Origin of the sequence: Wolbachia endosymbiont (group A) of Nomada flava (assembly GCF_964027055.1) — a bacterium.
Classification (GTDB): domain Bacteria; phylum Pseudomonadota; class Alphaproteobacteria; order Rickettsiales; family Anaplasmataceae; genus Wolbachia; species Wolbachia pipientis.
Genome location: NZ_OZ034725.1, coordinates 1384118 through 1441788, shown reverse-complemented (window position 1 = coordinate 1441788; position 57671 = coordinate 1384118). Strand labels below are relative to the sequence as shown.

General features: G+C 33.7%; 62 protein-coding genes, 2 other RNA genes and 4 pseudogenes (1 of these 68 cut by a window edge). 27 read left to right on the top strand and 41 right to left on the bottom strand.

The genetic code is table 11. The features are described 5' to 3' along the window. Positions 1-943, top strand: the 3' portion of a protein-coding gene (locus AAGD70_RS07600; protein ID WP_245611058.1) for a hypothetical protein. 662 nt of this gene lie to the left of the window's left edge; only the last 943 of its 1605 coding nucleotides appear in the window; its start codon lies beyond the left edge, outside the window; its stop codon occupies positions 941-943. Position 944: 1 nt separating this feature from the next. Next, complete coding sequence (locus AAGD70_RS07595; protein ID WP_245611464.1) at positions 945-1181, top strand: hypothetical protein; 237 nt, start codon at positions 945-947, stop codon at positions 1179-1181. On the opposite strand, the gene plsY is transcribed toward AAGD70_RS07595, so the two are convergent. The 10 genes and pseudogenes from plsY to recA form a co-directional block, all read right to left on the bottom strand. Beyond that, positions 1172-1747 (bottom strand): glycerol-3-phosphate 1-O-acyltransferase PlsY, encoded by a 576-nt coding sequence (gene plsY / locus AAGD70_RS07590; RefSeq protein ID WP_065094996.1) that lies wholly within the window; start codon positions 1745-1747, stop codon positions 1172-1174. The genes AAGD70_RS07595 and plsY overlap by 10 nt on opposite strands. A 147-nt stretch (positions 1748-1894) precedes the next feature. Continuing rightward, a complete protein-coding gene (locus AAGD70_RS07585; protein WP_065094997.1) occupies positions 1895-3361 on the bottom strand; it encodes an alanine/glycine:cation symporter family protein in 1467 nt (488 codons plus the stop codon). 1 nt (position 3362) lies between these two features. After that, a complete protein-coding gene (locus AAGD70_RS07580) occupies positions 3363-4706 on the bottom strand; it encodes an alanine/glycine:cation symporter family protein (protein ID WP_065094998.1) in 1344 nt (447 codons plus the stop codon). Between the two features lie 22 nt (positions 4707-4728). Further along, positions 4729-5499 (bottom strand): CDP-alcohol phosphatidyltransferase family protein, encoded by a 771-nt coding sequence (locus AAGD70_RS07575; RefSeq protein ID WP_065094999.1) that lies wholly within the window; start codon positions 5497-5499, stop codon positions 4729-4731. After that, positions 5496-6188: a phosphatidylserine decarboxylase gene (locus tag AAGD70_RS07570; protein WP_065095000.1), complete on the bottom strand. Its 693-nt coding sequence runs from the start codon at positions 6186-6188 to the stop codon at positions 5496-5498. The genes AAGD70_RS07575 and AAGD70_RS07570 overlap by 4 nt, the downstream gene beginning before the upstream one ends. 428 nt (positions 6189-6616) lie before the next feature. After that, positions 6617-6781: an IS3 family transposase gene (locus AAGD70_RS07870; RefSeq protein ID WP_081600772.1), complete on the bottom strand. Its 165-nt coding sequence runs from the start codon at positions 6779-6781 to the stop codon at positions 6617-6619. Next, complete coding sequence (locus tag AAGD70_RS07565; protein ID WP_082942384.1) at positions 6771-7046, bottom strand: DDE-type integrase/transposase/recombinase; 276 nt, start codon at positions 7044-7046, stop codon at positions 6771-6773. Before AAGD70_RS07565 ends, AAGD70_RS07870 begins: the two co-directional genes overlap by 11 nt. A 124-nt stretch (positions 7047-7170) precedes the next feature. Next, positions 7171-7251, bottom strand: a pseudogene (locus tag AAGD70_RS07560) (hypothetical protein); the annotation flags it as partial. A gap of 147 nt (positions 7252-7398) precedes the next feature. Beyond that, entirely contained in the window at positions 7399-7683 is a 285-nt protein-coding gene (locus AAGD70_RS07555) for a transposase (protein WP_038198869.1), read from the bottom strand. A 239-nt stretch (positions 7684-7922) separates the two neighbouring features. Further along, positions 7923-8990 (bottom strand): recombinase RecA, encoded by a 1068-nt coding sequence (gene recA, locus AAGD70_RS07550; protein WP_012673345.1) that lies wholly within the window; start codon positions 8988-8990, stop codon positions 7923-7925. A gap of 725 nt (positions 8991-9715) precedes the next feature. On the opposite strand from recA, the gene AAGD70_RS07545 reads away from it, so the two are divergent. Further along, positions 9716-10450 (top strand): molecular chaperone DnaJ, encoded by a 735-nt coding sequence (locus tag AAGD70_RS07545; protein ID WP_245611011.1) that lies wholly within the window; start codon positions 9716-9718, stop codon positions 10448-10450. Here the strand turns inward: AAGD70_RS07545 and AAGD70_RS07540 are convergent. Together AAGD70_RS07540 and AAGD70_RS07535 are read right to left on the bottom strand one after the other, a co-directional pair. After that, on the bottom strand, positions 10435-11736 hold the full coding sequence (locus AAGD70_RS07540; RefSeq protein ID WP_065094497.1) for a bifunctional folylpolyglutamate synthase/dihydrofolate synthase: 1302 nt from the start codon (positions 11734-11736) through the stop codon (positions 10435-10437). The two genes, AAGD70_RS07545 and AAGD70_RS07540, sit on opposite strands and share 16 nt — an antisense overlap. Further along, the gene (locus AAGD70_RS07535; protein ID WP_010963011.1) at positions 11733-12323 is read right to left on the bottom strand and encodes a phospholipid-binding protein MlaC; all 591 of its coding nucleotides are present in this window, start codon (positions 12321-12323) and stop codon (positions 11733-11735) included. Before AAGD70_RS07535 ends, AAGD70_RS07540 begins: the two co-directional genes overlap by 4 nt. 116 nt (positions 12324-12439) lie before the next feature. On the opposite strand from AAGD70_RS07535, the gene ssrS reads away from it, so the two are divergent. From ssrS to AAGD70_RS07520, 3 genes are all read left to right on the top strand, one after another. After that, positions 12440-12600, top strand: a non-coding RNA gene (ssrS, locus tag AAGD70_RS07530) — 6S RNA. A gap of 19 nt (positions 12601-12619) precedes the next feature. Then, positions 12620-13081 carry a type II toxin-antitoxin system RatA family toxin gene (locus tag AAGD70_RS07525; protein ID WP_010963012.1) on the top strand — a complete coding sequence of 154 codons (462 nt, stop codon included), beginning with the start codon at positions 12620-12622 and terminating at the stop codon, positions 13079-13081. Between the two features lie 54 nt (positions 13082-13135). Continuing rightward, positions 13136-13840: a DsbA family protein gene (locus AAGD70_RS07520; protein ID WP_065094498.1), complete on the top strand. Its 705-nt coding sequence runs from the start codon at positions 13136-13138 to the stop codon at positions 13838-13840. A 29-nt stretch (positions 13841-13869) separates the two neighbouring features. Here AAGD70_RS07520 and AAGD70_RS07515 read toward each other — a convergent pair whose 3' ends face one another. Next, positions 13870-14148, bottom strand: coding sequence for a DUF2671 domain-containing protein (locus AAGD70_RS07515; RefSeq protein WP_006279425.1), 279 nt, complete (start codon positions 14146-14148; stop codon positions 13870-13872). 250 nt (positions 14149-14398) lie between these two features. On the opposite strand from AAGD70_RS07515, the gene AAGD70_RS07510 reads away from it, so the two are divergent. Further along, positions 14399-15046, top strand: coding sequence for an O-methyltransferase (locus AAGD70_RS07510; RefSeq protein ID WP_010081993.1), 648 nt, complete (start codon positions 14399-14401; stop codon positions 15044-15046). Between the two features lies 1 nt (position 15047). Here the strand turns inward: AAGD70_RS07510 and AAGD70_RS07505 are convergent, their stop codons facing one another. Both AAGD70_RS07505 and AAGD70_RS07865 read right to left on the bottom strand, forming a co-directional pair. After that, entirely contained in the window at positions 15048-15701 is a 654-nt protein-coding gene (locus tag AAGD70_RS07505) for a glutathione S-transferase family protein (RefSeq protein ID WP_065094500.1), read from the bottom strand. A gap of 107 nt (positions 15702-15808) precedes the next feature. Further along, positions 15809-16015, bottom strand: a pseudogene (locus AAGD70_RS07865) (WPE palindromic element domain-containing protein); the annotation flags it as partial. Positions 16016-16140: 125 nt separating this feature from the next. On the opposite strand from AAGD70_RS07865, the gene ffs reads away from it, so the two are divergent. The 3 genes from ffs to AAGD70_RS07485 all read left to right on the top strand — a co-directional run bounded on the left by ffs (position 16141) and on the right by AAGD70_RS07485 (position 18189). Next, positions 16141-16230, top strand: an RNA gene (ffs, locus tag AAGD70_RS07495) — signal recognition particle sRNA small type. Positions 16231-16251: 21 nt separating this feature from the next. Then, on the top strand, positions 16252-17853 hold the full coding sequence (dnaX, locus tag AAGD70_RS07490) for a DNA polymerase III subunit gamma/tau (RefSeq protein ID WP_065095302.1): 1602 nt from the start codon (positions 16252-16254) through the stop codon (positions 17851-17853). 21 nt (positions 17854-17874) lie between these two features. After that, positions 17875-18189 (top strand): YbaB/EbfC family nucleoid-associated protein, encoded by a 315-nt coding sequence (locus AAGD70_RS07485; protein WP_065094503.1) that lies wholly within the window; start codon positions 17875-17877, stop codon positions 18187-18189. Between the two features lie 75 nt (positions 18190-18264). On the opposite strand, the gene AAGD70_RS07480 is transcribed toward AAGD70_RS07485, so the two are convergent. Next, a complete protein-coding gene (locus tag AAGD70_RS07480) occupies positions 18265-18474 on the bottom strand; it encodes a hypothetical protein (RefSeq protein WP_156517985.1) in 210 nt (69 codons plus the stop codon). A gap of 387 nt (positions 18475-18861) precedes the next feature. Here AAGD70_RS07480 and AAGD70_RS07475 point away from each other — a divergent pair, with 387 nt between their 5' ends. The 4 genes from AAGD70_RS07475 to dnaN all read left to right on the top strand — a co-directional run bounded on the left by AAGD70_RS07475 (position 18862) and on the right by dnaN (position 22534). Then, positions 18862-19560, top strand: coding sequence for an acyloxyacyl hydrolase (locus AAGD70_RS07475; RefSeq protein ID WP_065094504.1), 699 nt, complete (start codon positions 18862-18864; stop codon positions 19558-19560). 317 nt (positions 19561-19877) lie between these two features. Then, positions 19878-20771, top strand: coding sequence for an RNA polymerase factor sigma-32 (locus tag AAGD70_RS07470; protein WP_065094505.1), 894 nt, complete (start codon positions 19878-19880; stop codon positions 20769-20771). Next, positions 20764-21261, top strand: coding sequence for an invasion associated locus B family protein (locus tag AAGD70_RS07465; RefSeq protein WP_065094506.1), 498 nt, complete (start codon positions 20764-20766; stop codon positions 21259-21261). Before AAGD70_RS07470 ends, AAGD70_RS07465 begins: the two co-directional genes overlap by 8 nt. A gap of 115 nt (positions 21262-21376) precedes the next feature. Then, positions 21377-22534 (top strand): DNA polymerase III subunit beta, encoded by a 1158-nt coding sequence (dnaN, locus tag AAGD70_RS07460; protein ID WP_038199350.1) that lies wholly within the window; start codon positions 21377-21379, stop codon positions 22532-22534. Between the two features lie 79 nt (positions 22535-22613). Here the strand turns inward: dnaN and truA are convergent, their stop codons facing one another. The 4 genes and pseudogenes from truA to AAGD70_RS07440 all read right to left on the bottom strand — a co-directional run bounded on the left by truA (position 22614) and on the right by AAGD70_RS07440 (position 26090). Then, complete coding sequence (truA, locus tag AAGD70_RS07455; protein WP_065094507.1) at positions 22614-23351, bottom strand: tRNA pseudouridine(38-40) synthase TruA; 738 nt, start codon at positions 23349-23351, stop codon at positions 22614-22616. Positions 23352-23422: 71 nt separating this feature from the next. After that, positions 23423-23545: pseudogene (locus AAGD70_RS07450) on the bottom strand (IS630 transposase-related protein); the annotation flags it as partial. Between the two features lie 284 nt (positions 23546-23829). Next, positions 23830-24588 (bottom strand): cytochrome c1, encoded by a 759-nt coding sequence (locus tag AAGD70_RS07445; RefSeq protein WP_065095300.1) that lies wholly within the window; start codon positions 24586-24588, stop codon positions 23830-23832. 272 nt (positions 24589-24860) lie between these two features. Continuing rightward, positions 24861-26090, bottom strand: coding sequence for a cytochrome b (locus tag AAGD70_RS07440; RefSeq protein ID WP_065094509.1), 1230 nt, complete (start codon positions 26088-26090; stop codon positions 24861-24863). 344 nt (positions 26091-26434) lie between these two features. Between AAGD70_RS07440 and AAGD70_RS07435 the strand changes: the two genes are divergently transcribed. After that, positions 26435-27964 (top strand): N-acetylmuramoyl-L-alanine amidase, encoded by a 1530-nt coding sequence (locus AAGD70_RS07435; RefSeq protein ID WP_245611013.1) that lies wholly within the window; start codon positions 26435-26437, stop codon positions 27962-27964. 19 nt (positions 27965-27983) lie between these two features. On the opposite strand, the gene AAGD70_RS07430 is transcribed toward AAGD70_RS07435, so the two are convergent. Continuing rightward, positions 27984-28208 (bottom strand): J domain-containing protein, encoded by a 225-nt coding sequence (locus tag AAGD70_RS07430; RefSeq protein WP_341814085.1) that lies wholly within the window; start codon positions 28206-28208, stop codon positions 27984-27986. Positions 28209-28392: 184 nt separating this feature from the next. Between AAGD70_RS07430 and AAGD70_RS07425 the strand changes: the two genes are divergently transcribed. Together AAGD70_RS07425 and hisS are read left to right on the top strand one after the other, a co-directional pair. Beyond that, positions 28393-28968 carry a NifU family protein gene (locus AAGD70_RS07425; RefSeq protein ID WP_245611015.1) on the top strand — a complete coding sequence of 192 codons (576 nt, stop codon included), beginning with the start codon at positions 28393-28395 and terminating at the stop codon, positions 28966-28968. Continuing rightward, entirely contained in the window at positions 28965-30188 is a 1224-nt protein-coding gene (hisS, locus tag AAGD70_RS07420; protein ID WP_065094511.1) for a histidine--tRNA ligase, read from the top strand. Before AAGD70_RS07425 ends, hisS begins: the two co-directional genes overlap by 4 nt. 24 nt (positions 30189-30212) lie before the next feature. On the opposite strand, the gene surE is transcribed toward hisS, so the two are convergent. Next, positions 30213-30965, bottom strand: a complete 753-nt coding sequence (gene surE / locus AAGD70_RS07415) for a 5'/3'-nucleotidase SurE (RefSeq protein WP_065094512.1) — start codon at positions 30963-30965, stop codon at positions 30213-30215. Between the two features lie 617 nt (positions 30966-31582). On the opposite strand from surE, the gene AAGD70_RS07410 reads away from it, so the two are divergent. From AAGD70_RS07410 to AAGD70_RS07395, 4 genes are read left to right on the top strand one after another with little or no spacing between them, the layout of a single operon-like run. Further along, positions 31583-31708 carry a hypothetical protein gene (locus AAGD70_RS07410; protein ID WP_281178738.1) on the top strand — a complete coding sequence of 42 codons (126 nt, stop codon included), beginning with the start codon at positions 31583-31585 and terminating at the stop codon, positions 31706-31708. Next, entirely contained in the window at positions 31705-31857 is a 153-nt protein-coding gene (locus AAGD70_RS07405; protein WP_341814084.1) for a hypothetical protein, read from the top strand. The genes AAGD70_RS07410 and AAGD70_RS07405 overlap by 4 nt, the downstream gene beginning before the upstream one ends. Positions 31858-31893: 36 nt before the next feature. Beyond that, positions 31894-32016 carry a hypothetical protein gene (locus AAGD70_RS07400; protein WP_256469374.1) on the top strand — a complete coding sequence of 41 codons (123 nt, stop codon included), beginning with the start codon at positions 31894-31896 and terminating at the stop codon, positions 32014-32016. Next, entirely contained in the window at positions 31985-32116 is a 132-nt protein-coding gene (locus AAGD70_RS07395; RefSeq protein ID WP_255356224.1) for a hypothetical protein, read from the top strand. Before AAGD70_RS07400 ends, AAGD70_RS07395 begins: the two co-directional genes overlap by 32 nt. A gap of 100 nt (positions 32117-32216) precedes the next feature. Here the strand turns inward: AAGD70_RS07395 and ffh are convergent, their stop codons facing one another. The 7 genes from ffh to rseP form a co-directional block, all read right to left on the bottom strand. Then, positions 32217-33560, bottom strand: coding sequence for a signal recognition particle protein (gene ffh / locus AAGD70_RS07390; RefSeq protein WP_065094739.1), 1344 nt, complete (start codon positions 33558-33560; stop codon positions 32217-32219). Continuing rightward, positions 33545-35104, bottom strand: a complete 1560-nt coding sequence (locus tag AAGD70_RS07385) for a proton-conducting transporter membrane subunit (RefSeq protein WP_065094740.1) — start codon at positions 35102-35104, stop codon at positions 33545-33547. The genes ffh and AAGD70_RS07385 overlap by 16 nt, the downstream gene beginning before the upstream one ends. Before the next feature lie 303 nt (positions 35105-35407). Further along, entirely contained in the window at positions 35408-38290 is a 2883-nt protein-coding gene (locus AAGD70_RS07380) for an FAD-dependent oxidoreductase (RefSeq protein WP_065095345.1), read from the bottom strand. Positions 38291-38335: 45 nt separating this feature from the next. After that, positions 38336-38767 carry a 3-hydroxyacyl-ACP dehydratase FabZ gene (gene fabZ / locus AAGD70_RS07375; protein ID WP_065094742.1) on the bottom strand — a complete coding sequence of 144 codons (432 nt, stop codon included), beginning with the start codon at positions 38765-38767 and terminating at the stop codon, positions 38336-38338. 4 nt (positions 38768-38771) lie between these two features. Continuing rightward, positions 38772-39323 (bottom strand): OmpH family outer membrane protein, encoded by a 552-nt coding sequence (locus AAGD70_RS07370; protein WP_065094743.1) that lies wholly within the window; start codon positions 39321-39323, stop codon positions 38772-38774. Beyond that, entirely contained in the window at positions 39324-41660 is a 2337-nt protein-coding gene (bamA, locus tag AAGD70_RS07365; RefSeq protein WP_065094750.1) for an outer membrane protein assembly factor BamA, read from the bottom strand. A 7-nt stretch (positions 41661-41667) separates the two neighbouring features. After that, positions 41668-42786 (bottom strand): RIP metalloprotease RseP, encoded by a 1119-nt coding sequence (rseP, locus tag AAGD70_RS07360; RefSeq protein WP_065094744.1) that lies wholly within the window; start codon positions 42784-42786, stop codon positions 41668-41670. A gap of 99 nt (positions 42787-42885) precedes the next feature. Between rseP and AAGD70_RS07355 the strand changes: the two genes are divergently transcribed. Continuing rightward, entirely contained in the window at positions 42886-43164 is a 279-nt protein-coding gene (locus tag AAGD70_RS07355; protein ID WP_006279484.1) for a succinate dehydrogenase assembly factor 2, read from the top strand. Here the strand turns inward: AAGD70_RS07355 and AAGD70_RS07350 are convergent. The 3 genes from AAGD70_RS07350 to AAGD70_RS07340 form a co-directional block, all read right to left on the bottom strand. Further along, entirely contained in the window at positions 43139-43465 is a 327-nt protein-coding gene (locus AAGD70_RS07350; protein ID WP_065094745.1) for a cell division protein ZapA, read from the bottom strand. The two genes, AAGD70_RS07355 and AAGD70_RS07350, sit on opposite strands and share 26 nt — an antisense overlap. A gap of 72 nt (positions 43466-43537) precedes the next feature. After that, positions 43538-43816, bottom strand: coding sequence for an HU family DNA-binding protein (locus AAGD70_RS07345; protein ID WP_010963035.1), 279 nt, complete (start codon positions 43814-43816; stop codon positions 43538-43540). Between the two features lie 29 nt (positions 43817-43845). Continuing rightward, positions 43846-45498, bottom strand: coding sequence for a 30S ribosomal protein S1 (locus tag AAGD70_RS07340; RefSeq protein WP_065094747.1), 1653 nt, complete (start codon positions 45496-45498; stop codon positions 43846-43848). A gap of 145 nt (positions 45499-45643) precedes the next feature. Here AAGD70_RS07340 and trmB point away from each other — a divergent pair, with 145 nt between their 5' ends. Beyond that, positions 45644-46309 carry a tRNA (guanosine(46)-N7)-methyltransferase TrmB gene (gene trmB, locus AAGD70_RS07335; protein ID WP_065094748.1) on the top strand — a complete coding sequence of 222 codons (666 nt, stop codon included), beginning with the start codon at positions 45644-45646 and terminating at the stop codon, positions 46307-46309. A 476-nt stretch (positions 46310-46785) separates the two neighbouring features. Here trmB and AAGD70_RS07330 read toward each other — a convergent pair whose 3' ends face one another. Beyond that, complete coding sequence (locus AAGD70_RS07330) at positions 46786-47433, bottom strand: heme exporter protein CcmB (protein ID WP_065095344.1); 648 nt, start codon at positions 47431-47433, stop codon at positions 46786-46788. A gap of 106 nt (positions 47434-47539) precedes the next feature. Between AAGD70_RS07330 and AAGD70_RS07325 the strand changes: the two genes are divergently transcribed. The 3 genes and pseudogenes from AAGD70_RS07325 (at position 47540) to AAGD70_RS07315 (ending at position 49520) form a co-directional block, all read left to right on the top strand. Continuing rightward, complete coding sequence (locus tag AAGD70_RS07325) at positions 47540-47932, top strand: TraR/DksA family transcriptional regulator (protein WP_065095343.1); 393 nt, start codon at positions 47540-47542, stop codon at positions 47930-47932. Positions 47933-48228: 296 nt separating this feature from the next. Then, positions 48229-49347 (top strand): annotated as a pseudogene (locus tag AAGD70_RS07320) (IS4 family transposase). Beyond that, positions 49347-49520, top strand: coding sequence for a hypothetical protein (locus AAGD70_RS07315; protein ID WP_156517996.1), 174 nt, complete (start codon positions 49347-49349; stop codon positions 49518-49520). Before AAGD70_RS07320 ends, AAGD70_RS07315 begins: the two are co-directional and overlap by 1 nt. A gap of 16 nt (positions 49521-49536) precedes the next feature. Here AAGD70_RS07315 and AAGD70_RS07310 read toward each other — a convergent pair whose 3' ends face one another. The 8 genes from AAGD70_RS07310 to AAGD70_RS07275 form a co-directional block, all read right to left on the bottom strand. Next, complete coding sequence (locus AAGD70_RS07310; protein ID WP_065095328.1) at positions 49537-50787, bottom strand: citrate synthase; 1251 nt, start codon at positions 50785-50787, stop codon at positions 49537-49539. An 80-nt stretch (positions 50788-50867) separates the two neighbouring features. After that, positions 50868-51137: a 30S ribosomal protein S20 gene (gene rpsT, locus AAGD70_RS07305; RefSeq protein WP_012673338.1), complete on the bottom strand. Its 270-nt coding sequence runs from the start codon at positions 51135-51137 to the stop codon at positions 50868-50870. 51 nt (positions 51138-51188) lie between these two features. Next, positions 51189-51914: a lysophospholipid acyltransferase family protein gene (locus tag AAGD70_RS07300; protein WP_065094623.1), complete on the bottom strand. Its 726-nt coding sequence runs from the start codon at positions 51912-51914 to the stop codon at positions 51189-51191. A gap of 55 nt (positions 51915-51969) precedes the next feature. Next, positions 51970-52956 carry a tyrosine recombinase gene (locus AAGD70_RS07295; RefSeq protein WP_065094624.1) on the bottom strand — a complete coding sequence of 329 codons (987 nt, stop codon included), beginning with the start codon at positions 52954-52956 and terminating at the stop codon, positions 51970-51972. After that, positions 52946-53116: a hypothetical protein gene (locus AAGD70_RS07290; RefSeq protein ID WP_006279319.1), complete on the bottom strand. Its 171-nt coding sequence runs from the start codon at positions 53114-53116 to the stop codon at positions 52946-52948. The genes AAGD70_RS07295 and AAGD70_RS07290 overlap by 11 nt, the downstream gene beginning before the upstream one ends. A gap of 205 nt (positions 53117-53321) precedes the next feature. After that, positions 53322-53957 (bottom strand): DnaA ATPase domain-containing protein, encoded by a 636-nt coding sequence (locus AAGD70_RS07285; RefSeq protein ID WP_065094625.1) that lies wholly within the window; start codon positions 53955-53957, stop codon positions 53322-53324. A 129-nt stretch (positions 53958-54086) separates the two neighbouring features. Next, positions 54087-55160, bottom strand: coding sequence for an AI-2E family transporter (locus AAGD70_RS07280; protein ID WP_065094626.1), 1074 nt, complete (start codon positions 55158-55160; stop codon positions 54087-54089). Positions 55161-55209: 49 nt separating this feature from the next. Then, a complete protein-coding gene (locus AAGD70_RS07275) occupies positions 55210-56106 on the bottom strand; it encodes an alpha/beta hydrolase (protein WP_065094627.1) in 897 nt (298 codons plus the stop codon). 86 nt (positions 56107-56192) lie between these two features. On the opposite strand from AAGD70_RS07275, the gene ispF reads away from it, so the two are divergent. Beyond that, complete coding sequence (ispF, locus tag AAGD70_RS07270; protein ID WP_065094628.1) at positions 56193-57512, top strand: 2-C-methyl-D-erythritol 2,4-cyclodiphosphate synthase; 1320 nt, start codon at positions 56193-56195, stop codon at positions 57510-57512. The last annotated feature ends 159 nt before the right edge of the window (positions 57513-57671 follow it).

Sequence of the window (57671 nt, the reverse complement as noted above, 5' to 3'; positions counted from 1 at the left end):
AGATAAAGGAAGAGTAATTGCATTTTTAAATGACTTTTGCAAAGATGATCAAAAGCATAGCTCCGGCTTTACAGGTGGACGGATTTTACTTTTAGTTCTGAAAGCCTGCAATGATGGAGACAGAGAAGCTGTAAAAAATAAAAAAGACGCGTTAATTACAAATTTGCTTGATAGCCAAACTTTCTCTAGAAAAGAGCGAATTCCTAACACTTGCTTCACCGGTATTATCTATAGAATGTTAAGCACGCTAGAGGGTATTCATCCTGATCCAGAAATTAGATTTACTCCTCCAAGGCAAATATTACTTTCAGAAGCACAAAATGAAGCACGTGAGTTTATGTTAGACAGGTTAAAAAACAAGAAAAACAATAAAGAAATTTTTAAGGCTTGGTATGACGTTCAAAATGGTTATGAAGACGATGAAAATCAGAAGGTAGTCGGTGATTTTATTTCAGAAGTAAGTATTCCTTTAATGAGAAAATTATTGAGTATTACTTCTCAATATAGTGAACAAATTGTGCTGACGTTAATGAAAAATATTAGCTCTATAAAGTTAAATAAATTACAATGTTGTGAGCTGGTTCAGCACATGAGAAATAAACTGCAGGAGCATGATTTAGATGACCAAGAAAGTTTACTCGAAAACATCGGAAAAAAAGTATTCTTAGAGCTATTAAATCGAGATCTACTCGAGACAGATTTTTCTCTCAAGGATTCATCTTTGGATGGAGCTAAGAGAATAGCTAATAAGATAATAGAAGAAGAAGTAGCAGAATTTAAATTAAAGGCTGAGAAGACTATTGAAGGTCAGATAATTAGCATGTTAGATGGGTTAAGAATGCTCCCAAGAGAAAAAAGATGTTATAGGGTATATGTAGAACTCAGTAAAAATAACGAAAATTTTGCAAGAAAGGTTAAAAGTAACAAAAGCAGCAATGGATGAAATGTTAAAAAAAGGAGCTTCACATAAGCTAGAGTTAGAAATTGAAAGTGTATATGAAGGAAATAAAGATCACGTTACTCAACTTTATGAAAAAATAAGAGAAACAAAAAAGGAATTCATTGAAGATGGTCTTTTAACACCTCAAGAAGTAGAGAATATAACAAAAGCAAAAATCATACCGTCAAGCAATTTGTCTCGTAGTTTAAGTGTCAATAATTTGGCAGTACATTATCTATAAAATTTATACTCTTTACCTTGCAGAAGATTCACAATATTTCTGTGGTGTTTTAGGAAGACCAGTGCTCCTATAATTAGTAATGTTAAGAACAAATTCCTCTGAAAAAAAAAGGACCATGCTACAGCCGTTGAAGTAGCACTGAGTGAAGCAAGGGAAGAGTATCTAAAGGCAAGAAAGACTATTATCCAAATTATTACGAATACTAAAGTAATATCGATGTTAAATGCTATCAGTATCCCTAGAGTGGTTGCAACACCCTTTCCTCCACTGAATTTTAGCCAAATAGGAAATATGTGTCCTAAAACTGCTAAAATTGCAGATACATATATATAAAAATCGTTATTATCACAAAATTGTTGTGCTATATAAACGGCAATAAATCCCTTAAAGGAATCCAGAAATAATGCCAAAGCAGCAAGAAATTTATTTCCCGTCCTTGCAACGTTTGTAGCACCAATGTTTCCTGAACCTACTTCTCTTAAGTTTATCCCTTTTATTCTTGTAATGATTAAGCTAAACGGTATTGAACCGAGTATGTAGGATAGTGTAAGGACTATAACTAACACAGGTAAAATTTACTGATTAATAATCGCAAAATTTCGTCATCCCGCTGCTTGTTAGCGGGATCTATGCTGAGATACCGCGAATAAATCGCGGTATGACGTAGGGAAATCTTACTTATTATAGCTATACCTCTCCGCATATGCCAAAATTTAATTAATTTTATTATTCCTCAGCCTTTTTAGGTAGCACTGAACTTCGTCGTTAATCTGATTGCTAAACAGTATAAGCGCTGTCATATTGATGAGAGCTAAACAAGAGAACAAAGTTCCACCGATATTGGCAATAGCCATTATATCTTTAGAAAGACCAGAGAAAAACGCCACAATTATTACCGCTATGCGGTATATCACTATACTTTTTGCACCAAACAAATATAACCACCCCATTTCACAACAATATACAAATGAAATTACCGAAGAAAATGCAAACAAAGGTGCAGCTATGGTTAAAAGTATAGGAAACCATGGAGAAACTGTCTCAAATGCCTTTTGAGTAATTAATATTCCCTCACCAACACCTGTTTGGTATGCACCTGTTATTACTATCGTTATTCCAGTTAAACAGCAAATGAGCATTGTATCAAAACACGGCTCTATCATTGCAACAAGCCCTGTTCTTACTGGTTCTTCATCTTTAGTTGTTGCATGAGTAATTGAAGCAGAACCAACACCCGCTTCGCTGGCAAAGATTGCCCTTTGAATTCCAGCAACAAATGCTCCTACCATCCCTCCGCCAACAGCATTGAAATCTATCATAGTGGAAAATAATATTTTCAACGTATAACCAAGGTTATGAATATTAAATGCAATAATAATAATACAACTAAAGATATATATAAGTGACATAATAGGCACTAGTGCAGAAGATACTCTAGCTATCCTTTTAATTCCACCAATAATCACTAGAGCAAGCAGCGCAGAGATTATGGAAGAAAGAAACCAAGAGTGACCATCTACCCAACTTGAATAGCCAGATAATATGGAAACCATTTGGTTGGTTTGAAACGCTACACTTCCACCAAGACCTGATAATACAAAGAATACTGCATACATGGCAGCCAGCACAATACCAAGTTTTTTAAATCCAAATTCCTCCAGACCATTCCTTATATACTGAAAGGGACCACTAAACAATTGGTCCTGATCTTCTGTTCTATGTCTAAACGCCAACGTTACCTCAGCAAATTTTGCTGACATACCAAAAAAACCTGTAATCATCATCCAAGGCACCGCTCCTGGCCCTCCCATTGAAACTGCAATTGCGACTCCAGCAACAGTTCCAAGGCCTACTGTGCTTGAAAGTGCAGTCATAAATGCCTGAAAATGCGTAATATGACCATCATGGTGATTCGTGTCATATTTTCCACATAAAATAGCAAATGCATGCTTAAACATTCTTATGTTGAGAAATCCAAAACGTAATGTTAGAAACACATAACCAAAAACTAGTAGAAGGATTATAAATGGCACGTAAAGGATCTTGAAAAACAGTACTTCATTCATGAAATTATTTATTCCGTTCAACACAGCATCATAACTTTCGTAAAAACCTGAAGCAGCGTACACATCATTAAACAATAGGCAAAATAACACCATACAAAGCAATCTATAAATCATGTTAATACCCTTTAGAATTGTAATAAGAATCTATTGTATTCAAAACTTCCCTTCTTAGTAGATATATTGCAACAGCATTTGGAATCATAAGGCACATAAACAAACTGTCACCTAGATAAGATATAAATTCTATATTCTTTGACATACAACTGATATACACTGAAACCACTATAAGAATTTGGAACAGTATCAGTATTTTTTTATTACCAAATAAGTACAGCAAAGCAACTTCACAGTAGTAACAATAAGCTATTATTGTGGAAAATGCAAAGGAAAACATCATTAGCGGAAAAACTAACTTGCTAAACAAGGGCAAAGCTGTTGAAAATACCGAACTAATTAGTGTAATATCACCCACGTTATCAGTACTGTGCATACCAGTGATAATTATCACGATACCAGTCAAAAATGAGATTAATATTGTGTCTATAAGTGGTGCAATCATTGCAACGCACCCAACTTTAATTGGATCTTCTTCTTTTACAGTTGAATGTGCTATAGCTGCTGTTCCGGTACCTGCTTCGTTAGCAAACACTGATCTCCTTACTCCTGCTATTAATCCGCTCAATACTCCGCTTCCTATAGCTGATTTATTAAAGATGTCTTGAAATATTATAGATAAAGCATTCAGCAAATTACTTCCATTTACATAAATTAAATATATACACATACAAACATATAGCACTATCATAATTGGTGCTAAGCTCGTTGAAACGAAAGCAATGCGCTTTATTCCTCCCAATATTACAATAAAGACAAGCAGGGATATAATAATGGATGCGTTATATTCTAGGAGGTTATTTGATAGTGCTGCTATTTGATTTGCTTGAAATGGTATGCCGCCCAAAATCATTGCAATAAGTAGCATAATCGCATAAGTGAAGGCAAGAAATCTACCAGTTTTTGCAAATCCAATCTTTGCAAGCCCGTATTCCATGTAATAAAAAGCACCACCAGTTGTATTTTCAGAGCGATAAGTGAATGCAAGCACCACCTCGGCAAACTTTATCGACATAGCAAGTATTCCGGTAATTACCATCCAAAAAACTGCACTTGGACCTCCTATTGTGATAGCTATTGCAACTCCTGATATTGTTCCAAGACCAACTGTTCCTGAAATTACTGTTGCAAACGCTTGAATATGAGTGATTATGCCATTGTTGCTGTTATTACACTTTAGATTGAATAGCGTCTGTATTCCATATTTAAGTAACCTAAAGTTAATGAATTTGAACTGGGCAGTACAAAAGATTCCAGTTGCAATTACCCAAATAATTATAAATGGAATGTTGAATATCTTTATATACAGAAATGAATTTAATAGTTCACTTATCTTCAAAATCATGCAGTTTTCTATTTTTTGTTAGCTAACGAGTTTTATATGTAAAATATATATAAAAACCAATGCTTATTGGAATAGTAAGCGTATACACTATACCTAAAATTGGTAGAGTCATCCAGGGCTTACTGATGAAAAATACAATAAGTACTCCAAAAAATGACACAAATATATAGGATAGGCTTTTGGGAATATAAATATATTTTGCGGAGAAAGTTGGAATGTGACTTATCGAAAAAAATGAAATGGCCAAAAAGTAATAAGCTACGTTTCTTGTGTTAAAAAATCGCTCTATGAGAAGTAAGTATTCACTCTCATGAGATTGAAAGGTAATAATTATTGGTAACAAAGAAAGTAAAGCACACACTGGAGCTGGAACACCAGAAAAGAAAAATTTTTCCCAATGTGATTGTTCTGAGTGTAGCGAAACATTGAATCTTGCAAGTCTTATTGATATGCAGATTACGTATATCATTACTAAAATCCAACCTATGACTTTGATTTCGTTTAGCTTCCAAAAATACAAAAGAAATGCAGGCGCTGCACCAAAATTTAGAAAATCTGCAAAAGAATCAAGCTGGGCTCCAAAATCGCTAGTTGATTTTAGAATTCTAGCTATTCTGCCATCCATTCCATCTATTATTGCTGCAATGATGATAAAAATTACTGAGAATTCCCATTGTTCATTAAATGTAAATTTAAGTGAAGTGAGACCAGAACATAAACCCAATAAAGTTATAAAGTTTGGGAATAATTTAGTAATAGGTAAGAATCTACTGTTACTTCCATCGTTATTCATATAACGTCAAAAGTAAGCTTCTCTTGAGCGTTTTCCTTATTTAAGTTTGCTATAATTGTTTCACCACCAATAACAGTTTGCCCTTCTGAAACTCTTACTTCTATATCAGCAGGAACATAAATATTTACTCTACTGCCAAATCTTATAATTCCAAACCTTTCACCTGTTTTTACGTTCTGGGATACTCCTAAATTACAAACGATACGACGTGCAATTAATCCAGCTATTTGCTCCACAATAATTTCTTTTCCCTTTTCGTATTCAATCACAATAACCTGCTTTTCATTTTCATTACTAGACCTATTGCTCATTGCGGATACAAACTTGCCTTTTTTATAACTCATTTCCTTTATCGTACCAGATATTGGTATACGGTTCACATGGACGTTCAAAACACTTAAAAATATGCTAACAAGCGTAAACTTCTTCTCTTCTCCATTTTCTGCCGATAAAGGATAATTAACTTCTTCAATTTTTGAAATCACACCATCAGCAGGACTTAATATAAGATCCTTATTGTTTGGCACAACTCTTGCTGGATCACGAAAGAAATAAGTACACAATAATGTCGGGAACAAGCACGTAACACCAAACCCCCAAGATATAGAGAATGCTATACACGTTACTATAAAGGAAACTACTATAAATGAGTAACCTTCCCTGTTTATATTAGGTAAACTAAAACACATAATCTTATTCACAATAACCTATTGTTAACAATTTATCATTTATAATTTCTCATGAAAAGCTTTTTTTAAGAGAGCTTATACTATAGTATTTTTCAAGTTCAATTTGTAATTTAGGATATTCTAGGTTTCAGCTACTTGGATGATACCTTGTCATTCCAGCACGTAAATCTTACTTAGCTAAAAAAGTACTTCCGCATACTAAAAATTTTAATTATAATGACAATTGAGATATTTCTCGAGCTCAAAATTTATCTTCGCCTGCAGGCCTTTCTATTAAAAATAATCAAATTTCAGTAAAAATGTAGCGTATCTTCTTCAGCGTACATGAATGTGCTTAATCTCTGACCTTACCCAGAAAAAGTGGAGAGAAAGTTTGGAATGTTTTTCACAAAGAGAATGATGAATCAAAATGCTCAGGAATGCAATAGTTAATAGTGACGTTGTTTGTTATAAAAAATTTCTATATATTCAAATATAGCAGTTTTGATATGCTGTTTAGAGTGCCGAGAGGTGTCTATTGGTAACTCCCTTTTTAGAGAACTGAAGAAGCTTTCCACAACAGAATTGTCGTAACAACAACCTTTATGACTCATCTATGTTTTTTATGGATAAGAGATATTGATAACCTTGCGAAGTATATTGTGAACCTTGATCACTATGTAATAGTAGATTTTTGGCAGGTTTACGCTTGTTAACGGCCATTAATAAAGAGTCCATAACCAATTGTTTATTTATTGAACTGCTCATTGACCAGCCAACTACCATGCGTGAATATAGATCGATTATTGTTGCCAAATATAGCCATCCTTCTTTGGTTTTTATATAAGTAATCCCATACTTTATTTGGTTGATCGACAATAAAGTTTTGGTCTAATATATTGGGAGCTACGACTCTACTGTCCGTTTGTTGTTTCTTAATTTTAAATTTTCTTCTCAATATAGCCTGAATACCATTTTTCTGCATAATACTTTGCACTGTTTTTAAGTTGCAACTTTTACCCAAAGCCTTTAATTCAGCATGAATTTTAGGAGCTCCATATCTACATTTAGAAGCTTGATATATTTTTTGAATATCTGCTAATAACTCTTTATTTGCTGATTCTCTACTGCTTATTTTCCTTGTAGTCCACTTATAGTAGCCACTAGCAGAAAACCCTACATAATTCCTGCACTTTATAGTGTTTACTATGCTCTTTTATGAAAAAATATTTTACTCTTTTTGACTGGCCAGGGCTTTTTTTAAAATGTCTCTTTCTCTTGTTACTTTTGCTAACTCTTTCTGTAAATCAAATCTCTCTTTGTCATAAGGTGCTACATCTGGAAATGCATTTGCCGCTGACTTTTTTTCGTTATATTTCTTCATCCATTTTCCTAATACACTATCCCTTATTCCTAGATCTCTTGCTACTTTTGCAACTGGTTGACCTACCTTTCTTTGTTCATTTGCCAGCTTAACAGCTTCCAATTTGAATTCTGCCGTATATTCTCTTGCCATTTCTAATCCTCCAAAATTTTATTTTACCCGAAAAAACTCCTTTCTTTCTCTCCACTTTTTCTGGGTAAGGTCAAACGGAAGAGGGTTGTATTTTTTCGTTAAAATTCTTGCATTTTATCCCAATGCTAATTTTACCATCCAAATAGCCCCTTTCCTGTTATCCAGGTAACTAACATTGGAGCCCAGAAAACTTTATCTATATATCATTTATTTTTGAAAATACTATGTTATAACTTAAATTAGAAAACTGATTCTTCTAAAAGTTGCTCACTATCCTCGTCTATTATGATAGAATTATCATGATTTCTGAGTAAATCTCTGATTTTCGTTTCTATTTCATTTGCGACTTCTTTGTTTGTTTTTAGGTAAGTTTTTACATTCTCTCTTCCTTGCCCAAGACGTGTGTTGTTATATGAATAGTAAGCGCCTGCTTTTTCAAGCACACCAAGCTTTGCTCCCATATCTATTATTTCTCCGAGTTTTGATATACCTTCATTGTACATTATATCAAATTTCGCTTCTCTAAATGGAGGAGCAACTTTATTTTTTACAACTTTAACTCTTGTTTCATTGCCTGTAATATTTTCTTTGTCTTTTATTACACCAATTTTTCTTATATCAAGCCTTACAGAAGTATAGAATTTTAATGCATTTCCACCCGTGGTAGTTTCAGGATTTCCATACACTACTCCTATTTTCATACGAATTTGATTAATAAATATCAATATACAGTTCGCTTTTGAAACGGCAGAGGTTAGCTTTCGTAGCCCGTGACTTAGAAGCCTTGCTTGCAGCCCCATATGTTGATCACCCATATCACCTTCAATTTCAGCTCTTGGAGTTAATGCTGCGACAGAGTCAATAACTATCACATCAACCGCACCAGAACACACTAAATACTCAACAATATGCAACGCCTGCTCTCCAGTGTCTGGTTGTGAAATCACTAAATCATCAGTGCTTACCCCAAGTTTACGAGCATATAAGACATCCAATGCATGTTCTGCATCGATAAATGCGCATGATCCTCCTTTTTTTTGTGCTTCAGCAATCACGTGCAAGGCAAGAGTGGTTTTACCAGAACTCTCGGGGCCAAATATTTCAATTATACGCCCTTTTGGCAGACCTCCAACACCTAGAGCCGAATCAAGCGCAATTGATCCTGTGGATATTGTGTCTATTTTTTCTACAGGGTTTTGCTTCAACTTCATTATTGCACCTTTACCGAATGCTTTTTCAATCTGGCTTATTGCGTTATCTAGCGCTTTTTGTTTATCACTATTTCTTTCTTCTGGGTTACTTGCCATAGATCATTTATTAATTTATATAATTCTCTATGATAATCAAACGCGAATAACCTGCCAAGGTTTTTCTAGTATTTATGTATTATTTCAATGAAAAATATTAACGTTTTCATAAAGCAGATATTTGTTTGCCTTCGTTAGTAACACACTATACTTTAGTGTACGAACGTTGCAATTTGCAGCATAGCAGGTGGTGTCATCCAAGTAGCCAACACTGAAATGACTAAATTCGAAATGGCTACATGAATTTATTGTAAATTACTACCGTATAAGGTGCGATGCAACAAAGCCATTCCAGTGTCAGCTACTTGAATGACACCTCTTAGATGGGTCAGCTACTCAGATCTGCCATGAAAACTGCAACCCTAAATGTTGGAGCACTGTCGTACACTAAGCGCTGTAATGACAATTTTAGTCGCTTCATACACTTATCATGCTAGTCATAACAGAAATAATTTTTACCAAAGATATTTATGAAATAATTGACATAATTTGGAAATATGTATATTATAGAACATTAATAGTTAGTTAATTTGTAGGTGTTATATGGGCTATAAGCTAAGAACAAGAGAGTATGATTATAATGAAAGTTTATTTAAAGAGCTAGGCATTGAAACGCAAGAAGTAGAGGGGCGTAACTTTTTAGAGATATCTATATAATAACAAAAAAGTATAGAGAGTTAGCAAGAAAATCTCACTCAGATAAAACAGGAGGAAGCAATGAAAAAATGCAAGCCATTAATGAATATAAGGCAGGACTTTTAAAATATACTAAGCCATTAAGCAATGGGAAAAATTTAATAATTGTTGAGGAAGAGCAAAGATATGTGCAATTAGCTTCACAAGGCCAGAATGATAAGCACATAAAATGTTTCATTATTTTTGGATTAGTAAACCTATTACTACTCATTTCATCATTAGTGTCGTATCTCTACTTAGGATTTAGGTTATTTAAGACTGCTAATTTTACCAATGCACCTGGTATTTTGTTTAGTGCTAGTCTAATAACAGCTGTTACAACTTTTTTCTTAACAACTTATCTTACTTTTTCTTTAGTTAAAAAAATTGTAGACCTGCAGAATACTCAACAAGAACAAGGCGAAAACTTAGATCAAGAAAAGCTAAAAGAGGAAATGTTTAAAAGCAGAAAATATAAATTTTTGACTTTCACTTCTCAATATTTATTTTATCTTCCTTGTATTTTGTTGGGTGCTGGTTTGACATTACAATATCAATCTAGTTGTGTAGACAGTAAAATACTCATTGGGTTTGCTGCGGTATTAGGGTGCATTTTATTATTACAGTTAGCAACTGAGATCTACGAGAGAAAGGTTGTAGATCTTGTGAAAACTGAAGGAAGGGGTACTGAACAAAGAGCACCTGTAGGAATATTAACCGAAAAGCCAAGCAGTACTATAGATCCTGATGGTGCTTTTAACACCTCAGCTCATGAAGTGGGTTGATTATTCTCCATACTCAAATCTCTAGCTAGGAACAATGAGCCACAGATTAGTATGGTTTTGACGTTTTGGATAGAGGCTTTTAATATGTGATTTGATATTGCATCGCCAATTGATTCACATTCAACTGCTTTTATTCCTATGTTATTGGCTTTTTCCCTAATCAAATTTGTATTTGTTGCTTTAGGTTCAGACTTAACACAAACCGCACATAGTAGCTTGATATATGGCTTTAAGTGCTCTAAGAACTCTTCCACATTTCTGTTACGAGTAACACCAAAAACCATATAAATACCTTCAGCAAAATTATCTTTTACCCACTGAGATAGTACTCTAGCACCATCATTATTGTGCGCACCATCTAAAAATAATTGCCAATCTTTCGGTAGTAGGAAAATTAAATTACCTTCTTTTATAAACTCTAGCCGTGCAGGCCAATAAGTGCACTGTAAACCTGAAGTGATATCCTCTTCTCCAATATCAAATTCATACTTTCCACTTAAAATACTACATGCTGCAATAGCATTGCCTGCATTAATCACCTGATGATCACCCTTTAAAGATGGCAAAGGAAATTCTATTGATTGAATAGCTGATTGAAAAACCATTTTGTTGTTCTTTTTTTTGCAATTCCATTCAAGACCTCCTCTATACAAGGAAGATTTCTTATTTATTGCGTGGTGTTCTAGCGTGTTCACTATAGATTTTTCTTGCGGTGCTATTACGCAAGGAACATTAGGTTTCATTATTCCAGCCTTTTCATCTGCTATAATTTCTACAGTAGGGCCAAGATATTCTGTATGATCAAGTGCAATGGAAGTAATGATTGTTAAAATCGGATTATCTATAACATTTGTTGCATCAAGCCTTCCACCCATACCCACTTCAACTAAAGTTATATCGGCTTTATGACGAGAAAAAGCTAAAAAAGCTGCAATAGTTGCAGCTTCAAACAGAGTGATAGGTTGTTCTGCAATTACGGCACGGCATTCTTCTAACAAGCTATATAATTCATTATCGTCGATATAACTGCCTGCAATAACTATTCTTTCATTAAAATTCACCAAATGTGGAGAAGTGTATGCGTGTACCTTATACCCTGCTGCTTGCATTATATATCTTATAAATGCTAGTGTTGAGCCTTTCCCGTTAGTTCCAGATATATGAATTACGGGAGGCACTTTTTTCTCGGGGTTATCTAGTTTGCTAAGAAAGCCTTTTATGCGATCAAGAGAAAAATCATTCGGCCTGCTACCAAGTGGCTTAGGCCAATGAGGCATATATATCATGGATTGTTATTGCATTTTAATTCAGCTATAACGCTTGCTATGCCATGCGTGTCGATTTTTTCACTAAATTGATAACGTTGATTAATAGCAATACTTATTCCACTCATTACAACATCACTTATCAAGAAAGAACTGTTATTTTTAGTAACTTTAAAATCAATATTTGTAAATTCTTCATCACCGTAAGAAAATCTTGTACCAATTAAGCAAGTTTCATCGTCAACTGCTTTTGTACTCATTATGATCATTTCACTATCATGCATGTATTTATATAAAATTTTAACGCACAAACGCGTAAGATACACTTCATACTCTCTTAAAAAATCTTCTTTTTCTTTTTGTTTAACTAAAGCCCAATGTTTTCCTATAACGAATTGCGATATTCCTTTGAGGTTAACATTGTTTTGAATGACCTCCTGAAGCTTTTTTTGCACACATTCCCGGTTTTTTTTATTCTCCTTTGTAGATATACCATCCACTTGTTGCTTCATAGTATGCACAAAAATTTTGTGATCTGTACAATTAGTGTAAGCACTTGAAGAAATTACAATAAAAACAATGATAGTTAAAACTTTAGTAATGTTCATAAGATATATTTATTAGCTATGATACTTAGAATGCAAAGTTTAATAAAGATTAAATAATAATCGCTAGCTTTAATATATCTATAGACACACCTTGTATAAATCATCTACAATTAATTAAGGGTCTGTTCTATGCGTTATGAGTTAAGTTAAATTTCCCGAGCGATAATTTCTAGTCAAGGGAATTGCCTCTGTTAATTTCGTTGAAATTGATACGCGATGCCCACCTTAACTTTAGTCTCAGGAATCTACTAAGGCTGACGGTAGATACGGATCCTATTTTGATTGGTTTAACATTTATGCTTCATCAATACAAAGAACAGGGTGTTTTCCTATGTTTGCCTAATGAAGTATTCCAAATTGTAATTGATGTTGAAAGGTATCCTGATTTTGTTCCTTGGTGCAAAGCCGTTTATATAAAAGAAAAAATTAACAACCAAATGGTTGTGGATCTCCTCGCAGCTTTTCATGGAATTAAAGGTAGATATACATCAGAAGTTACTTCTCTTTCTCCAAGTGGAACAAATGAAGGTTGGATAAAAGCTGTATCATCAAATGGAATATTTAAACATCTATACAATGAATGGCAATTCATTCCCATAGATGAAAATAAAACTATGGTAAAGTTTTATATAGAGTTTAAGTTTAAGTCCAACTCATTTTCCACTTTATTAAACTCAGTATATAAGTATACACAAAGTAAAATAATTGCTGCATTTAAAGATAGGGCTGAAAGCCTTGCTAAACAAAAGTTATCTTGACATTATTAATATAAATGTATAATTTTTTTTAGTAAGTTAAGTGTTTATATTGTAATGATTTTTAGACTATTGTTTTTATTAATTTTCATAAGTGTTAATTCTTATGCAGTTGTTAAGCAAGATTTATCCGATAACCAATACATTCAAAAAAAACCCAATGAAATAACATCAAATGAGCTATTATCGCCATTACCTGATGATAAATTATTAGGAGATCCAAAAGCACCAATTCTAATGATAGAATATGCTTCATTAACTTGTTATCACTGCTCTCTTTTTCATAGGAATGTTTTTCCTAAAATTAAAGAGAAATATATAGACACAGGTAAGATGTTATATATATTTCGTCATTTTCCTTTGGATTACAGAGGGCTAAAGGCTGCAATGCTAAGTCATTGCTACGAAAAACAAGAAGACTACTTTAATTTTAACAAAGCTGTTTTTAACTCAATAGATTCGTGGAATTACTACAATTTAAGTGATTTGACTTTACTACAAAGAATTGCTGCACTAAGCAACTTAAAGCAAGATGCATTTAACCAATGCATTAATGATAAGAAAATAATGGATAAAATCGTAAATGATAAATCACTGGCAATTAATAAACTTGGTATCACAGCCACTCCAATATTTTTCATCAAGCTTAACGATGATAAATCATATATAGAGCATAATAAAGTTAAACATGGAGGGTATAAAGAGCTGAAATACTTCACTAATGTGATAGATAAATTATATGGAAAAGCTATAGTGAAGTAATACCACTGTAGCTTACCATATAAAAGACTCTATGCTGAGTCATTGTTTTTCACTACTGTTTGTTGTTTTTTACGCTCAAACTCTCTTTTTTTACTGTGCCAAGTGTAGTAATACATAGCGATTTTATTCTCTATTAATACTATTGTCCCATCATAAAACTGAACCATATCCATAACTTTTCTCTGAGCTTCATCAAAACGTTCTTTATACTTTTCACGATAAGCTGGATTATGTAGTAACATAACCCCTTCATTCTTGTTAGATTTTTTGTTTAACGTTTCAACTTCACCAGCAATAGTATAAGACATATAACCCCCTCTAATTGATTATAAAAATTATATTTTAAAAAGAGAAATGCGCATAAACAATCCCTTTAATTCTAGCATAATAATCGACTGTTTATTATACTAGTTAACTATAGTACGATATATAATAATTTTTGTCACTTAAAATTTTATACTATGAAATAATAACTTAAAATAAATGTTTTTATTATTTTAAACTATATTATTATATTTATAAATTGTGTATGAATTAAGTCTCCCTAATTTATAATATATGCGTAATAATTTTAGTATAAAATTGTCATACATAAGAAATCTATTTGCAAAAGAATATAAAAAAATAGAAGAATATTGTATTCTTGAAAAAAAGCAACATATTCAAATTGGCCCTGAAGAAGGAAAGCTATTAAGTTTATTTATAAAAATCCAAAAAATCAAAAGTATTGTTGAGATTGGCACGTTATACGGTTACTCGTCGATTTGCATGGCAAAAGCTCTACTAAAAGACGGTCATATATATACAATAGAAAATAATCCTCAACACTCAAGAATAGCAAAAAAAAATTTTAGTGCTTTTAATCTAAGTGATAAAATTACTCTAATAGAAGGCGATGCACTGGAAAAAATTAATGAATTATCAGCAAAAGCACCATTTGACATGATATTTATTGATGCTGACAAAAGTAGTTATCCTAAGTATTTAGATTGGGCAGAGTCATACATTAAACAAGATGGGCTAATCGTTGCAGATAACACTCTACTGTTTAACACAGTATTTTTAGAATCGCCTCCAAAAGAAGTATCAGAAAAATCATGGCATGCCATGAGGGAGTTTAATAATAGATTATCAGATGAAAAAAAATATTTCTCTATATTGATTCCAACTGATGAAGGAATGACTGTAGCTTTAAAGCTAACATAAGTTAAAAATCAAGGTCAGCATAATGTTTAGGAGGGATTAAACCAGAAATCCTCTCTAATAATATCTCACGAAAACAAGGCTTTGATTTAACAATGGAGTACCATTCTTTTAAAATTTTACTTTTTTCCCATGGAAAACTACTTACATAATCCATTACGGAAATATGCGATGCTAAAGTAATATCAGCTAAAGTGAACTTATCAGTTGCAAGCCAAACGTTCTTGTTAATTAAGTGTTCGATGTATTCCATATGGCAAGGCAGGTTATGCTGAGCTGCATGAAGAAATCTAGAGTCAGGGCTGCGGTTAGTAATTACTTTTTCATTCATAATATACTTAGTAACTTCATTGTAAAATTTGTTATCGAACCAATTGATTAGAGCGCGTATTTTAGACTTAATAATAGTGGATGAACCAAGTAATTTGACGTCGCTATTGTAAGTCTCTTCTATATATTCACAAATGGCATTACTATCCGCTATTACAAAGTTATTATCTATTAACACTGGTACTTGCCCGGTTGGATTGATCTCCATAAATTCATTCCGCTTTTCCCACGGATTTTCATACACTAGATCACAGCCTAATTTTTTTTCTTTTAGAAAAGCTCTAACTTTTCGTGAAAATGGACAAAGAGGAAAATGATATAAAATCATAACACCTCTCCTTTGTCATCCCAGTACCTATAGGTTGTTATTCCAGTGCATGATACTGGCATCCAGCTTATTTCATTATGGACATTATTTTTAACATATACTCCTAGAATCCGTTGTACATTGCATAATTTGCAAATATTTTTATATCTGGATCCCAGTACAACTGTACGAACATTGTAGTTTGAGAGCAATTCCCACCGGAAGGGTGTCATTCCAGTGCTTGACACTGGAATCCAGTTCTTATTATACAACAGCCTGATGTATTCATTTAAAATTAAGTTTTCTGGATCCCAGTGTCTGGGCACTGGGATGACAGAAGAAGAGTATTTTGGGTAACAGTTATTTACTCCAAAGTAGCACTGCAAAAAATCTGACATATCAAATTATAAAACTAACATAGGATATACCTTGCTAAATAAAAAAAAAAGTATAATATTTTATAAGGTATGCAGGCAAAAACTCTGTAATTTGGTCAGATCAGAAATGAAGCAGCCATATCAGAACCTTTTTGGGTTGCATACCTATTTCATTATTTGTTTTATCCGAGGCTATGAATATAGCATTAAAACATCGTCCTAGTAGCTTTAAAGATCTAGTAGGTCAAGATATATTAGTGCGTGTATTAGAAAACGCTTTTATTTTAAACAAAATCCCACAATCTATACTGCTCTCTGGTAGTAGTGGAGTTGGTAAAACCACCACTGCAAGGATAATAGCTTTATGTTTGAATTGTTCCCTGGGGCCAATTTTTGAACCTTGCGGATCATGTGAAAATTGTCTAGCAATAAAAAATTCAAGCCATCCAGATGTAATTGAAATCGATGCAGCAAGTCACACTAGCATTGACGATATTAAAGTAATCCTGGGAGATATTTGCTATTCACCTATAAGCTCTAAATTCAAAGTCTACATTATAGATGAAGTACACATGTTATCCAGCAGTGCATTTAACGCATTACTTAAAACCCTAGAAGAGCCACCATCTAGTGTAAAATTCATTTTAGCAACTACGGAAATAAAAAAGATACCAATAACTATTATTGCACGTTGTCAAAGATTTGATTTACACAACATTCCTGTAGCTAAAATAGTGGAACGTTTAAATGATGTTGCACAAAAAGAGAGTTATTCCATTGAAAAGGGAGCATTAGAATTAATTGCACGACATTCTGGAAATTCAATGCGTAACGCCTTGTTTTTGATGAATCAAGCAGTGCTATATAGCAAAGATGGTGCAATATCCACTAAAAATGTGACAGACATACTTGGCCTAGTGGATAAAGATATTATATTCGATCTATTAGGAGCAATATTAGATGGTGATTTACAGAAAGCTCTATCAGTGTTTGACAAGGCGATAAAAACAGCAAACCCACTTAGTATTTTTGAAGGTCTATTGCAAACAATTCAGTTAGTATGCCGTCTTTTGATTACAAAAGAAATTGATAATGCAGTTACAACGCATGAAAAGAATAGGATAAAAGATTTAAGTATAAAGAAGTCTTTAATATTTTTTTCGAGATTGTGGAAGATGTTGCTTAAAGGTATTCAAGATATAAAAGCTTCAACATGCAATGACGTTGCTGCTGAAATGATGTTAATTAGTCTTTGCTATCTCTCTGATCTACCTTCTCCAGAACAGGTGATCAAAAAAGTTCTTTCACAGAATGCAGAGCAAGGAAATAGACAGGGCAGACCTGTTGCACCTTCCCCCTCTGTCACCCAAGTAGCTGACTACTCGGATCCAAAAAAATATGTGGAAAGTAAACAACAACCCCACTCTGTCATCCCAGTGCGTGACACTGGGATCCATGTGGAAAATAAACAACAAAATTACGATTTTGATAAGATTTTGCAACTATTAAGGCGGAGTAACCAAATTTATCTTTACAAACAACTGTGTAGTAATCTACAATTAATAGATTGTAAACCTGGATATCTAAAATTAAAAGCTGTATCTAAGTTGGATAGTAATTTTTGCAATGATTTAAAAAATTACTTAAACCAGGTAACTCAGCAGGAGTGGGTTATTACAGTTGATACGGGTTATATAAACAGGGAAGTGAGTAATTTAAATTATGCACCTGCAGTTAAGTACATCCTTGACACGTTTAAAGGTGCAAAAGTAGTTAATATAGAAAATAAGGAGTAAGTTGTGGATCTTAGTCAAATAATGAAACAAATGCAAGAGATGCAAAAAAAGCTTGCAGAAGCTCAAGAAAAATATATTGGAAAAGAGTTTCAAGGTATTTCTGGTGGCGGCAAAGTTTCTGTATTAGTGGAAGTCATAAAAATAGGTAGCTATAAAGCTAAAAAGGTGAACATAGACTTAGAACTTATGAGAAATGAGGAAAAAGATATAGTAGAGGATTTAGTAACAGCAGCATTTAATGATGCCATTAAAAAAGCAGAAGAAGATATGGCAAATGCAACTCCTGATCTTGCAGGTATGATGGGTTTACCACCTGGGTTTAAACTTCCTTTTTGAATTTACTACTGAAGTTTCTTTTAGTGTAAGTATTTTTTTTCTAATACTAGACTTCTTTATATAATGCGCCTATAGCTAGCACAGCCCTATGTCATACCGCCGCGGTATCTCAGCCGCTAACAAGTAGCGGAATGATAGCAGTTCTACGTCATACCGTGATTCATTCCACAACTGTACAAACATTGCAATATGGCACGATATCACATAGTAAACGATGTCATTCCAGTGCTTGACACTGGAATCCAGCCTTGCCGTAATCTCATCAAGAACGTTGTGCTTTAACATAAAACGGCTACTTTTATGCTTACCAACTTAATAAAATTCCTGGATCCCAGTGTCAAGCACTGGGATGACAAGAAGAGGGTACTTGAATAAGAGGCATTGCCCTCCTGGTAGGCCCAAATTGCAATGTTCGTACAGTTGTGCGCGGTATCTCAGCCGCTAACAAGTAGCGGAATGACGAGGTCTTTCGATAGTAAATCTTACCTATGTTAGCTATACCAAAAAATCAAGAGTAAAAAAGTCGTATTTATTCATTAATAAAATCTTTGTCTTCTCCTAAAAATTAGTTAAAATGTAAGATATTTTGTGTTATTAAGTTAGCACTTGACTTAACTTTAGTTGTTACTTAGACTGCTAAAGTGGAATTTTAATTTTTTTACGAGGACAATTATGCATTATAAAAAGTTTTTTTCAGCAGCCGCTTTAGCAACGTTGCTAAGTTTATCAAGCTCTGCTTTTTCAGATCCTGTTGGTCCAATAAGTGATGAAGAAACTAGCTACTACGTTCGTTTGCAATACAATGGTGAATTTTTACCTCTTTTCACAAAAGTTGATGGTATTACAAATGTAACAGGCAAGGAAAAGGATAGTCCCTTAAAAGCATCTTTTATAGCTGGTGGTGGTGCGTTTGGCTATAAAATGGACGACATTAGAGTTGATGTTGAAGGGCTTTACTCATGGTTGAATAAAGATGCAGATGTAGTAGGTGATACAGTTGCAGATAATTTAACAGCAATTTCAGGACTAGTTAACGTTTATTACGATGTAGCAATTGAAGATATGCCTATCACTCCATACATTGGTGTTGGTGTTGGTGCAGCGTATATTAGCACTCCTTTGAAAACCCCTATAAATGATCAAAAAAGTAAATTTGGTTTTGCTGGTCAAGTAAAAGCTGGTGTTAGCTATGATGTAACTCCAGAAATCAAGCTTTATGCTGGAGCTCGTTATTTCGGTTCTTATGGTGCTAATTTTGATGGAAAAAAAACAGATCCTAAAGATTCAACCAAACAGGTTACTGATGCAGGCGCATACAAAGTTCTTTACAGCACTGTTGGTGCAGAAGCTGGAGTAGCGTTTAATTTCTAGTCTATCTCAGTCTTGTTATCCCAGTGGGTTTTTTCTTGTCATCCAAGTAGCATGACACTGGGATCTAGAAAAAGAAATGTGGATTCCAGTGTCAAGGCACTGGAATAACACTATTTGCTATGTGTTTAAGCTATAACGTTCACCATTGTATTGATAGAATATCATCTAAAGTTACATAATGTTATCCAATTAGCTAACACTGCGGCCTACTGTCTCCAAGAAATTAGATGGAAAATTTGTACTTTTTTCAAATCAAAGCTTGAATTTTTGCTGGAAAATCAATATATTATATGCATGAAGTTTTAATTTAAGTTGTTATGTTGACCCCAATGGCAAGCTTATGTGTCGATAGCAGAACCAATCTCATACAATATATTGCTAGGGTGCGAAAATTTCCCATGCTGTCTCAAGAGGAAGAAGTACAACTAGCAAAAAATTGGAACCAATACAAGGATATTTCTTCTGCTCATAAATTGATTACCAGCCATTTGAATTTGGTAGTGAAAATTGCAATGAAATTCAAAAATTATGGACTATTGTTGATGGACCTGGTCATGGAAGGGAATATGGGTTTAATGCATGCAGTAAAAAAGTTTAATCCTGATTTAGGGTTTCGTTTTTCAACTTATGCAGTGTGGTGGATTGAAGCTTCAATAAAAGACTTTATATTGAAATCTTGGTCATTTGTGAAAATAGGCACAACGCAAGCACAAAGAAGATTATTTTTTAGTTTACGTAAAATAAAAAAAAGAATTTTACAGTATACAAACAGAGAAACTTTAAATAATGAAGAAATAAAAGCAATATCTAATGAGCTTTCTGTATCCGAAGGAGATGTTGTACAAATGAATTACCGTTTGGCTTGTAAGGATCAGTCACTAAACGATTGCATAAAAATAGGTGATGACTCTAAAAGGGAGTTACAAGATATGATCCCATGTAACTTGGTCAGTCAAGAAGTAACCTATCAGAATCATGAAGAAAAAGAATTAAAAGAAACAATTTTAAACAATGCACTAGCAAGCCTCAACGAAAGGGCAAGAGACATTTTTATCAGTAGATATTTGTCTGAAAACACTCAAACTCTAGATGAACTTAGTAAAAAATATTGTGTTTCAAGAGAAAGAATAAGGCAGTTGGCTGAGCAGGCGATGGCTAAGGTAAAACGATATATACAATCTGAAAGTTTGAAATTTGGTTTGCATGCGTAGTTTTTTTATATTTCTAATATTTTTTTCAATAGGCACTTTTGCATCAGTTAGTGATGTACAATTGAAGGAAAAATATAAAGATTGGCTCGTGTATACTGCATTGGAAGATGGAGAGAAAGTATGTTATATTGTATCCTATCCTAAAAAAAAAAGCGAACATTATACAACCAACCGCAAGCCATATGTAATGGTTAGTTATGTTGATAAAAAAGCAGATGAGGTAAGCGTTACCTCTGGTTTTCAGTATGATAAGGAGCCTGTAGCTCTCAATATCGATAAAAAAATTAAATATACACTGCCCATAATACAGGGAAGTTTTGCATGGGCAGAGCATACAAAAATAGATCAAGATCTCATTCTAAAAATGAAGCAGGGATTATCAATGGTAGTGAATGGGAAAACAAAAACAGTGACCATTGATGATACTTATTCCCTACTTGGGTTTCAAAAAGCGTATCAAAAAATGCATGATTTATGCCATACAAAGTAAATTATTGTAACAGAATACCCAGCTATAGTATAAACTAGACTACTCTTTCAATGAATAGCACTTTACTTTATATGGAATGCGGATATCATTTAAAATATATTTTTGAGAGTTAGTAATGTCAGAGGTTGCAGGTGTAGATACAGAAATCAAAAAGCAAAATTCTGTGTGTGAGCAGATGCGTTTTAGCGTGAGCCGCACAAGTCTTTTAAATACATTATCCAGAGTAAGTGGAGTGGTTGAAAGGCGTAATGCAATAGATGTTTTGGCGTGTATAAATATCAAAGCACAACACGGCAGCATAAAATTAATGGCAACTGATCTTGACATTTCAATGTTTGCCTCACTTGCTGCAACCGTATTAACAGAAGGAGAAGTAAAAATTTCAGCGCATACTTTACATGACATAGTGAAGAAGTTACCCGCTGATTTGGATGTCAATTTTGAAGTAAACAACCAAGGAAAATTATTGATGTCTTGCGGAAATGCAAACTTTTCTTTACCGAATGTAGTTTCAAGCAGCTTTCCTGCTCTTGAAGAAGACAATTATAAACATGATTTTACTCTACTAAATACGGACCTGATAGATTTATTAACTAAAACAAAATTTGCTGTATCACTAGATGATACAAGGTATAATTTAAATGGAATATATCTACATACAGATGAGCAATTTCTGTACTGCGTTGCAACTGATGGCCATCGTTTATCATGTATAAAGAGGCCAAAGCCTGGGAACATCAATGGCGAATTTGGTGTGATCATTCCACGTAAAACTGTTATGGAGCTGTTAAAAATATTGGACGATTGTAATGAAATTAAAGTAAAACTCTCAGACAGAAAAATCAAGTTTACATGCGGTGAATATATTCTAATATCAAAATTAATAGATGGAACTTTTCCAAATTATAAAGCAGTTATTCCAGCATCTCAAGATAAGCATATGATTATTGAAAGTAAAAAACTTTCAGACGTTATAGATCGAGTTTCCGTTGTTGTATCTGATAAAGTAAAATCTATTAAATTCTCACTACAAGAAAAGCTGCTAACTCTGCATTCAAACTCCCAAGAGTGCAGTGATGCAACTGAATCCATAGAAGTGGACTACAATGAAGCCCCTATAGAAATAGGGTTCAACTCGCGTTATTTACTTGATGTTCTATCCTGCATAAAAAATAAATGTAAGTTTAGCTTAGCCGATGGTAATAGTGCTACAATTATCACTGATGAAGACGATTCAAGTGCATTATATGTAGTAATGCCAATGAGAACTTAAACTCGTCATCTCGCTGCTTGTTAGCGGAATCTGGAGATACCGTGGCGGTATGGCACTTATTTCACTAGCTTTTATTAAATTAGTAATCTATCTTTACCAAATATAAGCCAAAAGGTGGTGCAGTAACTCCAGCGGCACTTCTTTTGCATTGGTTTAATATATTTAGCATTTCTTGCGGATTGGTTCTATTTTTTCCAAATTCAACTAAAGTACCCACAATAATCCTCACTTGGTTATGTAAAAAGGAAATAGCAGATATTTTGATGTGTATATGATTCCCATTTTGTATTATATCGATATCATCAATTGTTCTTATCAGATTTGCGGCTTGACAATCTTTTGAACGGAAACTTGAAAGGTCATGTTTTCCAAGTAGATGTTTAGCAGCTTCACGCATAATATTTACATCAAGTGGGCTAAACACTTGCCATACATAACCCGTCTCCAGAGCGGCAGGAGCATAGCGATTAACTATTCTATATTCGTAATATCTTTTTTTTGCTGAAAACCGTGCGTGAAACGCATCATCTACAACTTCTGCATTAAGCACGACTATAGGAATTGATTTTAAATGATAGTTTATTGCATTCCTTATTCTATAAAGCTCAAATTCCTTTTCCATATCAAAATGAGCAACTTGTCCTAAAGCATGAACCCCTGCATCAGTCCTGCCACCACAGTACAAAGTAACTTTCTCACCACTAAAATTAAATATAGCATTTTCTATCTTCTCCTGGATTGAGTTAGCAGAGTGTTGCTGTTTTTGCCAACCAGAGAAACTACTACCATTATATTCTACCGTTATTTTGTATCGCACTGCATTACATCAAGCTCTATCTAAAATAGTCATTTTCTATCTTAACATAATTTATGGTCAAGCCTACAGTGCTGCCACTCCCATAAAGTAGTTCGTCCAATCTTAAATCTTGCTGCCACTGCTTCTCTGCTTTCTCCTTCGTCTAGCGCCTCCATTGCTTTTTTTCTTAAATCATAACTATATGCTGCTGGCATTCAACCTCCTTATCATTATCTATCCTTATCACATCCGGACTTCTATGAAAAGAGCTATAAATCGTGAAAAAGAACTGCTCATTAAGTGCTATTTGCTTAATAAATTTACTGACATTGGTATGGCTAAATTCGAAATGGCTACATGAATTTATCGTAAATTATTACCGTATAAGGTACGATGCGACAAAGCCATCCCAGTGTCAGCTACTCGGATGACACCGTCATAAAGGAACCAGTGTTAGCTACTTGGATGACAACCATTGTGCTTGAGGCAAAATTGACTATCACTTCTTTTTATAGAGCTTGCTCCAAACTTTGTTGTTAGTTAATACAAAAAACACTGTTAAAATTATAAAATACGCCACTACTTTTAATCCAAGTTTATGCCTGCGCTCTAATTCTGGCTCTCCTGCCCATTGTAAAAAATTTACCACGTCATATGCCATATTTTCAACTGTGGCTTGTCTTGCAACATCATATTCCACCATTCCTTCAGAAAGTGGTGGCGCCATAGCTAATCTGCCTGTTGGAAAATACGAATTAAAATATAAATCATTTTCATCGTGTTCGCCGTTTTGATAGCCTGTTAACAGTGAATAGATATAATTTGCACCATCATGCCTTGCTTTAATAATTAATGATAAGTCTGGTGGGACTGCACCATTGTTGCTTGCTGCAGCTGCTTCTTTTGTATCAAAAGGCGCAATAAAATAATCCGAAGGTACTCCAGGTCTGTCAAACATTTCACCCAAATCATTCGGACCATCTTTAACTTGGTAAGAAGCTGCTATCTGTTTTACATCTTCTTCAGAAAAACCGACATCTTGCAAATTACGAAATGCTACCCTATTCATTGAATGACAAGCAGCACAGACTTCTTTATACACTTTATAGCCACGCTGAATTGACTCTCTATCGAAAGATCCGACAATTCCATCAAATTTCCAGTCTATTTTCTTATTTGGTAATGGTTTAAACTCTTCTGCAGATATAAGACTAGATAGAAATAACATGCAGGAGATTGCAAATACATTAGATCCCATGCGTAACCACTGTTTTAGTAAATTTCGAATTGATGACAACGGAAGATAGTGGAATGACACTGTGTGTTGTATACAACGTTCATACAGTTGTGTACATGATGCTGGAATCCATTTATTTTTTTTCTGGATCCCAGTGTCAAGCACTGGGATGACAGAAGAGGGTGCTGGGATGACAGAAGAGAGTTCTGGAATGACAGAAGAGGGCTCTGGGGTGAAAGAAGAGAGTTCTGGGATGACAGAGAATTTTGTAAGAGATCTGCTTTGAATTGACATCACCTCATCTCCGGCACAGAATCACTTAAGGTTTTTGGTGGTTCTTTTGGCTTTTCATACTTACTAAGCAGTGGTAAAACTATCACAAAGTATGCAAAGTAATAAAGAGTAGATAGCCTACTCATAGTGATGTAAGGTTCTTTCACCTCTTGTCCTCCAAGCCAGGCAAGAAGTGCAAAATTTATTGCAAAAACCCAAAAAAATTTCTTAAACACCGGGCGATAAGCACCACTTTTAACTTTTGATTTATCAAGCCAAGGTAACAAAAACCACACTAAAATAGACGCAAACATGGTAAGCACACCAGTAAGTTTATCTGGAATCGAACGTAGCATTGCATAAAAAGGTAAAAAATACCACTCTGGCACTATGTGTACCGGAGTTACCATAGAGTCAGCTTCTATATAATTATCTGGATGCCCAAGATAATTGGGAGCATAGAAAACAAATGCGAACAAAACTACAAAAAACAGACCAAAAGTTATGCAATCCTTGACTATATAATAAGGATAGAGAGGGATGGTATCCTTATCTGATTTTACCTCCACTCCACTTGGGTTACCAGAGCCAAACCTATGCAGAGCTATCACATGAAGCATAGCTAAAGCAATAATAACAAAAGGCAGAAGATAATGCAGAGCGAAAAAACGGTTAAGTGTTGGGTTATCCACTGAAAAACCACCCCATAACCATATAACTATTTTATTGCCAATTAAAGGTATAGCAGAAAATAAGTTGGTTATAACTGTTGCACCCCAGAAACTCATTTGTCCCCAAGGCAATACATATCCCATAAAGGCAGTTGCCATCATTGCAAAAAATATAAATATTCCAATAAACCACACCATCTCTCTCGGTCTTTTATAAGATCCGTAATATAATCCACGCATTATATGAACATAGACTACCATAAAGAAGAGCGATGCTCCAACAGCGTGAGTGTAGCGTATTAACCACCCGTAATTCACATCTCGCATTATGCGCTCTACACTATTAAACGCATAATCAACATGCGGAGTGTAGTGCATAGCAAGAAATATACCTGTTATTATTTGTAAAATCAGCGCTATACCAGCCAAAGAGCCAAAGTTCCAAGCATAATTTAAGTTTTTTGGCACTTGGTAAGAAGCAGTGTGTCTTAGAAAAGAAAATATAGGCAATCTATATTCTATCCATCCTAATATGCCTTTTTCTTCTTTTATTGTTTCTTTTTTGTTATCTTCCTGCATAACTTAAACCTTTCTGAACACATGTCCATTGCTACTTTTATCTTATTTTTTTATTGTAGCAACTTATCCTTTACGCACAAATAAAAACTTTAAAGCAATATTAATTACCTCTTCAGCAACCTATCACGTGCCGCATTTAATTTTTGTGTAAAATATTCCGAGCCTCCTTATATCTGGATGGACTAGCTTCATTAAATTTTAATATGCTTTATTGATTTCATTTTGGTTAGCTCCAGAATCTATTCCTAGCACTTTAAACGCTCCATCTCTGAACATGTTACTACTACCGGACTAGTATGATTTTGTCTTGTAAATTTATTCAACAACCCTATTCTAACTATAGAATGAAAAATTATCTACAAAGTGTTTATAAAGATGGTATGAAAATCCAACTATCTAAAGTTAACAAATATTTATTAGTTTTACTGATTACTGTTTCAGCATTTCTCATATCTGGGCAAGTATCCAGTTCAAGCAATATCGAGAATGATTTTCAAGATTTACAAGAAAAATTACCATTATTGAAAGATCAGGATTTGTTATTTTTAGATCCAGCTTCAGCTTTAAATTATGGTGATAGGGCAGGTAAAAAAGTGTTAATGGTTATAGTTCACCATACTGAAACATCAACATTAAAAGGTACAAAAGATACACTGAATGCTAGAGGATTGTCAGTTCATTTTATTGTCGATAGGGATGGCAGCATCACCTTAATGGTTCCATTAGAGAAAGAAGCATGGCATGCTGGTATTAGTTATGCAAGAGTTAAGATAGATAGCAAGCTTGAAGAGCTACGGAAGCTTAACAACTACTCTGTAGGTATTGAAATTGTAAACACAGGACTTGAGCCTTTTCCGGAAGAGCAAATGAGGTCCGTTAAAGAGCTGATTTTATATCTTATGGAGCGTTTTAAAATTAAAAGGGATATGATATTTAGTCATTCTGAAATAGGAACTATAGTGCATGATCCAGAGCTTGGCTATACAATGCGTAAACCAGATCCACACAAATTGTTTGATTGGGAGTTATTAGAGAAAAATGGAATTGGATTGCACATAAGTGACAGAATAAACCCTAAAGATGCTAAACAGCAAATGGGCGAAATATTGTATAAAGCAGGTGATAGAAATGAAGGTATTTTGAAATTAAAACAAAGGCTGAACAAATTTTTCTATAAGATACTACCCTGGAATGATAAGAAAGGTAATGTAATTTTTCCTGATAATAATGCTGATTACTCAGATAAGTTTGACGAGAATTTTGTATGGGTTATTTATCAGTTCTCAATACATAATTTACCAAGAGGAATTAGAAAAGATTTACCTCTTAAATTAGAACAAGCGGATATATTTCCTGAATTCTTTAGTAAATATAGTCATGGCATTTCTTCTAGTTATTTAACCTTTAGTGAAAAATTTAAATCGACTCTACAACCATGTTTAAGCAAAGTAGATTATGAGAATTTATTATCTTCTCTTGCACAATATGAGAATAACATTTCTCCTGATGCATCTACCACTTTAATGTACAAAATTAAGTTATACTATGATTCTTATTTAAGATATCGCATATGGTCTTCACTCTATGAACCATTTAAGCTTAATGTATTGGAAGAGTTAGACATTTTAAAGAGTGGAGTGTTATCTTTAAAATCACTAGATAGCTCTAAAGCTGCAGAAGTTTCCAGTTTAATTGATAGCTTTAAAGTAGATATTTCTTTAGAATTTCAGGATTTTGAAAAACAGTGGTTTCAGGAGTTTAAGAATGCTTGGAGACAAGAATTTATACCTTCCCTGGAAGAACAGATAACATGGACTGCGCTACATGAAGCAATATTGGAGTATTTAGAAAAAGCAAAGGAAGAAATTTGTTAAACGAAAACTTTTTTTAAGATCACTTTTTTAACAATTTATCACGCGCCGCATTTAGCTTTTGCGCAAAATATTCTGAGCCTCCCTTATCTGGGTGAACTAACTTCATTAAATTTTGATATGCTTTATTGATTTCATTTTGACTTGCCTCAGGATTCAGCCCCAGTATCTTTAATGCTTCATCTTTGGATATGTTATTACCAGTGTAATTTTCAGTATAACTTCTACTGCTATTAAATTCGTTCAAAAACTTACTCAATACAGAGTTTATCATGAAACTTATGTTATTTTTTTTTGTCAGGAAGAGAAAAAATACAACAACGCTAGGCAAGACAAACGTGATTATTATGAATACTAAAAAAAGGAAAAAGATGAATGACATGTATATTTTTTTATCATTTTATGATTAAATAGTAACAATTATAATTGTCATGGTAAATAACATGTTCATCCAGATTGAAGAAACACCAAATCCAAACACACTGAAATTTCTTCCTGGATTTGCAATTCTAAACGAAGGAGAAACGGCTGATTTTTTAAATGCAGACGAAACAAAAAACTCCAAGTTAGCAGCAAATCTTTTTCAAATAGAACATGTGGTAAGAGTGTTTTTTGGTCATGATTTTATTTCAGTAACAAAATTGGGTGGAATTAATTGGGATACATTAAAAGTAGAAATTTTAACTACAATTATGGATCACTTTACTTCAGGTGGAAAAGCGCTAGATAAAGAAGGAGTGAATGATCCAGACGAGGAATTTTTTGATGAAAGTGATATAGAAATTGTAAATAGAATAAAAGAATTGATGGAAAGTTATATCAAACCTGCAGTTGCTCAAGACGGTGGTGATATCAAATTCCGTGGCTATAAAGATGGAATAGTTTATGTTGAGCTGCAAGGAGCCTGCTCTGGGTGCCCAAGTGCTGCAATTACTTTAAAGCAAGGAGTGCAGAATATGCTGAGCTACCACATACCAGAGGTTGCGGGTATAGAGACTACACTATGACTAATCAAACAGTTAGAGGAACGAAAGACCTTCTATTTGATGAGTGGTATAAGTTTAAATACATTCAGCAAACAGCAAATAGAATCTCAAGTCTATACGGCTTTTTGCCCGCCCAGACTCCAATATTTGAGTACACGGAGGTTTTTACAAAAACCTTAGGTGATAGCTCAGACATCATCACTAAAGAGATGTATAGCTTCAATGATAAAGGGGGAAAGAGCATAACTTTACGTCCTGAGTTCACCGCAACGATTGTTAGACTATTAATCGAAAAAAAACTGCAAACACCGATCAAATTATTCTCAACAGGACCTGCATTTCGCTATGAAAGACCGCAAAAGGGAAGACAAAGGCAATTTCATCAGATAAATTTTGAGGTTTTTGGCATAGAAGATCCAAAAGCTGATATTGAATTGATATCACTCGCTCAGCACTTACTAACTGAATTTGGCATCAATAAAAATGTAAAGCTGGAAATTAACTCTTTGGGTGATGGTGAAACAATAACTAAGTATAGAGAAGCTTTGGTATCATACTTTAGAAAGTATCAAAATGATCTATCAGAAGATAGCAAAAATAGGTTGATCAAAAATCCACTCAGAATACTGGATTCTAAGGATGAGAAAGATAAATCAATAATTTTGGATGCACCTAAAATCAGTGATCACTATACAAAAGAATCTTCATATTTCTTTGATCAGGTGTTAAATGGACTGCAAGCTCTTGGCATACCTTACACTGTAAATAGCAAATTAGTTCGAGGCCTGGATTATTATTGCCACACAGTATTTGAATTTGTTACAGAGGATTTAGGTGCACAAGGGGCAGTTTTTGCCGGTGGAAGATACGATAATTTAGTATCTTCAGTAGGTGGAAAACACACTCCAGCAATAGGATTTGCAGGGGGTATTGAGCGCATAATGGAGTTAATCAATTATTCTCCGAAAGAAGAGCGACCTATTTACCTAATTCCAATCGGTAGAGAGGCTGAAGAATATGCCATAACACTTGCGAATGAATTGCGCAGAAATGGTTTATATGTAATCTATGAATATAGCGGAACGCTCAAAACCCGAATGAAAAAAGCAAATCAAGCAAATGCTAAAGCTGCTTTAATTTTTGGCGATGAAGAATTGAGTAGTAAAACTTTAAAGATTAAAAACATGGATACAGGTGAAGAAAAAATAATTGCTCGCGATAACACAATAGAAAACATCTAATTAGGAGCAATGCAAATGTTTTTCTCAGTCAGCTATAGAAGAAAATTCGTCTGCACAAGAATTTTTCATAACATTCAATGTATCATAATCTGTAAAATCTAATTTTATTGGTGTGATAGTAATAAATCCTTCTTTTATTTTATTTACACTACCACTGCCTGAGTGCTCTCGAGACCAATTTAAGCTAAAAGAGCCATTCGAATTTTCAGTAAAAGTAAAATCCCCATCAATGTTATATTCACCTTGTTCAGCAAATTCTACTCCTTTTACTTTTTCCGTAGCAGGAAAATTTACACTCATCACTATGTTTTTAGGCCAACCAACCTTAACTAGCTTGGCAATAACCTTTGGTGCAAAAACCTTTGTATTGTGCCAGTCTATTTTATCATGATAAACTTGGCTCAGCGCAATAGAAGGTATAGACCTTGCAGCACCTTCCATTACAGCACCAATTGTTCCTGAATAACAAATATCGTCCCCGACATTTGATCCAATATTTACTCCGGACAATATTAAGTCTGGTTTTTTATTCATAACTTTATTTAGCGCAATAATGACACAATCTGCAGGAGTACCAGACACACTAAATTCCCTTTCACTATGTTGTTTTATTCCAATAGATTGTTTCACTGGATAATCAAGAGATCTTGCAGCTCCGCTTCTATCAGTATCTGGTGCCACTATCCATATTTCTGACGCAAAATTCCGTGCAACCTCTTTGAGTAATTTTATTCCTTCACTTCCAAAACCATCATCGTTTGTTATTAATATTATCATATACAATACTCAGCTATACAGCTCCAAATTATGTAAATCACTGGCTGTAAATAAACTCATGAGGCTTTAAGTTTCTTTGCATAACTGTGAACTGTAACAAAGAACCTGCTGTAAATCAATAGATTTCTTGCACAGGCCATAACTGTCATTACAATAGAAACGAAAAAACTTACTTGACAAACTCCGCCAGCCCCCTTATCATGAAACTGAAGCTATTTATTTATCTTTGCAATCTGTGCAGGTTAATGACAAAAAACTTAGGGTATTTGGCGTCTCATGTTTAATTTTTCGCACTACGTGCATCGCATGTCTTTAAAAATTTCTGGGTTTTTACCTATATAAGCCGAAACGCGCTTACAAAGCGTTTAAGACAGCAAAAAACGTCAAATTGACAAGGGAGAATTTGAATGCTAGCTACTACGGGGTTTCTTTGCCTTTTTTCCTGCTTAGTAAATTTCTTAAACACTTGCGGTGTAGGTTAGTTGCAAGTTAAAAGCAGCTAAATCGCTCTTAATCAAGCGTTTTAGAATAAAAAAAACGCCGATATTTTAGTACATAGTAAATAGCCAACCACCACGGGGCTTCTTTTGCCTTTTTTTCGTTTGGTAAATTTCTTAATGTTTGTAGCTAAACGACAACCGTCATCCCGCTGCTTGTTAGCGGGATCTAGAGATACCGCGAATGAATCGCGGTATGACGTAGGACTGCTGTCATTCCAGTCTGGAATCCAAAAAAAAGGATGATGTCATCCCAGTGCTTGACACTGGGATCCAGTTTTCTTTACAAATTCACAAAAAGTGCTTCATTCTATAACGCAAAACCCATACTCACCAAACCCAATGCATTACTTGCAATTAAGTTTCCTGGATCCCAGTGTCAAGCACTGGGATGACACCCTTTTGGATGGAGACCAGTGTCAGCTACTTGCATGACACCATTCTTTTTCCTGGATCCAAGTAGTCAAGCTACTCGGATGACACCTCTGGGCGCTGGGATGACAGGAGAAGGAGGCTACTTGCATGACACCATTCTTTTTTCTGGATCCAAGTAGTCAAGCTACTCGGATGACACCCCACTGGTGGCCCACACTACAATGTTCGTACAGTTATGAAATGAATCGCGGTATGACGTGTTGCTTGGGTCAGCTATAGTATTTCCTAAAATTAATAATAAATTTCTTGGCTAGCAAAAAGCTGTAAATTTTTTTGCGAGACCTAAGCCGGCTTTTGATATAGCTAAAGGTAAGGTCACTTACTTTCTGCTTAGCATATCCATCAAATCAGATTCTTTGAGTTTACTATGGTCAACTTTACTGAACTTATTTACCATAGAGCTCATTTGATTGTACTGCTTAATCAGAAGATTAACGTCAGTTACACTTGTTCCGGACCCCTTAGAAATTCTAAGTCTTCTTTTGCCATTTAAAATATCTGGATTTTGCCTTTCTTTTTCGGTCATTGAGTTTATGATGGCTATATATTTTTTCACTTTATTGTCATCTGGCACACTGCTACTTAGCTTTTTTGTGAATGAACTAGGAATGAATTTCATTATGTTGCTAATGCCATCCATTTTACTCAGAGTTTTTAACATTCCCACTAGGTCGTTTAGGTCGAATTTACCCTTTTTTACTTTCTTTTGTAACTTATCAATTTCTTCCTGACCAACAATCTCAGCAGCTTTTTCAACCAATGATACAACATCACCCATGCTAAGTATCCTTTTTGCAATTCTATCGGGATAAAAATCATCGAGGTCACTTAATTTTTCACCACAAGCAATAAATTTAATTGGACAATCGGCGATCATTTTCATAGAAAGAGCAGCACCACCACGTGCATCACCATCAACACGGGTAAGAATAATGCCGGTTACACCTATTACCTCATTGAATGATTTGGCAATGTTGACCGCATCCTGGCCTATCATTGCGTCGGCTACTAAAATAACTTCTGCAGGTGAAGCTATTTCCTTTACGGCTTTCAACTCATTCATCATATTATTGTCAATATGAAGCCTGCCTGCGGTGTCTAGTATTAATACATCATAATTATCGTTCTTTGCTGCTGCTAGTGCCCTTTTTGTAATTGCAATAGGCCCTTCATTTATTACTATAGATAAAGTTTGTACGTCTATTTGTTTACCCAGCACCTCAAGTTGTTTCTGGGCAGCCGGCCTATAAATGTCTAAAGAGGCAAGCATCACTTTTTTCTTTTGCTTTTTTAGCTTTAAAGCAAGCTTTCCTGAGGTGGTTGTTTTACCTGCACCTTGTAAGCCCACCATCATAATCACAGCAGGGGGTTTAACTGCTAGATTTAAGTCACTTTTCTCTGATCCGAGAACTGCAACTAAATTATCCTGCACAATTTTAATTATCATTTGTGCTGGAGAAACACTTTTTATGACTTTTTCCCCAATCACTTTATCTTTAATGTCGTTGATGAATTTTTTTGCAACTTCAAGTGAAACGTCAGCTTCAATTAAGGCTATGCGTATTTCACGCATGGCAAGATTAAAATCATCTTCAGAAATGATCGACTTTCCTCTTAGTTTACTAAATACAGAATTTAAACTTTCAGTTAACGATTTAAACATAATAGCGTTAGTAGAATACTCATTAAAAAGAGAGAAGAAGCTGAAACAAAACTCACTGAGTTGTAACCCAGCACTTCTTTAAGTTTAGTAATATTATTAAAGTATAAACTAGTAAGTGAATTAGTCAAGTTTTGCAGTACATTGGCAGACATTTCTCTCACTTTAAAGATCAGTTGATTGAACAGCAAGATAATATAGGGTATGAAAGCTCTAAAAATCCAATCAACATCCATTTTAAAATTTATTCTCGGGTAAAATAACTTGCGTAAAAGAATGAACAATAAAGTGGTACATAATAACAAATTAAATTGCGACAAAATATTTTTTGTGTTGTACACAAAATCGAAAATCGAAGATTTATTGTAAATAGGTAAGTAAGGGTTGCCAGCAATTACGCATATAAATGCTAAAATAATCATAGTCATTTTACCTCCCCTCTCTGCTAAAGGTTTCGACTTACTTTTTGCAATAAATATGTAGTAAAGAAACTTGAGCCCCACGCTTAAATAAAGCAGTAAATTTAGAATCTTGTATAAGTTTTTATACACTTCTAAATTAGCACCACTTGCTTCAATCTCGGCTGTAATGTATGATTTGCTAATAAATCCAGCGGTTCCAGGAAATGCAGCCATTGTAAGTATTGCGATTATAGCACACATGCCTTCCACTGACATCAGTTTACCTACTCCATTAAAACTAATTGTTTTTGTTTGTGAAATAATCGAATTACTGACCACAAACAATAATGATTGATAAACAAGAGAGAAGATTATATGCAGTATCAAAATTGGTATTGCCTTTTCCGAAGGGCTGAGTAAACCTCCTGCAATAATCAGCAAGCCCATTTGTCCTACAATATTATAGCATAAAAATCTACGAATATTTTGCTCAAGAGAAGCAAATATAATGCTGTAAATTGCAGTGATGGCGCCTACAGGCGCTAATATTTCAGTACAATCTTGCCATAGGTTATAAGTGTGTAAAAGCATCACTAAAAAAGAGACTTTAGTGGTAAATAAAGAGAGATATGTGGTGCCATGTAGCGATGCAGCAGGATATGCATCAACAACCCAAAATGAAAAAGGAAAACAAGCGCAGTTTATCAATAAACCCAAAATTATCAGGTTAGTGCTTTGAAGTGCCAATCCTGCTATTAATATAACTCCAACGAAAAAGTGTACACAAGCGTACCTTATTGCAGGTCCACTATCTCTACAGCTAGCTGCGATAATAAAAAATGCACTGACGGTCATTAATTCACAGAATATTATAACCAATATCATATGTTCAGATAAAACTGCATAAAGTGAACTGATAGTGTAAGCAGAAAAAGAAAGCATCTCTGAAAAACTCAAATTTTTTGCTGATAGAACAATTAAAAATGCAACCGATAAAAAAGATATTAGTACGATGCGAAAAGATAAATCAAAATCTAGAATTGGGAGAGACCAATTTACTGCAATGCTCAAATTTTCAGGTAATTTTAGGACTATAACTATTAATACAGTCAGTAGAAGTAACAGTGACGATTTATAAAGTTGCACAATAATTAAAACCAATATGGTTTATGCTATCTCAATATATGAATAAAATCAATTTGCATATTAACCACTAATTAAACTAATTATCATATAATTATATCAGAGTTTAGAGGGTCATAGAGAAACCGGTCAGATTAGGTTTTTAATCTAATCTGACCGATAGCTTTAATAGTGAGGTAAGCTTTAATATAGCATTCTTCATTCACAATGCTACACTCGTGCATAATTTATTTTTAATTTGTGCACGAGCGTTAGTAAATTATTTACTTTTTGAAATAAAATTTGGCATCACTTTAATATTGAGACTTAGTAAACCTCAGTAGGTCTGCCAGTTGGGCCCATAAGAATTATTTGCTCGCCTTCTCTTAAGTGTCTGCATAAATTAGTGGAGCCGCCGATTTCCAGCACAATAGTGGAAATAATTCCTTTTTTTTTGTCTACTTCAGTGCCGGTTACGGCTATACCTTCCATAGCAAGGTTTGTATTATTGGCTTTTCTGCCATTGGTTTCAAAATTTTGCAATCTAAAGAATTGCCCAGGCTTAAAATTCTTTGCCGCAAGTGGTGCTTTGATCACTATTTCCACAACTTTGTCTGTTAAATATTGAACTTTTATAACCTTTGCAGTGAATTGCTCTTTGATTCTATTGAAGAATTCTTTATTAGCCAGGTCTTCAACACTTGACCACGCATTTTTTTTCTGGTCCACAACATCACACACTGGAATGACAGAAACGAAGCTATTAACTCCACTCAAAAGCTGAGAAATAATAGGGTAGCCGTTCTTAGCACTTGCCATAGCTTTCACGACGCTGCCACTATACGAAGGGTGAAGATCACCAAAAAAGCTGATTGTTTTATTGCCTTGCTTATACACTAATATTCTATCTTTATTTTGCATTTTAGGAGAAAATATTGGGTCTATTTCTTTTCCTGATGAATTCAAATGAGTAAAATACCCATTACTTAATTTAAAATGCTTTTTATCTTCTGTTGCAATAACTGTATTTGGCTCAGTACCTGCTGCTATAAAAATAGAACGTGCTTTTATACGTTTGATTTCGCCGGATTTTGTGTCTATCAGTTTTATTGACTCAGCATGGTTATATTTATCTGTCACAACTTCAACTGGCTCTAAGTTTTCAATAAAGTAAATCCCTTCTGATAATGCGTTTTGCACCTCTTCGCTATTTAATCGATAACTTGGCGAGTCTTTCAGCTCTTTTCTATATACAACTTTCACTCCCCCGAGGCTCTGCATTAACTCTAATATTTTTATTTCTCTATTCTCTTTTTTTGCTAACTCTTGCTCTGCTTGGATCAACTTTGCGTGCGATATGAGCTCATTTGCAATTTTGTGTTCTTCTTCTGTCCAATCTTTTTCAACACAGTCCTTTCCATACTTATCAACTAATATCTCATAACGAAGAAGAAATTTTTCTACTTGAATTGGATAATACGCTAAAGCTTCAGTGGCAGTGTCAATCGCAGTAAGCCCCGCACCTATGACAACTATCGGCATACGAACTTGCAGATTTGCTATAGAATCAAATTTAAGAGCACCAGTCAGTTGTAACGACATAAGAAAGTCAGATGCCATACGTACTCCACGAGCTAGCATATTCTTTATTTTTATCATTCGTGGCTTGCCAGAGCCAAGTGCTAGGGCGATGTGATCAAAACCCGAGTTGAACGCGTCATCAACATTAATCGTGCCACCAAAACGAATGCCTCCATAAAGTGCAAAATTCTCACGTCTTTCCAGCAGTAATCTAATAATCTTTAAGTAATTCTTATCCCACCGAGAAGTAATACCATATTCTGCCACCCCACCAAACCCCCCTGCCATGCGTTCACTCAATTTTTCGTGTTCAAAATCTTTAATTAGCTGGAAATTATCGATCAAAGGTTCAATCTTTAGTCCATCAATGGCGATAACGTTATGCCCATCATTCAACAAATGATGAGCTAAATTAAAACCAGCAGGACCAAGGCCTACAACTAGAACGTTTTTTCCAGTGTTTCCTCTTGGCAATGGACGCTGAAAATTTAAAGGATTCCAACGGCTGAGCAGAGAATATATTTCAAATCCGTACGGTAAACTGAGCACATCATCCAGAATCTTTGTTTCAACCATTGGCACATTTACAGGCTCTTGTTTCTGATATATGCACGAGTTCATGCAGTCATTGCATATTCTGTGCCCAGTGGCTGCACATAGCGGATTATCTATCATCACAATTGCAAGACTTGCTATGCTGTATCCTTCGCTTTTCACCAGATTCATTTCTGATATTTTCTGCTCTAGTGGGCAGCCGTGCAGTTCAACTTTTAGTGGAGATTGTTTAAAAGTATTGTCGTTATTAATTAGCCCCTTTGAGCAGCTGTCCTTACTTTGCTTATGACAAAATATGCAGTAGTGAGCATTATCTAGTGCTTTATTCAAACTCACCTTTTTGCTTGTTAGATCAAAACCGTATCGTCTTTTTACTTCATTTGAATACAGCACTTCAACTTTGTCCACTTCTTTTTTAGAAAATGGTATGAGGTTTTCGTGGTCAATTTTTTTATGAATACTGAATAATATACTCTGTTTATTTTTTACTCTCCACACTGCATATTGTGCCGCAAGTTCTATTTCCTCTTTGTGATCCTCTTTATTTTCAAACCAATGCATCACCTGCTCAGCAAAATTTTTTTCTGTTGTTGGCAAAGTGAGAAAATGACTTAGTTTGTTAGTAATATCTATATTCGCCACATTAGTGTATTTCTTCAATGCATAGCGTTGGACAAATAATCTTTTGCACTTATATATTACAGCAAAGTCGTTGTGCTTTTTCTTTAGCTCCTCTATTTCTTTTTCAACATTGAAAAGTTTTGCAATAAATTCATCAAGTAAATATGAGAGGTCTACTATTAACTGACTATCTGTCATCCAAGTAGCTGACCGTCCTTCTTGTTTTCTAGATCCCAGTGTCAAGCACTGGGATGACGGGGGGTGACACTGGGATGATGGGAGGTGACACTGGGATGACATCGAAGAAGAAGCTGCTTTTTCTCTTGCTTCAATTAATGAACAAAACAAGCTCTCATCACATGATTTGATATAATTCAAAAATGTCTCATTTAATTTTATTAATCCATCACGAGTATATAGATTCGAAAATGAGATTTTGAAATTCAGCTTCATTGCTATACTATACAGTGTACATGCTGTTTCTTACAGATGAAGATTTTATTTATTTTGCAATACTGCTGAGATTGTTGCTTCTGCAACTTTTTCTTCGCTAACAGATGCAATACACCTAAATTTGTGTACACCTAAACACACACTTTGAATGTTAGCTTGAAGAATCAATGTGTCCCCTGGAGTAACTAGCTTTCTGAATTTTGCATTTTCAATGGATCTCAAGTAAACAACTTTATTTTCTATTGTTTCTTTACCTAGAACACATATAGCAGATGCCTGAGCTAGAGATTCAATTATCAAGACTCCTGGCATTATCGGATGACCAGGGAAGTGGCCAATAAAAAATGGCTCATTGAAAGTCACATTTTTGATTGCTTTTATACTTTTACCAGGATCACACTCTATAACTCTATCTACTAAGAGAAACGGATAAGAATGTGGTAGTATTTTTATAATATCACTGATATTAAATTGCATAAGTCTATTCAATGCCTTTTAAAGCAAATTCAGGTATTTCCTTGTTTACATTTTTTAGTACCACATCTGATAAATCAACTTCGTCCATAGAGTATAAAACTTGATTCTTTTTTGAAATAAATAGTACTAAATCTATGTTGTTTTTTTCTGCCGTTCTTTTAGCAACTTCTTTTATTTTATTAAAGACACTCTCTACTGCGTCTCTATAGCTTTCTTCTAAATGTAACATTTTTTTAGCGTAATTATCTCTAGTATTTACAGTGTGCTTATTAAATTGTCCTGTCTTTTCCTTTTTTGCTTCTTCTGACAAAAGGTCAAATTCTTCTTTTGATGGCTTAAGTTTTTCTAACTCATTTTCAAATTCTTGTTGTAATCTAGAATTCTGCTCCTTTATTTGTTGTTGTATATTTTGCAGAGCAAGAGATTCATTGATGACTTTGTCACTATCGATAATTGCAGCCTTTGTGTTCTGAGGTTGATATCCTACAAACTTATACCCCACAAATAAGGAAATAATTAAGGCAATAACTGATATAAATAACTGTATATATTTCATTCAAATCCCCGCTTCAATAGAAAATTTAACATTTGGTGATGGTATTATATCATAAGATTCCTTTACTAAAGGAAACCCGAAATCCAATCTAAGTCTACCAAAAGGAGAAAGCATTGAAAAGCCAAAACCTGGTGACACTCTTATAAGCTTACTATCATTATATGGATCTTTATATTTCCCATTTTTATCATCTAAGCCGAAAAGTGTCGCATAGTCAACAAATAATGAGCCTTTGATACCAGCATAGTCATATAGTTTTGGTAGTGGGAAATCTACTTGCTGTGTTAAATTAAAATAAGTTTTGCCTCCTAGTGAGCTTTTATTTTTGTCTTCTGCTCTTGGTCCAATACCGGAAAGGTCAAACCCTCTAATCTCATTACCCCCTTTAAAAAAGTGCTGGCCAATGTTTAGATCTTCATCGGTATAAGAAAAAATATGACCTGCCGCCATCTTAAAGCGTAGCGTTATATCATCGTCAATTTTGCTTAATATAGGGTGCGTATAAAAAGATAAGAATTCAGATTTCAGGAAATTCACGTTTCCTCCCAATCCTGAAATATCCTGACTTAAGCGCAGTAAATACCCTTCTTTTGGGGCATATAGATTATCCAGTTTATTATATGCCAACGTGTATCCCACTGATGAAATCTGATGTTCACCTTTTCGGTCCAGTATTATTTCAGAGATATCGGTGTCTTGTCCACCCTTATTATCCATGTGTATATGATTATACTTATAAGAATAGCGAAGGGAATTAGTTAAGTTCTCTGTGACTTTATATGATAACTTTGTAAAAAATCCCATATCGCAACTATCAAAAGTAGTGTTTGGCTTATCTTGTTTTTCGTAAAATACGCCTACACCTAGTGACGTATCAGAATCATTAAAATTATTTTCAACAAACTCTAAATCAGTAGAAAATACGTATTGACTTTTTTCGAGAGCAAAAGAGAGCTCTTTTCCAGTACCAAATAAATTACGGTCTTTGAGGTCAATTTTAATCAATGCTCCACCAGGAAGAGACACACCGCCTCCCAAATACAACGAAGTAGTGTTTTTTTCTTTTACATTTAAGTCAAGATTTACTGCATCGTCATTAACTGCGTAACTATTTACTTTCACTGTTTCAAAAAAATCACTACTCATTAGTTTTTTACGTGACTTTTGAATCTCAGATATATTGTACGCATCACCTTCTGCTACACTTAGCTTACTTCTGATCACTTTATCTAAAGTGCGATCGTTACCATCAATTGTAATTTGATTTATATAAATCTTTTTACCCGGCAGCACTCTGTAGGTTACATCTACAACGTTGTCACGTTGTGCATACTCTGGATTAACTTTTGCAAATATATATCCTTTTTCATTTAAATATTTGTTTATTTTTTCTACTGTATTATTAATTTTAACTCTATTAAATATCTTATCGTTTTCCTCTGTTATAAAATCCAATAGTTCTTCTTTTAGGCTCAAATCCTGAATTTCAGTTTCAATATTAACCTCATTATTTCCAAACAAATACTGCTGTCCTTCGTCAATCAAAAAAGTTAACTCTGTTTGATTGTTATTATCAACCTCAACAATTGGTTGAATATTATTTTGAATATATCCCTTAGACGAATAAAAACGATCGAGCAATTCTGTGTTAATCAATAGATATTGCGGTGAATAATGATTTTCGCCTTTAAAAATGGCTCTAAATAACTTACTAAATATGTCATTACTATGTCTTTTAATAACTTGCTCTAGCTCATTTTCAGAAAAGTTTTTATTGCCTATAAATCTTATATCCTTAATTTTAGAGGTTTTGCCTTCTTTTATTTTGAAAATTAGATTGACCCTATTACTATCGAGCTTCTCCAACTCATATTCAATTTTAACGCCAACCTTACCGTTATTTCTATAAGTAGTGATTAAATTCATTAAATCGTTTTGCAATTTTGTTTCAGTGAAAATAGTTAGTGATTTTGACTGAATCACATTATTTAGTAACTCTTTGCTATTAAATAACTTATTACCCTTTAATATTATCTTGTTAATTAGTGGATTTTCTTGAATTTTTATTACCAAATTTTTTTTATCATCTATGTAAGCATTAACACTAGCAAATAGCTTTGTTTTATATAAACCTTTTATAATCAAATCTATATCATCGTCGTTTACATAATTACCAGGTTCCAATTTTATATAAAAACCTATTGTTTGATTGCTTACACGCTCATTACCAATATATTTGATATCTTTTATCTGCGTTTTTTCCTTATTTTCTAAAGCAACAAGTAGAGTAGGAAAAGAGATAAAAATTATTATTAGTATGTGGAATAGCTTTTTCATATGTATCTTAAAAAAGATGCCTAATATCATTTGAGATTGCAACTGCCATCAACAAGAACAATATGGAAGCACCAAAAGTAGCTGCATATTTTTGATATTTCAAACTTAAATCTCGACGTATAACTGCTTCTATAATATAGTGAAATAAATGCCCACCATCTAGTAGCGGAATTGGTAGCAAGTTAATTGCAGCTAAATTAGCTGAAATAATTGCCATGAAATACACAACCATAACGAACCCCTTTTTAGCTGATTGCCCTGAATACTTTGCGATTTTTATTGGCCCACCTATTTCATTGATACTCCTTTTACCAACAATAATGTGAAAGAGAGCTTTGATCGTTAAGCACATAGTGTGGTAAGTTTCACTTACTGATAAGCTCACAGCCCCAAGAAAAGACGACTGCTTTAATGTATTGACTGAAATAATCCCTATAGTTTCTCTTTCTATTGTGTTGCCAAAAACGTCTTTGTCCTTGATTATTAATGGAGTTAAACTGGTCCTGTGCTTCTCATTATTTCTGCTATACTCAATCTCCATTCTTGTTTTAGGATTCGACATTATCACACGTGAAATATCTTCAAAGTATTTTATTTTATGCTCATTGATTTGTGTAATAGTGTCACCTGGCAACAAACCAGCTTGCTTAGCTACACTACCTTCGATTACATTTCTAATCACCGGTGGAGTGTGATAATAACCTGCTATGCTAAAAAATATTGTAAAAGCTATAACAGCAAATACCATATTTGCAAAAGGCCCTGCAAAAACTACTGCTGCTTTTTTATGCCGCGGTTTTGTATGAAATGAATACAACTTTTCTTCTTCGGCTAAATTTTGTTGATCAGCTGGGACACTTGCTGCATTGTTGTCCCCTAGCATTTTAACATAACCACCCAATGGAACAACGCTTAATTTCCATCTAGTTCCGGACTTATCGTTAAAACCAAAAATTTCAGGACCAAAACCTATGGAAAAAGATTCAACTTTAACTTTGCATGCTTTGGCAACAACATAATGCCCATATTCATGCACGAATACTATGACAGAAATTATTAAAGAAAATGATAAAAAATAATATATTCCATCGCTAAATTGATGGATAAGATTAGAAATTAATTCCACCTGTATATTTAGATCTTAACAAAATGTTAAGTATATTAAAATGCGCCTCGCTTGACAAGTATTTAGTTTAACTTTTAAATTAAAAAAAGTTTAATTGTAATGACAGATACCTCACTACTCAGAAGAAAATTAATATATAGAAGCTGGCATAGGGGTTGCAAAGAAACCGATATACTTTTAGGGCATTTCGCATTGAAATATCTTGATAAATTTTCCTTAAGCGAACTAATCGAATACGAAAAAATAGTTGATCTTGATGATTACGAATTATATTGTTACATAACTCGTAAGACAAACCTCCCTCCTGGCTTGAATAGTCAGATAGTCAATTTAATTGCTTGCTTTATTGAAGCTAATCCTTTATGCACTCAAGATTAGTGATAATCTTATTTACCTTATCTAGTACCTCAGTATATTCTATTCTTTTCTCGTTTCTATACTTTGCGCGCTCTTGATTTACTTCATCTAATCGCTTTGTTAATTCTAAAATTTTATCCTCAAGAATTAGTGCTGCAAGTAAGAAATTTAATGCATCCGAACCCTTACCTCCAGTTTTTTGAGATACAGAACTAACTAACTTGTCAAAACTATTAGCAAGGCGTAATAAATGATTCCCCTTCCCACTTTCGCAAGATATTTTATATGTGTTATTACGTATAACTATTTCTACTACTTGCATATGGTGCTAAAAATTTCTATCGTACAGTATAAACTCAAACCCCTACTTTCATCTTATTTATGGTATAAATTTTTATTCATTTATCAAATCAGATAATTTTTTACTGCTACGAAAATATGTTTTAAAGTATTGATTCTTTGTAAACTTCTGTAACATTAAATGGCTTGTTTCTTTCAAGTTATAACTTCTAACTGAAAAAGAACCAAACCCCCTAATTTCAACTCTATTATGATGTTTCAATGTGCTTGAAAGTATCCCAAAAAATCTATCAACTATAGCTGCTATAACAATCTTATCTAAAAAAGGATGTCTTTTTGCTACCCTCGCTATTATATCAGACTTTGTTGCCATTTATATGAAGCCAAAATAAGTAAACCTTATCACTTAGCAGATAATGCTATGTTATATTCTTCAACACCCAATACTTCAACTTCTATTTTTTCTGATATAGAGAATTTTTTATTCTCTGGTAAATGCTCTTGATCTATTAGAAGGGTTACATCGTTCTCAACTTCAACGACTAGTCCATTATCTTCTCTCTTACCTACAATAACCTGTATTTTATCACCTACCTTAACTTTCTTTATCAGTTCTTCAAGAGGATCATACTCTATTTGTTTTATTCCAAGATAAATTCTTGCCCGATTCACGTTAGCCCTTATTACTTTTGCTTCTATTTTATCACCTACATTATACTTCTTTATCTCATCTGAACCATTTTTAGACCAACTAAAATCTTTCACATATATTGTCCCTTCTACGTTCTCATCTATTTCAGAATCACCGAAAGCAACAGATACATATGAGCCGGTATTATTCTTCACTTCACCAGAAACAATAGAACCAGGAGAATATTTATTGATAAATACTTGCCAAGGGTTGTCTACACACCTTTTCATGCTTAAACTCATCCTACTCTTAGCAATGTCAATACTGAGAATTTTTACATATACTTCTTGTCCCCTTGTTACGAGACTACTAACTGGTAAATTACTCTTAACCCAAGTTATTTCCGACGAGTGCACTAAACCTTCAATTCCAGGTCTAAGCTCAACAAATAATCCATAATCTTCTATGCTTGTTACATAACCCTTATGCACACTATCAACTGGATATTTTGACTCTGCATCTTGCCAAGGGCTATCTTCTAGCTGCTTCACACCCAAGGAAATTTTAGCATTTTCCTTGTCTATTTTTATAATTTTAACTTTTATAGTCTGACCACAAGTAAAAACTGCAGACGGATGACTTACCCTACTCCAAGAGATATCTGTAATATGTAACAATCCATCTATAACTCCCACTACATCTGATTCATGAATACCGACAAATACACCGTAATGAGTGATACTTTTTATTTTCCCTTCTATTATATCGCCTTCATTTAAAGATTCTAAAAATTTAATTTTTTCACCAGCGTGCAATTTTTCTAACACCAGCTTTCTTGATACTACAATATTGCCCTGCTTCTTATCCATTTTAAGCACGATGAACTTTTGTTCAGTTTCAATAAGGTGCTTCGCATCTTTTACTTGCTTCAAATCCACATGACTCAGCGGTAAAAAAGCGCTTATTCCGTCACCAAGATCAACAATAAAGCCACATTTAATTGAGCGTTTAATAACTCCGCTTACTTCAGCCCTTGTAACTGTATCTTCTTCCAACTTATTCCATTTTTCGTCCCTAATTGCTTTTTCACGACTAAGAACAACATTACCATGATAATCTTCAATTCTTTCCACATAAACTCTGATTTTCGAGCCAATAATGACCTCATCATTACAACCGAGTTCCTTGATCAGAATTCTCCCGTCAGATTTTAAACCAATATCAACCACAACGTCGTTAGGGTTTATTCTTGTAATTACACCTTCTACCACATCTCCTTCTTTAATTTTGTTAACAAAAGAATCTTCAAACAAGGTATTATCTTGATCCTCAAATTGGCCTTGACATATCTCTTCTATAAATTTGTTTGATGATAGCTTTCTGATAGTAACCGGTAGATTTACGACTGGATTATTATTATTCATACCTTTACCTTTAACTTAAACTTTATTAGAACTCATATATTATATAATATTAACAATTATTGACAAGTAATTTTTCATTAACTCATTTCGAGAATTGTTTAAGCTATATAAAATATAGTGAGAAAATTATATATGTATCAAGAATATGCTATTTAAGAATAGCAAGTGGATTAGATCGTTCTCCAGAAGGTCCAGGCTAAAACCTGATGTTGATGAAATATTGGAAAAATATTCTATTCAAAACAGCAAGGAATCTATAGAGAAAATTGTAAATTCACAAAAAAGAATATGGGTAGAAATAGGCTTTGGCAACGGTGAAAATATGCTTTACCAGGTGCTCAATGAACCTGATCTATTATTTATAGGATGTGAGCCCTACTTAAAGGGGGTTTCTCGCTTGCTAACAAACATAGAAATACGGAACATAAAAAATATTTTAATGTGGACAGAAGATGCAAGAGAATTGATTGCAAATTTTCCTGATAACAGTGTTGAAAGATTCTTTATTCTCTTTCCAGATCCATGGCCAAAAAGAAGTCACAATAAAAGACGATTAATTAATACGGAATTTTTAAATTTATTAGCAAAAAAAATACTTATAACAGGGGAAATATTCATTGCAACCGATCATCAGGACTATGCAGAGTGGATAGCATCACATATAAAGCAGTGTAACTCTTTAATCTATAGGGAAGACGATTTCACAAGTTATACTCTTACAAAATACCACAGAAGAGCGCTCAAAGATCAGCGTAAAGTGAGGTTCTTTAAAGTAAGTGTTATTAATAATTTGCAGACTATGGATCAATAGAGTTTTTGCATATCTCTTTTACGTTAACTATAGATTAAAAATAATAAAAAAAGAGGGAGAAATAGAGTAAATTCCTTTAACTACTTCTCCTTATGAAGGAATAGACTTCTTGCATAACCCAAACTAAGTAGAAAAAAGGTATCATCCAAGTAGCCCCTTTCTCGTCATGCCGCTGCGAATCGTCATACCGCCGCGGCGCTAACACGTAGCGGGATGATGAGGCTTATCGTCATGCCACCGCGAACCGTCATACCGTCACGGTATCTCTTAGCCGCTAACAAGTAGCGGGATGACGGTTGTCAGGTTAGCTGTTATCCCAGTTTTTGACACTGGGATGACAACGAAGGGCTACTTGGATGACAGGGAAGGATGCTGGAATGAAGGTTTTTCAAATTGTCGATAAACCTAAATCTATAATAACTATTTGCCTTTTTTCTAGGTTATGCAAGAAGTCTACTGAATAACAGTAAGATTTTTCAATCCTGTTCCACAGCAAATTTTAGTGCCATGTGAGTAGTTATGGTGCTGTTAACAATCAAAATAACAAAAACTAAGATGGTGATTAGTAGTGTATAAATATTCAAGGATAAATTTTCAAATTGAGTTAGCATTTTAAAATACACAAAGGTTGGCATTATCATTGGCAAAACAAGAATTTGCGATACTCCTGATGCTAAGTTGTTTTGACCAATCATCAATGCATTTCCAGTAGCTGAAATATTAATGATTATCAGCGTATTAAATAATAAAGACACTCCAACTGCTATTGAGTGTTCAATACTATTGCCTAGAATTGCAAAGCTGAATATGGAAGAAATTACTGAAATCGGTAACCCAAATAATAACCAGTGAGCGAAAATTTTATAAGCAACTATAAGCCTAGAAGAGAGTGGCTGTACAAAGATTTGCTCTAATATTCCATCATGATAATCAGATGTAAACAAATTATTTGTAGAAATCTGCAAAACAAATGTAGCACATATCCATGTTAATGTTAACATAACTTCTTGTTTATTGTTGTTTTCAAGTGTAAATGAAGATAAACTTAACATTATGATAAAAATACATACTATATAGGTAAAGTTCTTATCATCTATTACTAATTTTTTTACTGAGTCGATCATACTAGGCTTTTAAATGTTTATTATAAATTATAGTGTTTACTTTGAGGTAGTATAATTTTTTGTTCATAAATTATATAGGTTTTATTATTTTTTTGATAATGCAATTATGGAAAAGTTACCAAAAATAAAGTCACCAGAAGATTACACTCCTTCAGAAGATGAAGAATATATGAGCGTAAAACAACTGGAATACTTCAGCTTAAAGTTACAGTCAATACTCGCTGAGCTGGAGAAACAAGAACTAGAAGAGAATAGTATTGATACATACTATTCTGATGGAGATAGTGGAAACGAGAAATTAATCAAGCGTCGAAAAGATAGAAAAGAAAAAATTAAGGAGGCGTTAGAAAAAATAAAATTAGGCACTTATGGTTACTGCGATGGAACAGGAGAAGAAATAGGAGTCGAAAGACTTAAAGCTAATCCGCTTGCTATATATTGTATTGAAGAGCAAGAGAGAGTAGAAAAAGAAAAGAACGTGTACAACATTAACGATTAATTTACACATAAGTGGTGAGCCCATTGGACTTCAAGAGGAGCAAGAGGCGCTGAAGTATGTTATGCTATAAAGAAAGTGGAAAATTGGACATTCTCAACTTGACTCCTGCAGATTAAAAATTAAGTTGTATCCGTTCAGACAATGGCGTCAACTTAAGGAAAAATGTCAGAGATTGTGTATAAAATTTCTCTCTAAAATTTTTACCATTAAATTACCCAAAAGCTGCAATAAACAGCACTTTTGTTTCTGTTTTATTTCAACAAAGAAGTCTAAAATGTGTCCTTTTTAGGTGAAATATGCAAAAAGGAAAAAACCTTATTCTACAAATTAAAAATATAATATACTCGAAAACTTTTCAGAAAATCCATTGTGTTGAGTTTTACACGAACAAGCTTTTTCGACAGTATTTTCTATGATTTTAAAGTTAGTTAAAAAAAGTTTGGGAATAGAATGTGAACTTATGGAGCCATTGACATGTACCCTCAAAGCAAGCTTTTTCTAAAGCAAGGTATAAGATTTGCCATACAGGCTTTCAAGAATTTAAGCATCCAAACAGCCTATCAGGATGAACCTGAGTTGGAGAGGCTATAGACTTATTGCAGCAGATGGTTCTGGTACCCAGCTCTGGGGAAATTGTATCCGAGTTTGAACCAAATGGAACAACAGGCACCATTGGCAATTTGTTTGTTGATTTGTGTACTTCGCTGATTTGTAGTGCTCGTCTTGCAGCTTGGAATATAGGTGAACAAACGTTGGCGGCAGAGCAATTACCCGAAGTTATCACTCAAATGCGTTTATTAAATCAAGAGAAATTATTATTTATCTATGATCGTCTTCAGTAAAATTCATTCAGCAGCATTATGATTTGGAAGTAGATTTTATTTTTCGCTTGCAAAAAAGAAATTATAGTAAGCTATGGGAACGCTGGCGAATTAGATTTTGATTTTATATTAGAAAATGAAAAGCTAAAAAATAAAATGAAAGGACAGAAAGTAAGAGTTATAGTGCTGACATTAGCCAACTGAGAAACAGAGCTTTTGACCGAGACTTTGGAGCAAAGCTGATGTGTTAAGGTGGCACATAGAGGAAACGACTCAAAGTAGGAGCAGAGTTAGAGAATTTTTCTGGAGAGGCTGTATACAAGAATTTTGGGCAAACTTGGTCATGTGCAATATATTATCGCTTCATATGTGTGATGCACAAGGGCCTTGGAACCCAGATCAAATTACTGAGTATCGTTTAAATTTTTCAGTTTTATTTGGTGTAATGAGGCAGAAACTCTATCAGGTACTTATTGCGCCAAAAAACTTTCAAGCCCTTTTTAAGTATACGCGCTAAAGTTAAAATCCGACCGGGACAGCCGCAATAAAGTAGATAAGCCTAAACGCCATCATGTCTTTAGGAGAGTTTGCTAATGAAAGTTCTTAAGTTGACGCCATTGGCTGAACGGATACGGAATGACACCATCCTTTTTTTTGGATTCCAGACTGGAATGACACCTCTGGACACTTCCGTCGTAAAGGAACCAGTGTCAGCTACTCGGATGACACCTTTTTTCTACTTAGTTTGGGTTATGCAAGAAGTCTAATGAAGTGAAAATAAATTTATTTACCAAAATAGAGTTGCCTTGGTCTACAGATCTTAGTTTCTTTATCATTTATCATTTCATACCACTGAGTAACCCAACCAGTGGTTCTTGCAAGTGCAAAAATAGGCGTGAACATATTTGAGGGAATATCGATAGCATTCATTATTATACCTGAGTAAAAATCAACATTTGGATATAACTTACGCACAATAAAATATTCATCCTTTAAAGCTATTTCTTCAAGTTTTTTTGCAATTTTGAGCAATTCATTATTTTGTTCTAGTTTACTTAGAACCTCATGGCAAGCGTCTTTCAATATGCGCGCGCGCGGATCATAATTTTTATAAACACGATGTCCAAATCCCATCAATTTAAATGGATCCTTATCATCTTTAGCTTTTTCGATGAATTTATCTATATCTCCACTTTGCTCTATCTCTTTTAGCATATTTATAACTGCCTCATTAGCTCCACCATGTGCTGGTCCCCAAAGTGTAGCAACTCCTGCAGAGAGGCTTGCAAACAGATTAGAACCAGCCGATCCCACCAATCTGACAGCCGCCGTAGAAGCATTCTGTTCATGATCAGCATGGAGAGTAAATATTTTATCCAGAGCTTTTGCAAAAAGGGCGCTTTTATCATTATCAACAGCATCGCCAAATATCATCTTTAAGAAATTTTCACTGTAACTTAATTCATTGTTAGCATTTATGAATTCCTGATTGTTGATATGCCTATAAATCATTGCAACAATTGCAGGAAATTGTGCTATTGCAGAAATTCCAAAATCTAGATCTTCACCATTGATATTGTTGCCATGCTTTTCATGGTAAGATGCTGACAAACTTGCAAAACATGCAATTAAAATCGACATAGGGTGAGCAGTCTTTGGAAATGCTTTGATTACATTTGTAACTTGCTCTGATACTTTGGATAATTTTTGTATTTTGAGAAGAAATTTTTTGTGTTGCTCTGAACTGGGTAATTCACCATAGAGCAATAAATAAATCACAGCAGTAAAACTATTATTCTCTGCCAAATCAGCTATATCATGTCCCCTATATTTAAGAACTCCTTCATCTCCATCAATGAATGTAATTGTGGAAGAGCATGAAGCTGTAGAAACAAACCCCGGATCATAAGTGAATAATCCTGTCGTCTTATATAAATCCTTGATATTTAACACGTCAGGACCTATTGTTCCACTTAATACAGGTAGCTCGATTTTTAATCCATTACTTAGTTCTAATAGCACTTTTTTATCCATCACTTAAGCTACTTAAATTTTATACAGAATATACAAACTGAAGAGTATATATTAATACAGTTAACTTTACATTAACCGTATTAAGCGGTCATCAATGCTTTTACTTTTGCATTTAAGCGACTTATTTTACGCGCAGCAGTATTCCTATGAATAACACCTTTATTCACACACTTGTGTAAATTAGATTCAGCATTCCGAAATGCCAGAACAACATTTTCTTTGTCGCCAGACTTGATTATATCAACCAATTTTCTAATAGAGGTGCGAGTTTTACTTTTCCGCATCTTATTTATTAAAGTGCGCTTTGCTATTACCTTTATCATTTTTTTAGCACTCTTATGATTTGCCATATATTAATACCTAAAATACTGTACTTTTCTTTTAATTATAAAGTTTTTTTGTTAATTTGCAATATCAGTTTTTCCTATGGTTAATCTACTGCTTCTCTCTTCAATAATTTTTTCTAAACTTTGCAAGAATTCATTTTTGTTTAACCCAGGATATATTGGGGGCAATATTTCTATTACTGCCTTTCCGGGATTCTTTCTCAGAGAAAGTATGCTTTTTGGCCAAAACAAACCAGTGTTTAAAGCAACCGGTAACACAGGAACAGATAATACGCTATATAAAGCAGCAATACCTGGTTGATATTTTATATTTTGGTTTATAGTTGTTCTTGTACCTTCAGGAAATATTATTATGCTTCTATTTTCTTTTATACGCATTTTTGCTAGTTTGATTATATGGCGTATAGAACTGATACCATCTGAACGGTTAATAAAAATCATTTTCAGCGCTATAAGATGCAAACCAATGAATGGAATCCATTTCAATTCACGTTTTAAAATAAAAACCGCTTTTCTAAATAGTAGTATAAAAATAAATGTTTCAAATGGAGATTGGTGTTTAGATGCAATGATAAAAGGTTGCTTAGGGATGTTTTCCGTTCCCCTCACTTCATATTTAATGCCACATAATAAACGCAGCATGAATAATACAACTCTCACCGAACAGACGAGGAAAATGGTTATTACACACTCAGAAAAGAAAATTACAGGGAGAGTAATGAAAGTATAGAATACCTCCCATAATATAAGAAAGAAATTAAACAATAAACTTGAAATCACAAACTCACATAAATTTATTTAAATTTAACTTTATTACAAATTAAAAACAATAAATTTAATTATTGATCATCTGAGTAATAGGATGCGAATCAGCTAATTTGTCCTTTAACTTTTCGTTAGCAATATGAGTATATATTTGTGTTGTAGAAAGGTTAGTATGGCCAAGAACTTTCTGTATCAACACAATATTTGCTCCGCTATTTAGTAGATGGGTAGCAAAAGAATGCCTAATCACGTGTGGAGAGATTTTATTTTCATCAATATTGCATTTTCTTGCTAACTCCTTCATTAATTGACCGACCCTCTGCCTTGTAATTGGTTTATTAGGTTTATCACCTGGGAATAGCCAATCAGACTCCTTTCTGTTAGAGAGCAGATTGTCACGAACTGATAAATAATTTCTAAGGCTCTGCAATGCTTGTTCATTAAAAAGAATTTGCCTCTCTCTACCACTTTTTCCTTTTATTATTATATAGCATTCTTTGTTATTACTGTTTATTAAATGCGACACTTCACATAATTTCATACTAATTAGTTCAGAAACACGCATTCCAGAAGAGTAAAGGATATCTAAAATCGCACATAGCCTTTTACTGCTTATCTCTTTATTCGATTCGCTTGCTGATTTTCTCACTGCGTCCATTAGCAAAAATATTTCTTCGACACTTAAATACTTAGGCAAAGGACGAGAAACTTTTGGATTCTTTAATTCAGCATCATTAGCCGGTGCTGGATTAAAATCTATTATTCCGTCATTAAATAGACACTTGTAAAAATTTTTCATAGCGGATATTTTTCTTGATATAGAGCTACTTTTATATTTTTCTTGTGTACATAAAGATTTCACATAATCTTTAATATTGGTTTTGTTTACACCAACCAAGGTAGTGCCGCTTTCCAATAAAAATTCTTCAAACTGGTGTAAATCCGAACGATAACTTTCCAGAGTATTTTGTGTAGCGGACCTCTCTGAAGCTAAAGCATCTATGTAATATGTTATGTAAAGATTTTCTTTTTTATTTTGCGACTGTTTATTTTTCATTATCAGCTCCTATATTTATTTCTTTGGCTATAATTTGATTAGAAGTGTTCCCTGTGTTTCTTATGAGAAAATATGAGACAAATAAAGCATTTATCAATAGAGTGAACATCACAAACTTTTGCTTTAACCTTTTTCTTAAATTTAATCTTACTCTTATCATAGTTAAATTATAACGTTAAATCTATAAAAAACACCTTATAAAGTGAGCTCTACTATAAATATAGAATACTTCTTAGCTGTATCTATCTATATTTATTATAACATAACATTGATTATGATTCTAACATGGACAGATAGAGATTTCAATTACGTTAGTGTTATGGGTGTTAATAAATTTTTAATATACACCTTTACAAAAGAAGAAATCAAATGGCATCTTTTTTTAATAAAGTGCTAATAAAAGGAACGGTCACATTCGACCCTATAGATTCATTATCTATCTTCTCTATAATTTTATCAATGCTATAGAAAGAACGTTCTATTCTTGCTAAAATATAATTAATCACTTTTAAATCAATTTTTAACTGTTTATCTGAAAATCGTTTTATTAGCATAATTCTTAATAATTCCTCGCTTGCAGGCAAAATTTTTACGCTGATAGTTGATAATATTCGAGAACTTAAATCTCTTAATTTGAAGTTAAGCTTTTTTGGTGAAATTGAAGAAGTGATTAGCAGCCTCTTGTCACTTTCTTTCATGTAATTGTAACAATGTAATAACATTGCTTCATCTTTAATGTTTTGTACGTCTTCTAAAATAAAAGCATCGCTATACCTAATCTCGCTTACGAAGTTATTCACATTGATAAAAATTGCATCGTTTATTGATTGCCAAATATGAGCAAGATGAGTTTTACCGGAGCTTTTAGGTCCAAAAAGAATCAGACATTTCCAAGATAAATCATTAACTACCGAATTATACACGTGCTTATTTTCATCTAAGACGATGTAATTTTGCCGACTATAATCATCTTGATTGTTGTTAAATAAATTTAATTGCACGTTGAACCTCTTACGTAACCTCTTTCTGGTAGTAATTTTTGCGCAGAAATTTACTTACGCTCCTCAAATATCTCAGGTATTCTGGGCTCATTTCTCCTCTTACCATAAATTGATTATGCAAAAGGTCTGTTAGCCGTTTTTATAAAGCTCACTTTTAAAATATTTATTGATTGCATATTCTACTGATACATTGAACATTGCTATTATTGGAATAAAAAGTAATATACCTGTAAATCCAAAATATGAAGCGCATATAGTAATTCCCAGAATAATTACAGTTGGATGTATATGAACTTTTTTTCCTATTAATAAAGGAACTAATATGTTTGAATCTATTAATTGTCCAACACCAAATAATAGCAAAACAGCAGCACTTTCAAACCATCCACTAAATTGAGTGATAGCGCTCAAGAACCCAATAATGGTATATAATAGTGGCCCTACGTAAGGTATGAATGTTAATATTCCTGATAAAATTCCAATAACAATAGAGTGTTTCAATCCGATTATGCTCAGGCTCACAGAGTAAAAGACCATCATGACAATACATACATTTACCTGCCCCTTTAGATAATTAGATATAATGAAATCCACTTTGGAAAAATAATTTGCAACTTTTTCTCTATAAGGAATAGGAATTAATTTATTAGCTTTTTCTATAATTAAAGGCCAATCACGTAATATATAGAAAAACACTACAGGAGTAATCACCATTAATGATACTGTGTGAATCAAGCTAAAGCTTGAACTTAACACTTGGATTATAAAGTTACTAGCAATATCAAGAGCATTCATGAAATAAGATACATAGTTGCTGTAATTTTCTGCTAGATTTTTAGATAAGTGATCAAATAAGCTATCCTCGATTTTTATATTAAGAAATTCTAATACAGAGGGGATTACTTTAAGCTTTAATGAAGGCACTTTACTCACTAAGAAATTTAATATTGAAGTAATTTGAACATATATAATAGGTAAAACAAATGTTATAACTAGTATAAAAGCTATTAATAAAACAAGTATTATAAAAATTACAGAACATGAACGCGGTATTCTATACTTTTCAAATTTGACTACTAGCGGATTAAACAAATATGCAATAACAATAGATATTAAACATGGAAAAATCATAGGACGCATCAGGAATAACATCCCTATTATAAAAAGCAGTGTAAAACAAATAGTTATATGACGTTTTTGCATGCTTTTAGCATAGTCAATTTACTGAAAAATATACAGTTTATTGTAAATACTATCTATTCATTGTTTTATCAATTTTATTAAGTATTAGATCAGTCAAATTTTTACCCAATTCTTGACTGAATAAAACTTCGTTATGTGGATCATCTTCACACCTTTTCGAATTAACAGTCTTGATCAATTTTCCACGTAGCAATACATCATTTTCTATTGCGTGCACCAATTGTGCAGGTTGTGGTATTAAGTGATCTCCTTTGCTATTAATAACTATTATTGGCATATTCAATTTTCCCTCATCTTGCAACTTTCGTATATCGTTCACTAAATCAAAATCTAGATCTAAAGCCTTTAGCAATTTTTTAAAAATGGATGGGGGCAACATACTTAAAATTTTTGCTTGAGGGATCGGAAAATGCTCTATTGCTGTATGAAAAGAGCTGAAAGTGCTAGTAAAAATAACACCTCCAAGTTTAACGTTTTTGTCTGCAAAGTGCTTCAAAACTGCCGATGTAACTGCTCCTCCAAAGGAATGGCCAAAAAGTATAATGTTTTCAGGCCTCACATCCTTGTCCATTAATTCATTGATTTTTTCTATCGAGGGCTTAAGCAAACTTTGATCTCTATTTATAAAGGGAATAACAATAAGCATTACGGATAAAAAAATGCAAATTAAAGCAGCTAAGCTTGCTAAACCAACTACTCCAGCTGTTATGGGGCTTATAAGTAGTAATATTGCAATGGGCACTGGTACAGATGCCACGAGGAACAAAAAGCTAACTGCAGCATAAGTTATGTAGTTCTGAAATGCGCTTGGATATTTATGTGCATGGCTATTATTCAATACTTTTAAATCTTGTACATAATTGTAAGCACTTTTATAGTTATCCCCTATTCCATGAAAGAATATAAGGTGTATCTCATTTTCTTTATTACACTTAGTAATGTGCATTCTAGCATCGTATTATATCTTCATTAAGATAATACACTCTTTTTTTAAAACTGTAAATAACCTGTTACTATACACTTACGCTGAAAATGATAAATATGCACACTAACAGACTTAAGAAATACAAAATAGCAGCATTAATAGTTGCAGCGGGAGTAGGCAGTAGATGCAATTCTACGCTTCCTAAGCAATATATAAAACTGGCAGGTAAATCTGTTTTATTTCATACAATTAGAAAATTTTTAGCTAACCAATATATAGATTATATAAGAATAGCAATTAATAGAGACCATGAAAGTTTTTATAGGGAAGCGATGGAGCTCTTGTACAACCATTACTTAAGTGAAAAATCAGCGGTACACTCCTTCCAGCGCGTGACGCTGAAATCTAGAAAAAAAGAAACAAGTAGTCAAGCTACTTGGATGACAGGAGGTGTAGACACTAAATTACTAAGTCCAATATACGGAGGAGAAAGCAGGCAAAATTCAGTTAAACTAGGGCTTGAAAGCTTACAAAAAGTTAACCCAGATTTTGTAATTATACACGATGCTTGTAGACCTTTTGTGTCAAATGTTCTGATAGATAACTTGGTTGAATCTATGATTAATGATCAATATATAGGAGTAGTTCCAGCAATAGATGTTGAAGATACTATGTCATTGGTGAGTAATAATTTTGTTGAATCTACGATTTCAAGAGGAAAACTCAGAGCCATACAAACTCCTCAAATTTTTAACTTTAAAGAACTATTATCATGTCACCAATCAACCAAAGAATTTACTGATGATTCATCACTAATGATAGAGCATAAAAAACATGTTGCGATTATTAAAGGTGAAAAAAGCAATTTTAAGTTAACCACAAAAGAGGATATCAATATGGCAAAACTCCTTTTTGAAGAGCCAAAATTTCGTGTCGGCACTGGTTATGACATACACAGATTTATAAAAATTCAAGATAGCACTAAGTGCCTTATAAAGATTTGCAGTGTAGAAATTGAGCACAACATGGTAATAGGAGCACATTCAGATGGTGATGTTGCAATACACGCAATCGTTGATGCAATACTCGGAGCACTAGGATGTGGCGACATAGGAGAGCATTTTCCTCCTAGTTCCTCTGAATGGAAAGATTGCAATTCATCTCACTTCCTTGACTTTGCTGCTAAAAAAGCAAAAGAAAAAGGGTACAGCGTATCTAATTTAGATATTACTATAGTTTGTGAGGAGCCTAAAATATCGCCTTACAAGGTAGAAATGAAAAAATTCATATCAAAAGCATTAGAAATTGATGATGAATTTGTAAATATCAAAGCAACCACTGCAGAAAAATTAGGTTCTCTTGGAAGAAATGAAGGAATAGCCGTACATGCTTCTGTGTTATTGCATACAAACTTTTATTGGGAATAGAAACGAAAAAACTTACTTGACACCCTTCGCCAGTCCCCTTATCATGAAACTGAAGCTATTTATTTATCTTCGCAATCTGTGCAGGTTAATGACAAAAAACTTAGGGTATTTGGTGTCTCATGTTTAATTTTTCGCACTACGTGCATCGCATGTCTTTAA

Excerpts from the sequence above, each read along its gene's own strand:
- AAGD70_RS07595 (WP_245611464.1), top strand. The coding sequence starts at position 945 with ATGTTAAAAAAAGGAGCTTCACATAAGCTAGAGTTAGAAATTGAAAGT.
- AAGD70_RS07585 (WP_065094997.1), bottom strand. The coding sequence starts at position 3,361 with ATGATTTATAGATTGCTTTGTATGGTGTTATTTTGCCTATTGTTTAAT.
- AAGD70_RS07580 (WP_065094998.1), bottom strand. The coding sequence starts at position 4,706 with ATGATTTTGAAGATAAGTGAACTATTAAATTCATTTCTGTATATAAAG.
- AAGD70_RS07575 (WP_065094999.1), bottom strand. The coding sequence starts at position 5,499 with ATGAATAACGATGGAAGTAACAGTAGATTCTTACCTATTACTAAATTA.
- AAGD70_RS07570 (WP_065095000.1), bottom strand. The coding sequence starts at position 6,188 with ATGTGTTTTAGTTTACCTAATATAAACAGGGAAGGTTACTCATTTATA.
- AAGD70_RS07870 (WP_081600772.1), bottom strand. The coding sequence starts at position 6,781 with ATGAGTCATAAAGGTTGTTGTTACGACAATTCTGTTGTGGAAAGCTTC.
- AAGD70_RS07555 (WP_038198869.1), bottom strand. The coding sequence starts at position 7,683 with ATGGCAAGAGAATATACGGCAGAATTCAAATTGGAAGCTGTTAAGCTG.
- recA (WP_012673345.1), bottom strand. The coding sequence starts at position 8,990 with ATGGCAAGTAACCCAGAAGAAAGAAATAGTGATAAACAAAAAGCGCTA.
- AAGD70_RS07545 (WP_245611011.1), top strand. The coding sequence starts at position 9,716 with ATGCAAGCCATTAATGAATATAAGGCAGGACTTTTAAAATATACTAAG.
- AAGD70_RS07540 (WP_065094497.1), bottom strand. The coding sequence starts at position 11,736 with ATGATATATATGCCTCATTGGCCTAAGCCACTTGGTAGCAGGCCGAAT.
- AAGD70_RS07535 (WP_010963011.1), bottom strand. The coding sequence starts at position 12,323 with ATGAACATTACTAAAGTTTTAACTATCATTGTTTTTATTGTAATTTCT.
- AAGD70_RS07525 (WP_010963012.1), top strand. The coding sequence starts at position 12,620 with ATGCTTCATCAATACAAAGAACAGGGTGTTTTCCTATGTTTGCCTAAT.
- AAGD70_RS07520 (WP_065094498.1), top strand. The coding sequence starts at position 13,136 with ATGATTTTTAGACTATTGTTTTTATTAATTTTCATAAGTGTTAATTCT.
- AAGD70_RS07515 (WP_006279425.1), bottom strand. The coding sequence starts at position 14,148 with ATGTCTTATACTATTGCTGGTGAAGTTGAAACGTTAAACAAAAAATCT.
- AAGD70_RS07510 (WP_010081993.1), top strand. The coding sequence starts at position 14,399 with ATGCGTAATAATTTTAGTATAAAATTGTCATACATAAGAAATCTATTT.
- AAGD70_RS07505 (WP_065094500.1), bottom strand. The coding sequence starts at position 15,701 with ATGATTTTATATCATTTTCCTCTTTGTCCATTTTCACGAAAAGTTAGA.
- dnaX (WP_065095302.1), top strand. The coding sequence starts at position 16,252 with ATGAATATAGCATTAAAACATCGTCCTAGTAGCTTTAAAGATCTAGTA.
- AAGD70_RS07485 (WP_065094503.1), top strand. The coding sequence starts at position 17,875 with ATGAAACAAATGCAAGAGATGCAAAAAAAGCTTGCAGAAGCTCAAGAA.
- AAGD70_RS07480 (WP_156517985.1), bottom strand. The coding sequence starts at position 18,474 with ATGTTAAAGCACAACGTTCTTGATGAGATTACGGCAAGGCTGGATTCC.
- AAGD70_RS07475 (WP_065094504.1), top strand. The coding sequence starts at position 18,862 with ATGCATTATAAAAAGTTTTTTTCAGCAGCCGCTTTAGCAACGTTGCTA.
- AAGD70_RS07470 (WP_065094505.1), top strand. The coding sequence starts at position 19,878 with ATGTTGACCCCAATGGCAAGCTTATGTGTCGATAGCAGAACCAATCTC.
- AAGD70_RS07465 (WP_065094506.1), top strand. The coding sequence starts at position 20,764 with ATGCGTAGTTTTTTTATATTTCTAATATTTTTTTCAATAGGCACTTTT.
- dnaN (WP_038199350.1), top strand. The coding sequence starts at position 21,377 with ATGTCAGAGGTTGCAGGTGTAGATACAGAAATCAAAAAGCAAAATTCT.
- AAGD70_RS07445 (WP_065095300.1), bottom strand. The coding sequence starts at position 24,588 with ATGGGATCTAATGTATTTGCAATCTCCTGCATGTTATTTCTATCTAGT.
- AAGD70_RS07440 (WP_065094509.1), bottom strand. The coding sequence starts at position 26,090 with ATGCAGGAAGATAACAAAAAAGAAACAATAAAAGAAGAAAAAGGCATA.
- AAGD70_RS07435 (WP_245611013.1), top strand. The coding sequence starts at position 26,435 with ATGAAAAATTATCTACAAAGTGTTTATAAAGATGGTATGAAAATCCAA.
- AAGD70_RS07425 (WP_245611015.1), top strand. The coding sequence starts at position 28,393 with ATGGTAAATAACATGTTCATCCAGATTGAAGAAACACCAAATCCAAAC.
- hisS (WP_065094511.1), top strand. The coding sequence starts at position 28,965 with ATGACTAATCAAACAGTTAGAGGAACGAAAGACCTTCTATTTGATGAG.
- surE (WP_065094512.1), bottom strand. The coding sequence starts at position 30,965 with ATGATAATATTAATAACAAACGATGATGGTTTTGGAAGTGAAGGAATA.
- AAGD70_RS07410 (WP_281178738.1), top strand. The coding sequence starts at position 31,583 with ATGTTTGTAGCTAAACGACAACCGTCATCCCGCTGCTTGTTAGCGGGA.
- AAGD70_RS07405 (WP_341814084.1), top strand. The coding sequence starts at position 31,705 with ATGATGTCATCCCAGTGCTTGACACTGGGATCCAGTTTTCTTTACAAA.
- AAGD70_RS07400 (WP_256469374.1), top strand. The coding sequence starts at position 31,894 with ATGACACCATTCTTTTTCCTGGATCCAAGTAGTCAAGCTACTCGGATG.
- AAGD70_RS07395 (WP_255356224.1), top strand. The coding sequence starts at position 31,985 with ATGACACCATTCTTTTTTCTGGATCCAAGTAGTCAAGCTACTCGGATG.
- ffh (WP_065094739.1), bottom strand. The coding sequence starts at position 33,560 with ATGTTTAAATCGTTAACTGAAAGTTTAAATTCTGTATTTAGTAAACTA.
- AAGD70_RS07380 (WP_065095345.1), bottom strand. The coding sequence starts at position 38,290 with ATGAAGCTGAATTTCAAAATCTCATTTTCGAATCTATATACTCGTGAT.
- fabZ (WP_065094742.1), bottom strand. The coding sequence starts at position 38,767 with ATGCAATTTAATATCAGTGATATTATAAAAATACTACCACATTCTTAT.
- AAGD70_RS07370 (WP_065094743.1), bottom strand. The coding sequence starts at position 39,323 with ATGAAATATATACAGTTATTTATATCAGTTATTGCCTTAATTATTTCC.
- bamA (WP_065094750.1), bottom strand. The coding sequence starts at position 41,660 with ATGAAAAAGCTATTCCACATACTAATAATAATTTTTATCTCTTTTCCT.
- AAGD70_RS07355 (WP_006279484.1), top strand. The coding sequence starts at position 42,886 with ATGACAGATACCTCACTACTCAGAAGAAAATTAATATATAGAAGCTGG.
- AAGD70_RS07350 (WP_065094745.1), bottom strand. The coding sequence starts at position 43,465 with ATGCAAGTAGTAGAAATAGTTATACGTAATAACACATATAAAATATCT.
- AAGD70_RS07345 (WP_010963035.1), bottom strand. The coding sequence starts at position 43,816 with ATGGCAACAAAGTCTGATATAATAGCGAGGGTAGCAAAAAGACATCCT.
- AAGD70_RS07340 (WP_065094747.1), bottom strand. The coding sequence starts at position 45,498 with ATGAATAATAATAATCCAGTCGTAAATCTACCGGTTACTATCAGAAAG.
- trmB (WP_065094748.1), top strand. The coding sequence starts at position 45,644 with ATGCTATTTAAGAATAGCAAGTGGATTAGATCGTTCTCCAGAAGGTCC.
- AAGD70_RS07330 (WP_065095344.1), bottom strand. The coding sequence starts at position 47,433 with ATGATCGACTCAGTAAAAAAATTAGTAATAGATGATAAGAACTTTACC.
- AAGD70_RS07325 (WP_065095343.1), top strand. The coding sequence starts at position 47,540 with ATGGAAAAGTTACCAAAAATAAAGTCACCAGAAGATTACACTCCTTCA.
- AAGD70_RS07315 (WP_156517996.1), top strand. The coding sequence starts at position 49,347 with ATGAAAGTTCTTAAGTTGACGCCATTGGCTGAACGGATACGGAATGAC.
- AAGD70_RS07310 (WP_065095328.1), bottom strand. The coding sequence starts at position 50,787 with ATGGATAAAAAAGTGCTATTAGAACTAAGTAATGGATTAAAAATCGAG.
- rpsT (WP_012673338.1), bottom strand. The coding sequence starts at position 51,137 with ATGGCAAATCATAAGAGTGCTAAAAAAATGATAAAGGTAATAGCAAAG.
- AAGD70_RS07295 (WP_065094624.1), bottom strand. The coding sequence starts at position 52,956 with ATGAAAAATAAACAGTCGCAAAATAAAAAAGAAAATCTTTACATAACA.
- AAGD70_RS07290 (WP_006279319.1), bottom strand. The coding sequence starts at position 53,116 with ATGATAAGAGTAAGATTAAATTTAAGAAAAAGGTTAAAGCAAAAGTTT.
- AAGD70_RS07280 (WP_065094626.1), bottom strand. The coding sequence starts at position 55,160 with ATGCAAAAACGTCATATAACTATTTGTTTTACACTGCTTTTTATAATA.
- AAGD70_RS07275 (WP_065094627.1), bottom strand. The coding sequence starts at position 56,106 with ATGCACATTACTAAGTGTAATAAAGAAAATGAGATACACCTTATATTC.
- ispF (WP_065094628.1), top strand. The coding sequence starts at position 56,193 with ATGATAAATATGCACACTAACAGACTTAAGAAATACAAAATAGCAGCA.